General features: G+C 47.0%; 59 protein-coding genes, 1 other RNA gene and 1 other annotated feature (1 of these 61 running past the window's edge). Of the genes, 46 read left to right on the top strand and 14 right to left on the bottom strand.

All coding sequences use genetic code 11. From position 1 onward, the window contains the following. The 17 genes from rplU to yajC form a co-directional block, all read left to right on the top strand. Positions 1-145 carry the 3' portion of a 50S ribosomal protein L21 gene (gene rplU / locus CEG13_RS11045; RefSeq protein WP_100011947.1) on the top strand. It extends 164 nt beyond the left edge of the window, so 145 of the gene's 309 nt are visible here — the last part of the coding sequence; the start codon falls outside the window, past its left edge; it ends in the stop codon at positions 143-145. 11 nt (positions 146-156) lie between these two features. Next, positions 157-486 carry a ribosomal-processing cysteine protease Prp gene (locus tag CEG13_RS11040; RefSeq protein ID WP_100011946.1) on the top strand — a complete coding sequence of 110 codons (330 nt, stop codon included), beginning with the start codon at positions 157-159 and terminating at the stop codon, positions 484-486. 14 nt (positions 487-500) lie between these two features. Further along, entirely contained in the window at positions 501-791 is a 291-nt protein-coding gene (gene rpmA, locus CEG13_RS11035; protein WP_100011945.1) for a 50S ribosomal protein L27, read from the top strand. A 606-nt stretch (positions 792-1,397) separates the two neighbouring features. After that, positions 1,398-1,910 carry a Spo0B domain-containing protein gene (locus CEG13_RS11025; protein ID WP_158234673.1) on the top strand — a complete coding sequence of 171 codons (513 nt, stop codon included), beginning with the start codon at positions 1,398-1,400 and terminating at the stop codon, positions 1,908-1,910. Between the two features lie 18 nt (positions 1,911-1,928). After that, positions 1,929-3,209, top strand: a complete 1,281-nt coding sequence (obgE, locus tag CEG13_RS11020) for a GTPase ObgE (RefSeq protein ID WP_100011942.1) — start codon at positions 1,929-1,931, stop codon at positions 3,207-3,209. A 27-nt stretch (positions 3,210-3,236) separates the two neighbouring features. Then, complete coding sequence (pheA, locus tag CEG13_RS11015) at positions 3,237-4,094, top strand: prephenate dehydratase (protein ID WP_100011941.1); 858 nt, start codon at positions 3,237-3,239, stop codon at positions 4,092-4,094. A gap of 161 nt (positions 4,095-4,255) precedes the next feature. Next, a complete protein-coding gene (safA, locus tag CEG13_RS11010; RefSeq protein ID WP_100011940.1) occupies positions 4,256-5,149 on the top strand; it encodes a SafA/ExsA family spore coat assembly protein in 894 nt (297 codons plus the stop codon). Next, positions 5,142-6,095, top strand: a complete 954-nt coding sequence (locus CEG13_RS11005; protein WP_158234672.1) for a phosphotransferase — start codon at positions 5,142-5,144, stop codon at positions 6,093-6,095. The genes safA and CEG13_RS11005 overlap by 8 nt, the downstream gene beginning before the upstream one ends. A 19-nt stretch (positions 6,096-6,114) precedes the next feature. Beyond that, complete coding sequence (gene nadE / locus CEG13_RS11000; protein ID WP_100011938.1) at positions 6,115-6,855, top strand: NAD(+) synthase; 741 nt, start codon at positions 6,115-6,117, stop codon at positions 6,853-6,855. A 67-nt stretch (positions 6,856-6,922) separates the two neighbouring features. Beyond that, complete coding sequence (locus CEG13_RS10995; RefSeq protein ID WP_100011937.1) at positions 6,923-7,471, top strand: YhcN/YlaJ family sporulation lipoprotein; 549 nt, start codon at positions 6,923-6,925, stop codon at positions 7,469-7,471. An 84-nt stretch (positions 7,472-7,555) separates the two neighbouring features. Further along, the gene (locus tag CEG13_RS10990; protein ID WP_100011936.1) at positions 7,556-8,287 is read left to right on the top strand and encodes a YebC/PmpR family DNA-binding transcriptional regulator; all 732 of its coding nucleotides are present in this window, start codon (positions 7,556-7,558) and stop codon (positions 8,285-8,287) included. Between the two features lie 105 nt (positions 8,288-8,392). Then, positions 8,393-8,995, top strand: coding sequence for a Holliday junction branch migration protein RuvA (gene ruvA / locus CEG13_RS10985; protein WP_100011935.1), 603 nt, complete (start codon positions 8,393-8,395; stop codon positions 8,993-8,995). A gap of 18 nt (positions 8,996-9,013) precedes the next feature. Continuing rightward, positions 9,014-10,018: a Holliday junction branch migration DNA helicase RuvB gene (ruvB, locus tag CEG13_RS10980; RefSeq protein WP_100011934.1), complete on the top strand. Its 1,005-nt coding sequence runs from the start codon at positions 9,014-9,016 to the stop codon at positions 10,016-10,018. Positions 10,019-10,020: 2 nt separating this feature from the next. Further along, positions 10,021-10,212: a DUF2905 domain-containing protein gene (locus tag CEG13_RS10975; RefSeq protein ID WP_192869547.1), complete on the top strand. Its 192-nt coding sequence runs from the start codon at positions 10,021-10,023 to the stop codon at positions 10,210-10,212. Between the two features lie 15 nt (positions 10,213-10,227). Next, positions 10,228-11,256, top strand: a complete 1,029-nt coding sequence (gene queA, locus CEG13_RS10970) for a tRNA preQ1(34) S-adenosylmethionine ribosyltransferase-isomerase QueA (protein ID WP_100011932.1) — start codon at positions 10,228-10,230, stop codon at positions 11,254-11,256. A gap of 531 nt (positions 11,257-11,787) precedes the next feature. Beyond that, positions 11,788-12,927: a tRNA guanosine(34) transglycosylase Tgt gene (gene tgt / locus CEG13_RS10965; protein ID WP_100011931.1), complete on the top strand. Its 1,140-nt coding sequence runs from the start codon at positions 11,788-11,790 to the stop codon at positions 12,925-12,927. Between the two features lie 33 nt (positions 12,928-12,960). Next, positions 12,961-13,215 (top strand): preprotein translocase subunit YajC, encoded by a 255-nt coding sequence (gene yajC, locus CEG13_RS10960; RefSeq protein ID WP_100011930.1) that lies wholly within the window; start codon positions 12,961-12,963, stop codon positions 13,213-13,215. Between the two features lie 247 nt (positions 13,216-13,462). Here the strand turns inward: yajC and CEG13_RS10955 are convergent, their stop codons facing one another. After that, positions 13,463-13,843, bottom strand: a complete 381-nt coding sequence (locus CEG13_RS10955) for a TIGR04086 family membrane protein (RefSeq protein ID WP_100011929.1) — start codon at positions 13,841-13,843, stop codon at positions 13,463-13,465. 113 nt (positions 13,844-13,956) lie between these two features. On the opposite strand from CEG13_RS10955, the gene CEG13_RS10950 reads away from it, so the two are divergent. Further along, on the top strand, positions 13,957-15,255 hold the full coding sequence (locus tag CEG13_RS10950; protein WP_100011928.1) for an ArsB/NhaD family transporter: 1,299 nt from the start codon (positions 13,957-13,959) through the stop codon (positions 15,253-15,255). Between the two features lie 60 nt (positions 15,256-15,315). On the opposite strand, the gene spoVB is transcribed toward CEG13_RS10950, so the two are convergent. Beyond that, a complete protein-coding gene (spoVB, locus tag CEG13_RS10945) occupies positions 15,316-16,866 on the bottom strand; it encodes a stage V sporulation protein B (protein ID WP_100011927.1) in 1,551 nt (516 codons plus the stop codon). Positions 16,867-16,992: 126 nt separating this feature from the next. Between spoVB and CEG13_RS10940 the strand changes: the two genes are divergently transcribed. The 7 genes from CEG13_RS10940 (at position 16,993) to dtd (ending at position 25,750) form a co-directional block, all read left to right on the top strand. Beyond that, a complete protein-coding gene (locus CEG13_RS10940; protein ID WP_100011926.1) occupies positions 16,993-17,286 on the top strand; it encodes a post-transcriptional regulator in 294 nt (97 codons plus the stop codon). A 65-nt stretch (positions 17,287-17,351) separates the two neighbouring features. Then, positions 17,352-19,610, top strand: a complete 2,259-nt coding sequence (secDF, locus tag CEG13_RS10935) for a protein translocase subunit SecDF (protein WP_100011925.1) — start codon at positions 17,352-17,354, stop codon at positions 19,608-19,610. A 126-nt stretch (positions 19,611-19,736) separates the two neighbouring features. Next, the gene (locus CEG13_RS10930) at positions 19,737-20,072 is read left to right on the top strand and encodes a LapA family protein (protein WP_100011924.1); all 336 of its coding nucleotides are present in this window, start codon (positions 19,737-19,739) and stop codon (positions 20,070-20,072) included. A 56-nt stretch (positions 20,073-20,128) separates the two neighbouring features. Then, a complete protein-coding gene (gene recJ / locus CEG13_RS10925) occupies positions 20,129-22,435 on the top strand; it encodes a single-stranded-DNA-specific exonuclease RecJ (RefSeq protein WP_100011923.1) in 2,307 nt (768 codons plus the stop codon). Continuing rightward, positions 22,425-22,937, top strand: coding sequence for an adenine phosphoribosyltransferase (locus tag CEG13_RS10920; RefSeq protein ID WP_100011922.1), 513 nt, complete (start codon positions 22,425-22,427; stop codon positions 22,935-22,937). Before recJ ends, CEG13_RS10920 begins: the two co-directional genes overlap by 11 nt. A gap of 153 nt (positions 22,938-23,090) precedes the next feature. Further along, positions 23,091-25,292, top strand: a complete 2,202-nt coding sequence (locus tag CEG13_RS10915; protein WP_100011921.1) for a RelA/SpoT family protein — start codon at positions 23,091-23,093, stop codon at positions 25,290-25,292. Positions 25,293-25,306: 14 nt separating this feature from the next. Beyond that, positions 25,307-25,750: a D-aminoacyl-tRNA deacylase gene (gene dtd / locus CEG13_RS10910; protein ID WP_100011920.1), complete on the top strand. Its 444-nt coding sequence runs from the start codon at positions 25,307-25,309 to the stop codon at positions 25,748-25,750. Between the two features lie 32 nt (positions 25,751-25,782). Here the strand turns inward: dtd and CEG13_RS10905 are convergent, their stop codons facing one another. After that, a complete protein-coding gene (locus CEG13_RS10905; protein ID WP_239984626.1) occupies positions 25,783-26,814 on the bottom strand; it encodes an N-acetylmuramoyl-L-alanine amidase family protein in 1,032 nt (343 codons plus the stop codon). A gap of 632 nt (positions 26,815-27,446) precedes the next feature. On the opposite strand from CEG13_RS10905, the gene CEG13_RS18915 reads away from it, so the two are divergent. The 4 genes from CEG13_RS18915 (at position 27,447) to ssrS (ending at position 31,409) form a co-directional block, all read left to right on the top strand. Continuing rightward, complete coding sequence (locus CEG13_RS18915; RefSeq protein WP_192869543.1) at positions 27,447-27,620, top strand: hypothetical protein; 174 nt, start codon at positions 27,447-27,449, stop codon at positions 27,618-27,620. A 90-nt stretch (positions 27,621-27,710) separates the two neighbouring features. Further along, positions 27,711-27,933 (top strand) — a binding site (T-box leader). A 134-nt stretch (positions 27,934-28,067) separates the two neighbouring features. After that, the gene (hisS, locus tag CEG13_RS10900) at positions 28,068-29,357 is read left to right on the top strand and encodes a histidine--tRNA ligase (protein ID WP_100011919.1); all 1,290 of its coding nucleotides are present in this window, start codon (positions 28,068-28,070) and stop codon (positions 29,355-29,357) included. Beyond that, positions 29,350-31,119 (top strand): aspartate--tRNA ligase, encoded by a 1,770-nt coding sequence (gene aspS / locus CEG13_RS10895; RefSeq protein ID WP_100011918.1) that lies wholly within the window; start codon positions 29,350-29,352, stop codon positions 31,117-31,119. Before hisS ends, aspS begins: the two co-directional genes overlap by 8 nt. Before the next feature lie 109 nt (positions 31,120-31,228). Then, a non-coding RNA gene (ssrS, locus tag CEG13_RS10890) (6S RNA) lies at positions 31,229-31,409 on the top strand. 316 nt (positions 31,410-31,725) lie between these two features. Here the strand turns inward: ssrS and CEG13_RS10885 are convergent. Next, positions 31,726-32,415, bottom strand: coding sequence for an RsfA family transcriptional regulator (locus tag CEG13_RS10885; RefSeq protein ID WP_100011917.1), 690 nt, complete (start codon positions 32,413-32,415; stop codon positions 31,726-31,728). A gap of 138 nt (positions 32,416-32,553) precedes the next feature. Further along, positions 32,554-33,834, bottom strand: a complete 1,281-nt coding sequence (locus tag CEG13_RS10880; protein WP_100011916.1) for a replication-associated recombination protein A — start codon at positions 33,832-33,834, stop codon at positions 32,554-32,556. 197 nt (positions 33,835-34,031) lie between these two features. Here CEG13_RS10880 and cymR point away from each other — a divergent pair, with 197 nt between their 5' ends. The 17 genes from cymR (at position 34,032) to mtnN (ending at position 50,608) form a co-directional block, all read left to right on the top strand. Then, on the top strand, positions 34,032-34,451 hold the full coding sequence (gene cymR / locus CEG13_RS10875) for a cysteine metabolism transcriptional regulator CymR (protein WP_100011915.1): 420 nt from the start codon (positions 34,032-34,034) through the stop codon (positions 34,449-34,451). 474 nt (positions 34,452-34,925) lie between these two features. Beyond that, positions 34,926-36,071, top strand: a complete 1,146-nt coding sequence (locus CEG13_RS10870) for a cysteine desulfurase family protein (protein WP_100012164.1) — start codon at positions 34,926-34,928, stop codon at positions 36,069-36,071. 15 nt (positions 36,072-36,086) lie between these two features. After that, positions 36,087-37,199, top strand: coding sequence for a tRNA 2-thiouridine(34) synthase MnmA (gene mnmA / locus CEG13_RS10865; protein ID WP_100011914.1), 1,113 nt, complete (start codon positions 36,087-36,089; stop codon positions 37,197-37,199). A gap of 62 nt (positions 37,200-37,261) precedes the next feature. Further along, entirely contained in the window at positions 37,262-37,921 is a 660-nt protein-coding gene (locus CEG13_RS10860) for a tetratricopeptide repeat protein (RefSeq protein WP_100011913.1), read from the top strand. A gap of 21 nt (positions 37,922-37,942) precedes the next feature. Next, entirely contained in the window at positions 37,943-40,252 is a 2,310-nt protein-coding gene (gene recD2, locus CEG13_RS10855; RefSeq protein WP_100011912.1) for an SF1B family DNA helicase RecD2, read from the top strand. 122 nt (positions 40,253-40,374) lie between these two features. After that, a complete protein-coding gene (locus CEG13_RS10850; protein ID WP_100011911.1) occupies positions 40,375-40,563 on the top strand; it encodes a hypothetical protein in 189 nt (62 codons plus the stop codon). 54 nt (positions 40,564-40,617) lie between these two features. Beyond that, entirely contained in the window at positions 40,618-41,685 is a 1,068-nt protein-coding gene (locus tag CEG13_RS10845; RefSeq protein WP_100011910.1) for an AI-2E family transporter, read from the top strand. Positions 41,686-42,005: 320 nt separating this feature from the next. Further along, positions 42,006-44,642 carry an alanine--tRNA ligase gene (gene alaS, locus CEG13_RS10840; protein WP_100011909.1) on the top strand — a complete coding sequence of 879 codons (2,637 nt, stop codon included), beginning with the start codon at positions 42,006-42,008 and terminating at the stop codon, positions 44,640-44,642. Between the two features lie 97 nt (positions 44,643-44,739). Next, the gene (locus CEG13_RS10835) at positions 44,740-45,006 is read left to right on the top strand and encodes an IreB family regulatory phosphoprotein (RefSeq protein WP_100011908.1); all 267 of its coding nucleotides are present in this window, start codon (positions 44,740-44,742) and stop codon (positions 45,004-45,006) included. Continuing rightward, a complete protein-coding gene (gene ruvX / locus CEG13_RS10830) occupies positions 45,006-45,431 on the top strand; it encodes a Holliday junction resolvase RuvX (RefSeq protein WP_100012163.1) in 426 nt (141 codons plus the stop codon). The genes CEG13_RS10835 and ruvX overlap by 1 nt, the downstream gene beginning before the upstream one ends. Then, entirely contained in the window at positions 45,431-45,718 is a 288-nt protein-coding gene (locus CEG13_RS10825; protein ID WP_100011907.1) for a DUF1292 domain-containing protein, read from the top strand. The genes ruvX and CEG13_RS10825 overlap by 1 nt, the downstream gene beginning before the upstream one ends. A gap of 144 nt (positions 45,719-45,862) precedes the next feature. Beyond that, complete coding sequence (gene mltG, locus CEG13_RS10820; RefSeq protein ID WP_239984625.1) at positions 45,863-46,984, top strand: endolytic transglycosylase MltG; 1,122 nt, start codon at positions 45,863-45,865, stop codon at positions 46,982-46,984. A gap of 90 nt (positions 46,985-47,074) precedes the next feature. Beyond that, a complete protein-coding gene (locus CEG13_RS10815; protein WP_338033009.1) occupies positions 47,075-47,737 on the top strand; it encodes an O-methyltransferase in 663 nt (220 codons plus the stop codon). After that, complete coding sequence (gene udk, locus CEG13_RS10810; RefSeq protein WP_100011904.1) at positions 47,734-48,360, top strand: uridine kinase; 627 nt, start codon at positions 47,734-47,736, stop codon at positions 48,358-48,360. Before CEG13_RS10815 ends, udk begins: the two co-directional genes overlap by 4 nt. Positions 48,361-48,600: 240 nt before the next feature. Next, a complete protein-coding gene (gene greA, locus CEG13_RS10805; protein ID WP_100011903.1) occupies positions 48,601-49,077 on the top strand; it encodes a transcription elongation factor GreA in 477 nt (158 codons plus the stop codon). A 126-nt stretch (positions 49,078-49,203) separates the two neighbouring features. Next, the gene (locus CEG13_RS10800) at positions 49,204-49,899 is read left to right on the top strand and encodes a DUF1510 family protein (protein ID WP_100011902.1); all 696 of its coding nucleotides are present in this window, start codon (positions 49,204-49,206) and stop codon (positions 49,897-49,899) included. A gap of 16 nt (positions 49,900-49,915) precedes the next feature. Then, positions 49,916-50,608 carry a 5'-methylthioadenosine/S-adenosylhomocysteine nucleosidase gene (mtnN, locus tag CEG13_RS10795; protein WP_100011901.1) on the top strand — a complete coding sequence of 231 codons (693 nt, stop codon included), beginning with the start codon at positions 49,916-49,918 and terminating at the stop codon, positions 50,606-50,608. On the opposite strand, the gene CEG13_RS10790 is transcribed toward mtnN, so the two are convergent. The 9 genes from CEG13_RS10790 to sda form a co-directional block, all read right to left on the bottom strand. Then, entirely contained in the window at positions 50,576-50,914 is a 339-nt protein-coding gene (locus CEG13_RS10790) for a hypothetical protein (protein WP_143469667.1), read from the bottom strand. The two genes, mtnN and CEG13_RS10790, sit on opposite strands and share 33 nt — an antisense overlap. A 49-nt stretch (positions 50,915-50,963) precedes the next feature. Then, positions 50,964-51,668 (bottom strand): RNA polymerase sporulation sigma factor SigK, encoded by a 705-nt coding sequence (sigK, locus tag CEG13_RS10785; protein WP_100011899.1) that lies wholly within the window; start codon positions 51,666-51,668, stop codon positions 50,964-50,966. Between the two features lie 165 nt (positions 51,669-51,833). Beyond that, positions 51,834-52,208, bottom strand: a complete 375-nt coding sequence (gene mnhG, locus CEG13_RS10780) for a monovalent cation/H(+) antiporter subunit G (protein ID WP_100011898.1) — start codon at positions 52,206-52,208, stop codon at positions 51,834-51,836. Continuing rightward, entirely contained in the window at positions 52,192-52,500 is a 309-nt protein-coding gene (locus tag CEG13_RS10775; protein WP_100011897.1) for a monovalent cation/H+ antiporter complex subunit F, read from the bottom strand. The genes mnhG and CEG13_RS10775 overlap by 17 nt, the downstream gene beginning before the upstream one ends. Continuing rightward, a complete protein-coding gene (locus CEG13_RS10770) occupies positions 52,501-52,977 on the bottom strand; it encodes a Na+/H+ antiporter subunit E (protein ID WP_100011896.1) in 477 nt (158 codons plus the stop codon). Positions 52,978-52,983: 6 nt separating this feature from the next. Then, positions 52,984-54,465, bottom strand: coding sequence for a Na+/H+ antiporter subunit D (locus tag CEG13_RS10765; protein WP_100011895.1), 1,482 nt, complete (start codon positions 54,463-54,465; stop codon positions 52,984-52,986). Further along, positions 54,458-54,796 carry a Na(+)/H(+) antiporter subunit C gene (locus tag CEG13_RS10760; protein WP_100011894.1) on the bottom strand — a complete coding sequence of 113 codons (339 nt, stop codon included), beginning with the start codon at positions 54,794-54,796 and terminating at the stop codon, positions 54,458-54,460. Before CEG13_RS10760 ends, CEG13_RS10765 begins: the two co-directional genes overlap by 8 nt. Next, the gene (locus CEG13_RS10755; RefSeq protein ID WP_100011893.1) at positions 54,797-57,118 is read right to left on the bottom strand and encodes a Na+/H+ antiporter subunit A; all 2,322 of its coding nucleotides are present in this window, start codon (positions 57,116-57,118) and stop codon (positions 54,797-54,799) included. Positions 57,119-57,379: 261 nt separating this feature from the next. Beyond that, positions 57,380-57,532 (bottom strand): sporulation histidine kinase inhibitor Sda, encoded by a 153-nt coding sequence (gene sda, locus CEG13_RS10750; RefSeq protein ID WP_100011892.1) that lies wholly within the window; start codon positions 57,530-57,532, stop codon positions 57,380-57,382. Between the last annotated feature and the right edge of the window lie 139 nt (positions 57,533-57,671).

Below are 57,671 nucleotides of genomic sequence, written 5' to 3'. Positions count from 1 at the left end.
CGCTAGCGTCACAGCCAAAGTAGAGAAACATGGCCGTCAGAAAAAAATCACCGTGCACAAATACAAGCGGAGAAAGAACTACCACCGCAAACAGGGTCATCGTCAGCCATACACGAAATTGGTCATTGATAAGATCAGCGTGTAAGGGACCTTCATATGATTCAAGTAACCATATACAGGTCTGATAACCAGATTAAAGGGTTTGAGTTATCCGGACATGCCGACAGCGGTCCTTATGGCTATGACTTGGTATGTGCCGGGGTATCCGCTGTTTCCATCGGAGCCGTCAATGCGGTGATGGAATTATGTGATACGGAACTGGAAATCGAGCAAGGTGAGGATGGCGGCTATCTTTCCGTCCGCCTGCCTGATGAGCTGACAGATTCTCAGGATGAGAAGGCTCAGCTCCTTATTGAAGGAATGCTCATTTCCCTTTATTCGATCGAACAGGAATACAGCCAATTTATCCAGATACAAAACAGCTAAGGAGGTGCAGCTGCATGCTACGTCTAGATTTGCAGTTTTTCTCACAGAAAAAAGGTGCCGGGAGCACAAAGAACGGCCGTGACTCTGAATCCAAACGCCTTGGCGCTAAACGTGCCGACGGACAGTTTGTTACAGGTGGATCGATTCTTTTCCGTCAGCGCGGAACAAAAATTTATCCAGGTACGAACGTAGGCCGCGGCGGGGATGACACCCTTTTTGCTAAAATGGACGGCGTTGTGAAATTTGAACGCTATGGCCGCGATCGCAAAAAAGTAAGTGTATACCCTGTTGCACAGGAAGCTTAAGCTTAACAGCAATGGAAGAAAAGCTCCAGCCAATCCCGGCTGGAGCTTTTCATCTTTTTGGAAGTTGATGGGAAATGCGGCATGGCCTCTGTCCGCCGCTGCGGAAATACACTTCGCTTTCCGCGGGCGCTGGTGAGCCTCCTCGCGCTGACGCGCTGTGGGGTCTCACCTATGCTTTTCATCCCGCAGGAGTCTACGTGTATTTCCTTCGCTGGTTGTGGTGCTTTGTTCCTAATCATACAACAGCCGTCTACATTGTTTATGGTTGATTGGAGCTCCGGGCAGCCGACTCCTGCGGGAAAAGCACGAGTCTGAAGACCCCGCAGGAAGCGAACTTCTTCCGAGGAGGCTGAAGCCGTGCCCGCGGAAAGCGGCTGCCCGGAGCGGAAATCAACGAGCACATATGTCGCGCTATACTCCGCAGCAGCAAGGACACTCATCCTTTTTGATTTACGTCGTAGTTTATAGATATTGTGATAAAACCAAACAATGCTTTTCGATGGGATGAGTAACCGCAGTCCCAATCTTTTAGAAAACAGCTTTTGAGAAAGCATGCAGTTTTTTCCTTTTTTTGCTATACTTTTCGGTAGCAGGGGGAGGAAGAATATGAAAGAGACAGAAGTATTAAAGCTGCTTACATATTACCGGCATGATTTAATGAATCAATTGCAGGTTGTTCAAGGGTATGCCATGATGGGGAAAATGGAAAAAACACAGGCGAAACTCCATGACGTGATCAGCCATTATCAGGAAGAACGCCAGCTGATGGCACTAAAAGCGCCTGCTTTCATCCTGTGGCTGCTGCAGTTCAACCACAACAGTCAAAATCTGCGCCTGGATTACCATATTCGGACGGAGAAAAACTTACAAGCACAGGATCAGGAACTGCTCGAAAAATGCCAGCTGGTGACCAGATACTTTCATAAAGCACTGGATCCAGAAGATATTCATGAGGGAATGCTGACACTGAGAGATATACCTGGGACGGAAGAGATAGAAGTGCTTCTTTCCATCGAAGGCCATGGTGACTTTCCCGTGGACCTGGAAGTATTGCAGCAAAATAATATACAAGTGAATGTGACGGAAGAGGCATTCACCGGAAAATTTTCGCTTTTCTAAGCGAATGAGGTGATTGGAATGTTTGTAGATCAAGTCAGTGTATATGTTAAAGGCGGGGATGGCGGCAATGGCCTTGTTGCCTATCGCAGGGAGAAATATGTACCAAAAGGCGGTCCTGCCGGCGGTGACGGCGGGGACGGAGCAGCGATAATTTTTGAAGTGGATGAAGGTTTGAATACCTTAATGGATTTCCGCTACAACCGTCATTTTAAAGGAAAGCGCGGGGAAAATGGAAAAAACCAAAATCAGCACGGAAAAAATGCGGCCCCTTACGTGATTCCGGTTCCGCCTGGCACAACGGTGACCGATGAAGATACCGGGGAAGTGATTGCCGATCTGACCGCCCATGAACAGCGGGCCGTAATTGCCCAGGGGGGAAGAGGCGGACGCGGCAACTCTCGTTTTGCCACGCCAAGGAACCCGGCACCGGCAATGGCAGAAAATGGGGAACCAGGCAGGGAGCGCAATATTCGTGTGGAGCTGAAATTAATTGCTGATGTTGGGCTTGTCGGTTTTCCAAGTGTCGGAAAATCCACCTTTCTTTCCGTTGTCAGTGCGGCAAAACCAAAAATTGCCGACTATCATTTTACAACCCTGGCACCAAACCTTGGTGTTGTGGAGACTGATGATGGGCGCAGTTTTGTCATGGCTGATTTGCCGGGACTGATTGAAGGCGCACATGAGGGAGTTGGCCTTGGACATCAGTTTCTCCGGCATGTGGAGCGAACGCGCGTGATTGTGCATGTGATTGACATGGCAGGCACCGAGGGACGCGACCCGTATGAGGACTATGTGAAAATCAACCAGGAACTAACCGAATATGACGAGTCGCTGATGAAACGTCCGCAAATTATAGCCGCCAATAAAATGGATATGCCGGATGCAGCAGAAAATTTGCAGGAATTTAAAGAGAAACTGGATGAAGATGTGTCAGTTTTTGAAATTTCTGCAGTGACCAAATCAGGAGTAAGGGACATCCTGTTTGCTGTTGCCGATACACTGGAACGCATTCTAAAAGCGCCGGCTGTGGAGGAGAAGACGGAGGAAAAAGTAGTCTACCGCTATCAGAAGGAAGAAGCGCCGTTTATGATTTCGAGGGATGATGACGGTGCATTTGTCCTGTCTGGTGGCCGAATCGAAAAATTGTTTAAAATGACGGATTTCAACCACGATGATGCAGTACAGCGATTTTCCCGTCAAATGCGCGGAATGGGCGTGGACAAGGCATTGCGTGAACGCGGCGCAGAGGACGGGGATATAATTCGCCTGCTCGATTTTGAGTTTGAATTTATTGAATAAGCAAAGACAGGAAGAGGGGAAAGCAACATGGCAGCATCTATCGGCTATCTGGGTCCGCGCGGGACTTTTACCAAAATTGCCGTTGATACGGCGTTTAATGGAGAAAACAAACAGAGCTTTGAAACCATACCGGAATGCATTGATGCGGTGGCCCGCGGCGAAATCGACATTGGGGTGGTGCCACTCGAGAATGCAATTGAGGGAACAGTGCAGCTGACCGTGGATTATCTCGTCCATCAGGTCAGGCTTGAAATTATGGCTGAAATCGTTGTGCCGATCCAGCAGCATTTGCTCACCCGTACGGATTTTTCCGGGGATTTATCAGGGATTGAAGAAATTCATTCGCACAGTCATGCGATCGCCCAGTGCCACCAGTATATTCACAAGCACCTGCCTCAGGCGAACCTGCACTTTACTTCCTCGACCGGGAGAGCAGCGGAAATCGTTAGCGAGAGCGATGCACCGATCGCGGCGATAGGAAATAAACTGGCGGCAAAAGAATACGGCCTCCAAACAGTACAGGAAAACATCCATGATTATCCCAATAATCATACCCGATTTGCCGTACTGACCAAGGCAAAAGAAAAGCCGGTGATTAAGCATTCGGTTTACTCGGAAAAAACAAGCCTGCTTATTACCTTGCCGAGCGATTATGCGGGCGCATTGCATCAAGTGCTTTCGGCTTTCGCTTGGCGGAAAATGAATTTGTCCAAAATTGAATCCAGACCAACGAAAACAGGGCTTGGCGACTATTTCTTTATCATTGATGTGGAACAGCCCTATGATGATGTGCTGTTTCCCGGGGTGAAAGCCGAGTTGGAGGCTTTGGGATGCGAAGTTACATTTCTTGGCACCTACCCTGTTTACCAGCTGGATACGATATAATAGGAACCGTCTGCTCAATCGGGGCAGGCGGTTTTTTAATTCCCCTGCAGTGTTTTCCCTCTGAGACATTTTTAGTTTCAACTTTTCTCCATTCCCTGCATATGTTGATATAGGGTTAATGCCCAGCCCAGTTTCAGAAATGGAGAGGAGTTTGATTCGCTTTGAAAATACACATCGTACAAAAGGGAGACACCCTTTGGGAAATTTCCAAGCAATACGGGGTTGACTTTGAAGAGTTGAAAGCAGTGAACAGCCATCTGTCCAGCCCGGATATGATTATGCCAGGAATGAAAATTAAAATCCCGAGCTCGGAAAAAGCTGTTCATAAAGGGTCAGGCGGAAAGGAATACAAGAAGAAAGAGACACAAAAGCCGTATAAAGATTTATCGCCGAAACCAATGCCGGTCCTGAAAGAAGATGACTACCACAAGCCGAAAAAAGTAACAAAGGAAAAACCAATGCCATCTATGCCGAAAATGCCGCCGATGGAACAGAGTGTGGATATTGATAATTACATGATGGTTGACTTCCCGGAATTTCCGAAATACGTGGAAAAGGAATCGGAGGAATCGTCTTATGAGAAAGAAAAAGAGCATATGGAGGCAATTCCGATGCCATATCCAATGCCAATGTGCTGGCATCCATGCTTTGGATGGATTCCGATGTTTCCGCCACATCACCAGCCGATGATGCATCCGCAGCAGCAAATGCCGGTACAAACACAACCGTGGGAAAAGAAAAAGGATTGCGGCTGCAAACAGCAGGTGCCATATCCTGCGCAGCAAGCTTATAATCACGGGCAGGAGCCATCCCCGCATTTCCAGCAAATGCCATCACAATTCAGCAATAATGATAACCATGATTGGCCAATTCACGCCTATAACCCATATAATCACGGTAATGGACCGCAGCCGTACCGACCAGCAAGCGATGTATATCCTCCGCAGTTAAACAGTCATGGAAATCAGGATTTCCCATATCCGGCACCGCCGGCCTATCCGAATTTCCCTCAAGCATTTCAACGGGAAAGCAAGGATGATTCCCAAAGTGAATAATCAATTTTCCGGAGACGAATTCTTATATCGTCTCTCTTCTTTTTTGCTTAAAGAAGGAGAATTGCATCCCGAGGAAATATCCCGGATTAATAGCGATGTCTTCTATTTAAAAACGGCAGACAGTGCGCAATATGTGCTGAAAAGGCACCGGAAGAAAGTCTCGTCTGAGCAGCAGTGGGATTTTTTTGAGGCAATCGATGAAGTGAATATCATTCCATTTATCCGCTTTCCGAATGGCCGCAGAATCATATCAGGCGACGGCTATTGGACGTTAGCTGAATACCAGCAGGGCAAGCGGCTGCGCTATACAAGAGACGCTGACCGCTCCGCCGCCGTTCAAGCATTAAAATCATTTCATGAGAAAGCTGAGGGAATTCATTTGCAGGCCCAAATCAAACGGGGCTCCTATTTCTTCCGGGCAGGTCAGCGGCTGGAACTATTTAAAAAAACTCACCCTTTTTTCGAGCTATATGGTTTTGAAAATTTATATTCGGATATTGTACAACAGACGGCACTTTATTTGGAGAGATCTTCGGCATTTTCCTGGGAAATCAGGGAAGAGCAAGAGAAGGAACAAGGCAAATGGATGCATGGGGACGTAGCCTCGCATAACTTTCTGCACAGCGGAGATCAGACGTTTCTGCTTGATTTTGATTTGCTGCAGCAAACCACCCAGCTGTATGATTATATCCAGCTCGCACAGCGTTTTCTGCCCTGTCTCAATTGGGATCCGGAACAGCTTTTCCGCTACCGGATGGTTGCAGACAGCGACATGAAACCATGGCTTTATGCAGTCGGGATTCCCAGCGATGTACTCCGGGAATGGCTGCATCAGCTTCAGACGAAGGAAAAGTCCTCGCTTTTAGTCTATCTGGAAAAAATGGAAACAAACTGGATAGAACGGCGCTATTTTTTGAAAAAGGCGGAAGGAATGCTAAAATTGTAGGAAGAAAGGGAGATGAATCATGGAAAAAGAAGTAAATGACATTACAGCATGGCTAAAACAGACAGTAAACGATGCAGGAGTGGATGGACTATTGGTCGGAGTCAGCGGTGGACTTGATTCCGCGGTTGTTGCCAATTTAATTAAGCGTGCATTTCCCGAAAATTCCCTTGGAGTAATAATGCCGATTCACACAAGCACTGATAATATGACCGATGCAGACAAAGTCGTCGAGGAATGCGGCATTGATTCAATGACCATTGATTTAACGGAAACCCACGATTTGATGTACAACGGCATCCGTAATGAACTGAAAGCAAAAGCAGAGTTTAACGAGGAGAATGACCGTCTGGCAGGAGCGAATCTGCGGGCAAGACTTCGGATGAGCACATTGTACACCTTGGCAACCAATTATAATTACCTTGTTGTCGGCACCGATAACGCCGCCGAATTTTACACCGGGTATTTCACGAAATACGGGGATGGCGGAGTTGACATTCTGCCAATTGTAGAATTTACCAAAACCGAAGTCAGAGAAATGGCTGCGTATTTAAACGTGCCGGATTCCGTCGTTTCCAAAAAACCGAGTGCTGATCTGTGGGAGGATCAGACAGATGAAGCGGAAATGGGTGTCAGTTATGATACGATTGATGCGTATCTCAAAGGTGCGGACATTCCGGAAAAAGAGAAGCAAATTATTGAAGACATGCACCGAAAGACCGCGCATAAACGGGACGCTTTGCCAGCTTTCCGACGGAGCTGATTCCATATTTTCACTGGATTAAACCAGCCTCGCTTACCGCATACTGAGGGTAAGGGAGGTTTTTATTATGTATAAACTGATTTTTGGATTATTCCTCTTATTCCTGGCTGGCTGCGGAACAGGGGAAGAGCAGATGGAAAATGACACCGGTGATGCGGCAGCACCGATGCACTATGAAAACAAAGCAGAACAAAGGGACCGTTTAAATATCCAAGAGCGTTCGATCGGTGAGCAGGGAGGCTATCCGCAAAGTGAGCAGAACCAGGCAAACACCGCAGATTACGAAGGTGGCTACAGTGACCCGTTTACTAACGAAGAATCGGAAATGCTTACGCGGAGGCTGGAGGGAAACAAAGATATCGTCAAGGCACAGGTTGCTTCCAACGAGGAGCGGATCATGATCGGGCTGATTCTGAAAGAGCATACCGATCCGAATATCCCGGATGGCATTGAAGAGCAGGTGAAATCCTGGCTTCCGGAGACAGATAAACAGGTGGTCGTATTTAGTGATGAGGCTTATTGGGACCGCATGAAAAATCTGAAAGCGCGCTCAGGGGCTGAAAATGTCGGCAGTGAGATGGAAGCATTTTTTAAAGAGCTATTTAACCAGGAGTAGGGTATAACGGGTCTTTCTTCTCTTCCCATTCTTCTCTATATTTGATATAGTAAAGTAGGAAATTTCTAGAGAGGAGAATGTCCGATGGCAGGTCATTCTAAGTGGAAGAACATACAGAAACGCAAAAATGCACAAGATGCCAAAAAAGGCAAAATTTTTATGTGGCATGCAAAGGATATATATGTGGCAGCCAAGCAGGGCGGGGGCGACCCGGACACGAATCCATCGCTCCGAACAGCGATTGATAAGGCCAAAGCAGATAATATGCCAAATGACAATATTGAGCGCAATATCAAAAAAGCCACCGGCGATCTGGATGGGGCAAGCTTCGAGGAAATCACCTATGAAGGCTACGGTCCCGGCGGGGTTGCGGTAATCATCAATGTACTCACCGATAATAAAAACCGCACGGCAGCCGAAGTGCGACATGCCTTTAAAAAGCATAACGGCAACCTTGGAGAAAACGGAAGTGTCTCCTTTATGTTTGACCGCAAAGGCTATATCGTCATCACCAATGACGAGGGGGACATTGACGAGGATGAGATTACCCTGGAAGCGCTGGAGGCCGGTGCCGATGATATTGTCACCCAGGACGGAGCCTACGAGATCTTCACCGCCCCGGAAAATTTCCAGGAAGTCACCGATCACCTGCGGGAAAGCGGCTATACTATTGATGACAGCGAAGTCACCATGTTTCCTCAGACGTACAGTGAGGTTTCCGGCAAAGATGAAGAAAACATGCTGAAACTGATTGATACTCTTGAAGAGAGTGAAGATGTCCAGGACATTCATCATAACCTGGAGGAATCCAGCTAAATCGACTCCAGCTAAAAAACTTCTGTTTCCAAAAAGGGGATGGAAGTTTTTTATTGGTACAAGGACTGTGGTAAAATAAAAGGACATGGTAAAGGGGAAAGTTGAATGATTGCATATATAAAAGGAAATCTTACATATATACAAGATGACTCGATAATTGTAGAAGTGCAGGGGCTGGGTTATGAAATTCATTGCGCCAATCCGTTTGCATTCCAGTCTTTTTTAAATACGGAGGTAATAATTCATACCTATCATTATGTCCGGGAAGACAGTCAGATGCTGTATGGATTCAAGAATACGGATGAAAAATATTTATTCACCAAGCTGATTTCCGTTTCCGGCATTGGCCCAAAAGGCGCTTTGGCTATTCTTGCATCGGTGGATGTTGCCGGATTTGCCGGGGCAATTGAACGGGAAGACGACAAATTCCTTACAAGCTTTCCGGGCATTGGCAAAAAAACGGCACGGCAAATTATTTTGGATCTGAAAGGAAAATTGACAGGGGCACTTTCTGTTTCTGCTGAAACGGATGATGACACTAGTGGCGCTCACGTGCCTGAGACACAGCTGGCAGAGGCGAAGGAAGCACTGCAGGCCCTTGGCTATACCGACAGGGAAATTAAAGGAGTAATGCCGAAACTGCAGCAAGAAACGATAAATAACACAGATGAAGCGGTCAAGAAAGCACTTGCACTGTTAATCAAGTAGAAAGGAGGTCCTAAATCGATGGAAGAACGGATGGTAACAGGAGAGCTGCAGGAAGAGGAATCCTCCTTGGAACTGAGTCTCCGCCCAACTCATTTAAATCAATATATTGGACAGAACAAAGTGAAGGAAAACTTGAGTATCTTCATACAGGCAGCAAAAATGCGGGAAGAACCGCTGGATCATGTGCTGCTGTATGGACCGCCTGGCCTCGGAAAAACGACACTGGCTGCGATCATCGCAAACGAAATGGGTGTACAGTTCCGTTCCACCTCCGGCCCGGCAATTGAGCGTGCCGGCGATTTGGCTGCCATTCTTTCCTCATTGGAACCGGGGGATGTCCTATTCATTGATGAGGTGCATCGCCTGCCGCGTTCGGTGGAAGAAGTGCTGTACCCGGCGATGGAGGACTTTTTCCTTGATATTGTAATTGGGACAGGCCCGAGTGCGCGCTCTGTACGGATTGACCTGCCGCCATTTACGCTGGTTGGAGCAACCACACGGGCAGGGCTTTTGTCCGCACCGCTCCGGGATCGTTTCGGAGTGCTAAGCCGGCTGGAGTTCTATGAGACGAAAGATTTATGTGCTATTGTAGAGCGTACGGCTGATATTTTTTCTGCGCCGATCAAACAGGAAGCGGCGATGGAAGTAGCCAGCCGGTCGAGAGGTACGCCAAGGATTGCCAACCGGCTGCTCAAGCGAATTCGCGATATTTCCCAAGTAAAGGGAGAGTTCGAGATTAGCCTGGATACAACCATACAGGCACTAAGGATGCTGCAGGTGGATGATAAAGGGCTGGATCATATCGACCATAAACTGCTGAATAGCATTATAGAAGGTTTTCAGGGGGGCCCTGTTGGGCTTGATACGATTGCAGCAACCATTGGCGAGGAATCACAGACGATAGAAGATGTGTACGAGCCGTTCCTTTTGCAGATTGGCTTTATCCAGCGCACCCCACGGGGCAGAATCGTTACACCGAAAGCCTACGAGCATTTTGGCATCGAGAGGAATGACAGGGAATGAACATGGGAAAACTGTTCCTTCTGCTTGGCGTCATCTTTATTGTCATTGGCCTGATCTGGACTTTTATTGGAAGACTGCCGGGAGATATCAGCTTTAAAAAAGGGAATTTTTCCTTTCATTTTCCGATTATGACCTCGATTGTTGTAAGTATTATTCTCACACTTATTTTTTATATCATCGGACGCTTCCGGTGACGAAGGAGATGCACCATGAATATCAACGAATATGATTTTGACCTGCCGGAAGAGCTCATTGCACAAACTCCGCTGAAAGACAGAAGCTCCTCCCGACTGCTGGTTCTTGATAAAGAAATAGGTGAGGTCGCCCACCGGCAGTTCACCGATATCACCGGCTACCTGCAAAAAGGCGACTGTCTGGTGCTTAATGACACGAAGGTGCTGCCTGCCCGGTTGTATGGGGTAAAGCAGGATACTGGAGCGAATGTGGAAGTGCTGCTTTTGCACCAGCGGGAAGGCGACAGCTGGGAAGTTTTGACAAAACCGGCGAAGAAAATAAAAATCGGCACGGAAATCAGTTTTGGTGAAGGAAAATTGACAGCTGTGTGCACGGGTTATAAAGATCATGGCGGCCGGATATTGGAATTTTCCTATGAAGGCATTTTTTATGAAGTGCTCGATGCGCTCGGGGAAATGCCGCTGCCACCGTACATTAAGGAAAAACTTCCGGAAAAGGACCGCTACCAAACCGTATATGCCAGGGAAGAAGGTTCTGCGGCGGCTCCGACAGCCGGTCTGCATTTTACGGAAGAGCTGCTGGAGGAAATTAAGCAAATCGGTGTGGAGATCGTTTTTATTACGCTCCATGTCGGGCTTGGCACCTTTCGTCCGGTCAGTGCAGAAAATATTGAGGAACACGAGATGCATGCCGAATTTTACCAGATGTCAGAGGAAGCGGCAGAAACACTGACGAAGGCTAGACAAAATGGCGGCAGAATTATTTCTGTCGGCACGACTTCCACCCGCACCCTGGAGACAATCGCGCGTGATCTTGACGGGGCGTTTGCCGCCGCCAGCGGATGGACGGATATTTTTATATACCCGCCATATGAATTCCGGGCAGTGGACGGGCTGATCACCAATTTCCATTTGCCAAAATCGACATTGGTCATGCTTATCAGTGCATTTGCCGGACGGGAGAAGGTCCTCCATGCCTACCGGGAAGCAGTTAATGAGCGCTACCGGTTTTTCAGTTTTGGTGATGCGATGTTTATTTTATAAGGCTGTTCTCTAAAAGAATGTTGTTTTTTTACAATATCGATAGACTGCGACATAAGTTAATGGGGTTCATGATCCGCCGCTGCGGAAATACCCTTCGCTTTCCGCGGGCGCTGGTGAGCCTCCTCGTGCTGCCTCGTCTTTAGGGGTCTCACCTAGGCTTACCATCCCGCAGGAGTCTTCGGGTATTTCCTCCGCTGACTGATGTGGTTTGCGTCTTTACTGCTTGCTAAATTTTAAAAGAACAACAATACACTTTTGATGGTTGAGTGGAGCGGAGGGCATCCGACTCCTGCGGGAAAAGCACGAGTCTGAAGACCCCGCAGGAAGTGCACTTCTTCCGAGGAGGCTGAAGCCGTGCCCGCGGAAAGCGGATGTCCGCAGCGGAAATCAACGAGCACTCTGTCGCAGGTGTTTTCGCAACTGTGGGCGGTGGATTACATCGCCGTATCCATCAACTACGAAAATAAATAAGCAACAATCCTTAAGAATAGAGCTTTTATCATTAACACTTTAAAGCAAAGGACGAATAGAATGACAGCTATTACATATGAATTTATTAAGACATGTAAACAGACAGGCGCCAGGCTCGGCCGGGTGCATACACCGCATGGTTCGTTTGACACCCCGGCTTTTATGCCCGTCGGGACGCTTGCCACGGTGAAAACAATGAGTCCGGAAGAGCTGCGGGAAATGGGAGCAAATATGATTCTGTCTAACACATATCATCTGTGGCTGCGGCCCGGGGAAGATATTATTCGTGAAGCTGGCGGGCTGCATAAATTTATGAACTGGGACGGCGCGATCTTAACTGACTCTGGTGGTTTTCAAGTATTTAGTCTGAGTGATATGCGCGATATCCGGGAAGAAGGAGTACATTTCCGCAACCATATTAGCGGGGAAAAGATGTTTCTTTCACCGGAAAAAGCGATGGAGATTCAGCATGCGCTTGGTTCTGATATTATGATGGCGTTTGATGAATGTCCGCCATTTCCAGCGACCCATGATTATATGAAGGCTTCGGTGGAACGAACTTCCCGCTGGGCGGAACGCTGTCTGAAAGCCCATGATCAGACCGAGAAGCAGGGGTTGTTTGGGATTGTCCAAGGCGGAGAACATGAGGATTTACGCAAACAAAGTGCCAAGGATCTTGTTTCGCTTGATTTTCCCGGTTATGCCATTGGCGGTTTGTCGGTCGGTGAGCCGAAAGATGTGATGAACCGGATGCTGGAAATCACCACACCGCTGCTGCCGGAAAATCGGCCGCGGTATTTGATGGGAGTTGGCTCACCTGATTCCTTGATTGATGGTGCGATCCGTGGTGTTGACATGTTTGATTGTGTGCTCCCGACACGGATTGCCCGGAATGGGACATGCATGACTTCCACTGGACGTCTGGTTGTCCGAAATGCGCAATTTGCCCGGGATTTCCGGCCGATTGATGAACATTGCAGCTGTCATGTGTGCAAAAATTACAGCCGGGCCTATATCCGTCATTTGATTAAATGCAATGAAACATTCGGTTTCAGACTAACTACTTATCATAACCTCCATTTTCTGTTAAAATTAATGGAGCAAGTACGAACTGCGATTAGCGAAGATCGGCTTGGCGATTTTAGAGATGAATTCTTTGAACAATATGGTTTTAATAAACCGGATGCGAAGAATTTTTAACAGGCTCTTATCCGGAAAGGAGGGAACATCCACATGGAAATGCTTATTTCCTTATCACCGATTATTTTAATGTTTGTGATTTTTTACTTCCTGCTGATCCGTCCGCAGCAAAAGCGGCAGAAGCAGGTAAGGCAGATGCAGAATGATCTGCAAAAAGGGGATACGATTGTTACAATTGGCGGATTACATGGTATTGTTCATGCGATTGATGAAGACACGGTCATCATTCAGTCGGAAAACACTAAACTTACATACGATCGTTCTGCGATTCGTGAAGTAAAGCAATAGCAAAAATGAGCGGCAGGCTGAACTGCTGCTTATTTTTTTTGGTTTTTTGAGGTTGATTTGTTCTGTCACAAAATCTACAAACTGCGAAGTAAAATCAAAAATGATGGGTGTCATTGCCGCTGCGGAAATACCCTTCGCTTTCCGCAGCGGCAGCCTATGTCGCAGTTCCCAGCAACTACGAAGAAAACTTCCAATAAGAGAAAAAAGGGCAATCCCATCAGGACTGCCCTCTTCGGCATGCACTTTTCTATTCCTGCGCATCGCTGGAGACGCTGACACCGACCATTCCTCCTAATAGTGCGGCGAGAACAAATCCGACATGGTGCAGGCTTTGGCTGAGCGAGAAGCCTTGCTGGTAGCCGAGATACTGAACGAGAAACGTCAGCAGGGTAAATCCAAGTCCTGTAAGCCCACCGAGCAGCCAGCCCCTTGCTTTTCCTTTCACCCCGGATATCAGTCCTCCAAGGAACAATGAAATCAAACCAACGATGAGCGTGACCCAAGTCAGGGTTGGGTCATTGAAACTAGTAAAACGCAGCAATAAAGCAAGAATCACACTGGCAATAAAAATTAAGCCAAGCACCGCAATCCATCCATATAACAGTGCAGTAAATTGTCTGTTTTGCATTAATATCTCCCCCCGTTTGTCCATTTAGTTCATTCTATTCACCAATAGAAAAAATAGACGGAAAATATTTTGCCTGTCCCTGCATATAGTGGTAATAGGGTGGAGGGAAAGCAATGGAAATTATACTGGCATCGCTCATTTTTCTCATCAGTTATTTTTTCATTATGATGGACAAGCTGAACCGGGCAGTGGTGGCAGCATCTGGCGGGGTACTTCTCATGGCCGTGGGCATTTACAGTGCCGATGAAATGTTTACCAATTACATCGATTGGAATACGATTGCCCTCTTGTTTTCCATGATGGTGCTCATCTCAATTACCGAAAAGACAGGTCTGTTCAGTTACATAGCGATCCGCTTTGCCCAAAAGGTCCGCGGCTCACCGATTCCGCTGTTATTCGGTATCAGCATTCTCACTGCTGCAGGCTCGGCTGTCTTAAACAATGTCACCATGGTGCTGATTTTTGTACCGATTATCCTAAAGATCACCAAAATGCTGGAACTGTCATCCCTTCCTTACCTGCTTGCAATTATTTTTGCTTCCAATATCGGCGGCACGGCAACGTTAATTGGCGATCCGCCGAACATCATGATTGGCCAGGCGGTGGAGCATCTGACCTTCCTTTCGTTTTTGGTTCATTTGGGACCGGTTGTTGTAATTATCTTTGCTGTCATGCTGGCTGGCATTTACCTTCTATTCCAAAATTCGCTTAGGCGGGAGTCGAGTGATGTGGAACAGCTGATGGCAATGCGGGCGCAGGACCAGCTCGTAAAAACACCGATGCTGTATCAGTCCATTGCTGTCTTGAGCCTAACGATCACCGGGTTTACGCTGTCTTCATTTTTACATGTGGAACTGACTGTTATTGCCTTGGCCGGCGCCTTTCTGCTGCTTTTCCTCACAGATAAGGAGCTGGCTGCTGAACATGTTTTTGCAAAAGTGGAATGGGTGACATTATTCTTTTTTATCGGGTTGTTTGCGTTGGTGGGCGGTTTGGAAGAAGTGGGAATCATTGATGAGTTGGCCCGGGCGATTGTAGTGGCAACAGAGGGGGATTATGCGAGCACAGCCCTGCTGATCCTTTGGGTATCTGGAACATTTTCCGGGGTGGTGGATAATATCCCGTTTGTGGCGGCGATGATCCCCGTTGTCCAGGAATTCGAAACCTATGGCATGTATAATTTGGATCCAATTTGGTGGTCATTGGCGCTCGGTGCCTGTCTTGGGGGGAATGCGACTCTGGTGGGCGCTTCATCCAATCTGGTCGTTGCCGGGCTGGCAGAAGGCGAGGGCGAGAGGATTCCCTTCCTGCGTTTTATGCTCTACGGAATCCCGATGGTTTTATTGTCACTGTTGGTCTGCACAATTTATATTTATATCCGCTACCTGCTGCCTTATCAGGGCCAATTGTAAAGCGCCGCTTATCCTCCCGGGATGAGCGGCGCTTCGTTTTTGATGATAAACCAAGTTTTCTTACACCCATTTCTGAAAAAACGGCAGCTGCTTGAGCTCCTCTTTCGTAATAAATTTCAGCAAAAACAAGAAAATGATGTAAATGCAGCTTAGCAGGAGCAGCACCAAAAGAAAAACGAGCAGGTGAGGATCCATGGCATCATAGATATCTTTCAGCAGCTTTCCTGCTCCCCATGTCAGCAAAAGCAGTACCGTCATTTTCGCTATATCAGCAATCGGTATCGAAAAGCCAATTGCCTTATTCAGTGTGGCAAGATGAAGCAGGGTAATCAGCACAACTCCGACTGACATAGCAATGGCTACCCCCGTAATGCCAAAGTTGGGATTGGACGCGAGAAAAAACAGCACGATAAATTTACAAGCTGCACCGATTAAACTGTTGTACATCGCCGGTTTTGCCAAATCGAGCGCCTGCAGAGCAGCTTGTAATGGGGATTGGATATACAGTAAAATGTAAAAGGGAGCCATTAATGTTAAAAATGAGCTGGCACCGTCTGTCCCGTACATATAGGTTAAAATCGGCACCGCAAACAGTGACAGAACAATGGTGGCAAGCGCACCGGATCCGAATGAAATCCGGATCGACTGGTGAATCCGATAATGAATCATTTTTTTATTCGTATGGGCAGCAGCCTCGGATATCGAAGGAACAAGAGCGATCGACAGCGAATGGGTAATGAATGTTGGCAGGAACAATAATGGGAGCACATAGCCTGTCAGCTCCCCGTACTGTCTGGTGACCATTGTACTGGAGACACCGGCAATTGCCAGGCTCTGTGCCACCATGATCGGTTCGAGAAAATTGGAAACGGAGCCAATCATACGGCTGCCTGTACTCGGCAAGGAAATCGAAAAAAGTTCTTTCATCGTCTCTTTGCTTGATTTGACATAAGAAAAGAACCGCCGGCGCACTTTCATCGTTTTTTTTCGTTTGAACATATGCAGCATGTATAATAAAGAAGCCGCCTCACCTAGAATTACACTGAACATCGCACCTGCAGCAGCGTATTCCACACCAAACGGCATCAGGAGTTTAACAAACAGGGCGACACAGGTGATCCGGACAATTTGCTCAATTACCTGTGCATAGCTCTGCGGTTTCATATTCTGTTTCCCTTGAAAATAACCCTTTAACACGGAGGAGATCGCCACAATCGGAACAATCGGGCTGATGGCAATCAAGGGCATTAGGGTTCGTTCATCCGTTAAAAGGGTGGTGGCGATAAACGGTGCTGCAAGTACCATGCCGCTGGTGAAAATAACACTGGAGGTACCTGTTAGCAGAAGGGAGATCACAAGAATTTTTTTAATCTTGACCTGATCGTTGACTGCTTCTGCTTCGGCAACACGTTTGGATATGGCAACCGGAAGCCCAAGCTGGGTAATCGTGATGATCAGAAATAGTGTCGGCAGGGCCATCATGTAGAGCCCCACGCCTTCCTCACCCATCAGCCTGGCGACAACCAGCCGATTGATAAATCCCAAAAACCGTGTAATCATCCCGGCGAGGATCAGTATTAACGTCCCCTGTAAAAAAGTTTGTTTGCTCATTGCCAGCAACCTGCCTTCTCAAATAATAAAATTTCATATACAATATACGTATGCTTATAAATAGGCCAAGCATGACAAGTTAAAAGAGATATCGAAAAGACGAAGGGGACAAAGAGGGGGAGAACGATGGCGATTATACAAAAGGCAAGCGAATGGAAGGCTATGCTCCAACCAGCACTGGACAGCAAAGTCAGTGATATGCGGCTGATGGGGTATGACAAAGCAACCAGGGAGGATATTTGGAATTGCCTGGTGCAAAAGGTGTGGAAAGGAGATCCGCCCAAGCGCATACACGAAATGGCGCGGGATATCTTCCATCTCAGCTCCGGGGTGTATTTGAGTTACCTTACTGTCAATGCTTATCAGAATGATGATTTAATGGCTTCTATTGCCGCATTAACCGGCGAACATACGAAATGAGCGGAATGATAGGATACATAAGTGAAACTTCAGGACCCGTGTTTGTAAAGGGAGGAAAAGGTTAAATGAAAAAAAGAGGCAGGATTGTTGCCTTTTTCCTGATCGTGTTAGCGATTTTCGGGACGATTGGAACAACAGTCACAGGAATAGCAAAAGATATCAATTTGGGTTTGGATCTGCAGGGCGGGTTTGAGGTCCTTTATGAAGTAGAGCCTGTAGAAGAGGGAACGGAAATTACCCGCAGTCTGCTGGAAGGGACGGTAGACACACTGAATAACCGTGTCAACGGGCTTGGAATCAGTGAAGCTACGATCAATATTGAGGGAGAAAACAGAATCCGCGTGCAGCTGGCCGGGGTTGATAATCAGGAAGAGGCGCGGGAACTCTTGTCCACCTCTGCACAGCTTACTTTTCGTGATGTGAACGACAATAAACTGCTCGATGGCACGGATATCGTGGATGGAAGTGCCCGCCAGGATTTTGATCCGAATACCAATCAGCCGCTTGTTACGCTGGGGCTGGAAGATCCGGAGAAATTTGGTGATGTAACCGAGCAGATAAGTGAAATGACTCCGCCAAATAACCGGCTTGTTATTTGGATGGACTATGAAGAAGGGGATTCGTACGAGGAGGAAGTGACGAAAGAAGATCCGAAATTTGTCTCAGCTCCGGCAGTTGATGAACGGCTGAATACGTCCAGTGTACAAATCACCGGCAACTTCACGGTGGAATCTGCCCAGCAGCTGGCAGATATCATTAATTCCGGGTCACTTCAGGTCAATCTGAATGAAATCTATTCCACATCTGTAGGTGCCCAGTTTGGGGAACAGGCACTGGATAAGACCGTTTTTGCCGGGTTTGTCGGTATTGGCGTCATTTTCCTGTTTATGATGGTTGTTTATCGCTTTCCTGGAATTATCGCAGCAATCAACCTTAGTCTTTACATCTTTTTGGTGCTGCTCGTGTTCGAACTCCTAAACGGGGTGCTGACACTGCCGGGAATTGCTGCATTGATTTTAGGTGTGGGGATGGCGGTGGATGCCAATATCATCACCTTTGAACGGATCAAAGAAGAATTGCGCGAAGGAAAGTCAGTGGTTGCTTCCTTTAAAAATGGCACAAAAAACTCGCTGTCTACGATTTTGGACGCCAACATTACGACACTCCTGGCAGCGGCAATTCTGTTTATTTTCGGCACGAGTGCGGTCAAAGGGTTTGCCACCATGCTGATTATCAGCATTGTTGTCAGCTTCATTACAGCTGTATATGGCACCAGATTGCTGCTCGGATTATGGGTGAAAAGCAAAGCCTTGAACAAGCGCAAAGGCTGGTTTGGTGTAAAACAGGATCAAATCAAAGATATTAAGGATAGCCGCGAAGAGCGGCCTGTGCTGATGTTTAACCGGGAATTGCGCCCAGTGGATCACCGGCGGAAATATTTCATCGGCTCCCTGGTAATGGTCGTTCTCGGCACCGTTTCTTTCCTGTTATTCCAGATTAATCCGGGGGTTGATTTTACCAGCGGCTCCCGTGTGCAGGTTGTCGGGGAATCCACGATTGATACAGAAGAGGTAGAAGCAGGGTTTGATGAACTGGGGCTTTCCCCGCAGTCGATCGTCCTTTCCGGTGATAATAATGAGATGGCTGTTGCGCGATTTGATACCGTGCTGTCCGATGAGCGGGTGGCTGAAGTCCAGAGCTACTTTGGTGAACAGTATGGCACACAGCCAAGTGTCAGTACCGTTTCCTCAATTGTTGGAGAGGAACTGGTGAAGAATGCGGTCTATGCTGTTTCGATTGCTGCTGCCGGGATGATCCTCTATGTAGCACTGCGCTTCGAATTTTACTTTGCAATCACTGCGATTATTGCGCTGTTGCATAACGTGTTTTTCACCCTGGCGGTATTCAGCATCACACAGATTGAATTTGATGTGACGATTATCGCGGCGATTCTCACCATCATTGGTTATTCGATCAATGACACGATCGTCATTTTTGATCGGATTCGGGAAAATCTCCGGTTCAAGAAAAAGGTGACTTCGTTTAAAGAGTTGGCAAATGTCGTCAACCGAAGTCTCTTGCAGTCGTTTACCAGGAGCATGAATACTACAATTACCACACTGACTGCGGTCCTTGCGTTTCTTATTCTTGGAGCCCAGCCAATTACCGGATTTGCCATTGCCCTATTCGTTGGACTGCTGGCGGGGTCCTATTCATCGCTATTTATTGCAGCCCAGCTTTGGCTGGTGTGGCGTGGTAAGATGATCAAGAAAAAACCGGTGGACTTTACAAAGAAAAAGCGTGTGGAAGGTCCGCAAGTTTAGTAATTCAAATGTTTTGCCAGATAAAACCCTCTGTCGTGTAATAGGACAGGGGGTTTTATATGCTTAAAATAGATTGTGATGGGGTAATTTAAATGTAAGACAGTGATAGGAAGAAGGAGGCACAGCATGAGAGGTCAAACCTATGCGATTCTAGCCATTATTATTGTGATTATCGTAGCGGTGTTTGCCGTGACCAATGTCGAGCCGGTTGAGGTGAATTACCTTTTCTGGACCGGGGAATCCCCGCTGATCCTGGTTATTCTGTTTTCCGTTCTGATGGGCGGAATTATTACAGCAGCCACCGGGATGGTCAAGCTGTACCAGAACCAGCGGCAAATGAAAACACTGCGGGAAGAGAATAAAAAAATGCGTGAGGTACTGAAAAAGAACGGGCTGGAAAAACAGCTTTCCGAAACGAAACAGCAAGAGGAGCCTGTTCAAAACAAAAAAGAACAGCAGTAATTGGGATTGCTACCCCTGGCCGACTCTAGTATAATAGGTTGGTCAGGGGTGAAATAATGTTACAGAGTAAGGCAAATTGGAAATATACCGACATGGAGAAAGACCTATGGATGGACAAGACGATCGGCCAGTCCCAGGTAGTGCAGTCACTTTTGCTGCAGCGTGGAATTAATACAGCCGAGGCTGCGGCCAAATTTCTTTCCCCTGATCTGGCTGATTTACATAATCCGGCAACACTTGATTCGATTGATAAAGCTGGACGTAGAGTTCATCAAGCGATTGCCCGGCAGGAAAAAATTCTTATTTTTGGAGATTATGATGCAGATGGCGTCACCTCGACGGTCTTGCTTTTCAAAACCCTGAAGGAACTCGGGGCAAAGTGTAATTATTATATCCCCAACCGTTTCACCGAAGGCTATGGCCCGAATAAAGCGGCATTTAAGCAGGCATATGATGAGGAATTTCATTTAATTATTACGGTGGACACCGGTATTGCTGCCATCGAAGAAGCGGTATATGCCAGAGAGCTTGGCATTGATTTAATCATAACCGACCACCATGAAGTGCAGGAAGAGCTGCCGGATGCTTATGCGATCATCCACCCAAAATGCTCCCCGGATTATATGTTTCAGGAGCTTGCCGGGGTAGGGGTCGCCCTTAAATTCTCGCAGTATTTGCTGGGTGATTTCCCTGAACATCTGCTTCCGTTTACCGCGATCGGTACCATTGCTGACTTGGTGCCGCTTGTCGGAGAAAACCGCATCCTGGCATATCATGGACTTCGTGGATTAACCACTTCTCAAAATCCAGGAATTAATGCGTTGAAAAAGCTTTGCAATATTGGTGGAACCGTTACCGAGGAAGATGTCGGCTTTCTGATCGGACCACGGCTCAATGCGGTAGGAAGGTTGCAGGATGCGAGTCTTGCCGTTCAGTTGCTTTTGACCGAAGATGAGACGCAAGCGGAAGAGATGGCCCAAGAGGTGCAGCAGCTGAACATTCAGCGCCAGCAGATCGTTAGCCAAATTGTCAAAGAAGCAGAAACGATGATGGAAAACCCGGAGGAACAGGGTGTCATTATCGTGGCAAAAGAGGGCTGGAATGAAGGGGTGCTGGGCATTGTTGCCTCCAAGCTTGTCAGAAAATACGATCGTCCGGCGATCGTGCTTGCCAAAAGAGAATCCGGAGAAATGAAAGGCTCGGCCCGCAGCATACCCGCGTTTGATCTTTTTAAAAACTGCATGAAAATCCGTGATGCTTTTACGCATTTCGGCGGGCATTCCCAGGCTGCCGGCATGACTTTTCCGGCTGAAAACCTGAATAGGCTGCAGCAGGAATTGAACCGGATGATTTTTGAGGAATTAACCGAAGATGATTTCAAACAGGAAATTGCCATCAGCAAAAGCATCACCGTCGCTGAAATTAATGAACAGCTCATCAAAGAAATTGGTCTGTTGGCACCATTTGGGATGAATAACCCGAAGCCTATATTTGAAGTGAAAGCTGTGCCACATGAGGCAAGACAAATCGGTAGCAAAAAGAATCACCTCAAGCTCCACTTCAGGGAGCAAGATGCGGCGCTGGACGGGATTGGCTTTGGCATGGGAGAATCGCTCCCCTTCCTTTCCCCAAAAACCCCAGTCACTCTGGCGGGTGAGCTGGGGATTAATGAATGGAATGGCATACGAAAAGCTCAGCTGCTCATCCAGGATTTGAAAATTGACGAGTGGCAGCTGTTTGACCACAGGGGGAAAAAGAATGCAACCGTTCCAGTGGATAGCAGCCAGCGCAGCCTGACTGTCGGAATAGAGGCGAATCGTCTGCCGGACGCTGTTTCTGTTACATATGAAACAGACGTCAACGAAATCAGCGAAACAGACAGCCTGTATATTTTGGAACTGCCGGAAAATCCAGGCGACCTAATAAGGATTATTCAAGCAGCCAAACCCGTAAATATCCATGCCTGCTATTATGTGGAGGACAGTGTTTATTTAAAGGCCTTTCCTACACGCGCGGATTTCAAATGGTTTTATGCGCTTGTTGCAAAGAAAAGACAGCTGGACTTAAAGTCAGCACTGCCCTGGATCATGCAGACAAAAGGCTGGGATAAAGAGCGAATCGTATTCATGGCAAAAGTGTTTTTTGAACTTGGTTTTGTTAAAATAGATAATGGAGTCATTGAAAATATCGCGAAACCGTTGAAAAAAGATCTGGCAGACGCGGTTGTTTATCAGGAGCGGATCGCCAGGGCGGAGATAGAGAAGACATTATACTACTCAAATTACGAGGAACTAAAGCAGTGGTTTGCGGCATGTATGGACCATTTGCCGCGTCCCAAGGAGGAAGCAAGCTATGGATTATAAACAGTATGTTAAAATTGTACAGGATTGGCCAAAAGAGGGCATCCGGTTTAAAGATATTACCCCCTTAATGGATAATGGTAAAGCATTTAAATCGGCGGTGGATGATATCGTCGAATTTGCCAAAGAGAAGCAAATTGATATCGTCGTTGGTCCGGAGGCGCGGGGTTTTATTATCGGCTGCCCGGTTTCCTATGCATTGGAGGTCGGATTCGCCCCGGTTCGCAAGGAAGGCAAGCTGCCACGTGAAGTAATTAAAACAGAGTATGGACTGGAATACGGAAAAAACGTATTAACCATTCATAAAGATGCGATTAAGCCGGGGCAGCGTGTGCTGATTACGGATGACCTGCTGGCAACCGGCGGCACTATTGAGGCGACCATCAACCTGGTAGAAGAACTCGGCGGCGTGGTTGCAGGCTGTGCCTTTCTTATTGAACTGAGCTATCTGAATGGTTTGGACAAACTTGATGGCTATGACGTGATGACACTGATGAGCTATTAAACGAATTGAGGGAAGGTCTGATGATGGGAAGCAATATCGTCAGGCCTGTTCTTATATGAATGCAAGGGTTTCTTCTACAGTTATCGTGAAATTTCTGATAAGATGAGACATGCAGGATCATGCGATATTTAAACAGCGGGTAAAGGTGATTACATGGCAAAAGATGATTTGTTGACAATTGAAGATATTCTAAGCAGAGTCGGCCAGTTTTTGACGGATAATGAGGTCGCTTTTATTCGCAGGGCATACGAGTATGCAGAAGAAGCACATAAGGAGCAATATCGTAAATCCGGCGAGCCCTATATTATCCATCCTGTTCAGGTGGCCGGTATTCTGGTCGATTTGGGAATGGATTCGGAAACCATTGCCGGCGGGCTGCTGCATGATGTAATTGAAGATACCGATGTGACCTTCGAGCAATTGGAAGAGGCTTTTAATCATGAAGTTGCTATGCTCGTCGACGGGGTCACCAAGCTCGGGAAAATAAAATATAAATCCAAAGAACGACAGCAGGCGGAAAACCACCGGAAAATGTTTGTCGCCATGGCAAAAGATATCCGGGTAATTTTAATCAAGCTTGCCGACCGTCTGCATAATATGCGTACATTGAAACACCTCAGTCCGGAAAAACAGCGGCGTATTTCCAACGAGACGCTGGAAATTTTTGCACCGCTTGCGCACAGGCTGGGAATTTCCACCATCAAATGGGAACTCGAGGATACCGCATTAAGATATATGAACCCGCAGCAATATTACCGGATTGTCCAATTGATGAAGCAAAAACGCGAAGAACGCGAATCCTATATTGATGAAGTGATGCAGGAAGTCCGCTCACAGCTGAAAGAGGTTAATATTGAAGCAGAAATGTCAGGACGGCCAAAGCACTTGTACAGCATTTATCAGAAAATGGCCAAGCAAAACAAGCAATTTAACGAGATATATGACCTTCTGGCAGTAAGGATCATGGTCAACAGCATTAAAGACTGCTATGCGGTGCTTGGAATTATCCATACAAGCTGGAAGCCGATGCCTGGACGTTTTAAGGATTACATCGCCATGCCGAAGCAAAACCTGTACCAGTCCCTGCATACCACGGTTATCGGGCCAAAAGGCGATCCATTGGAGGTGCAGATCCGCACCAAAGAAATGCATGAAATTGCCGAGTATGGGATCGCAGCACATTGGGCGTATAAAGAAGGGCGGCAGCTGAGTAAGGGCCGGAAGTCATTTGAGGAGAAACTGACCTGGTTCCGGGAAATTCTGGAATGGCAGACAGAATCCTATGATGCCGAAGAGTTTATGGAATCACTGAAGGTGGATCTGTTTTCCGACATGGTCTACGTGTTCACACCTAAAGGGGATGTCATTGAACTGCCTTCTGGCTCGGTACCGCTGGATTTCGCGTATAAAATTCATACAGAAATCGGCAATAAAACCATCGGAGCCAAGGTGAATGGTAAGATGGAGCCGCTGGATTACAAGCTGAAAAACGGTGATATTGTTGATGTGATGACATCCAAGCATTCCTATGGGCCGTCACAGGACTGGCTGAAGATTACCCAGACGACCCAGGCCAAGAACAAAATTCGCCAGTTTTTCAAAAAACAGCTGAGAGAAGAAAACATTCACAAAGGGAAAGAGGCAGTAGACCGGGAGATTCGCGAGCTGGGCCTGACGCCGAAAGAAGTCCTGACACAGGAGAATCTGCAGCGTGTCCAAGAGAAATTCAATTTTTCCAATGAAGACGACATGTACGCGGCGGTCGGCTATCAGGGCATCACCGCAGCGATTATTGCCACCCGGCTGACCGATAAAATCCGCCAGACCCAGAAAAAAGAGCGGGATCTGGAACAGACAATTGAGGATGTTAATACAGACTTCAAAGGTAAAAAAACACCAAAAGGGGGCGCCGGTGTTCAAGTGGCCGGTGTGGACAACTTATTGGTGCGTCTGGCGAAATGCTGCAACCCTGTGCCAGGGGACCGGATTGTCGGCTATATTACAAAAGGCCGGGGAGTTACGGTGCACCGGGCAGACTGTCCGAATGTGCAGACAGATGAGGCACAGCAGCGTTTTCTTCATGTGGAATGGGAAAAAGACCGTTCCTCGCAGAAAAACTATCATGTGGATCTGGAAATTACCGGCTATGACCGCAGAGGACTTGTCAATGACGTACTGCAGGCCATCAATGAAACCAAGACAAACATCACCCATGTAAACGGGCGGTCTGACCGAAACAAGATGGCGGTGATCCAGATAACAATTCTGATTCACAATACCGGACATCTGCGGAAAATCGTGGAACGAATTAAGCAGATTAAAGAAGTATATACCGTAACAAGAACCGTGCAGTAAAGGAGCTAACTACCATGAGAGCAGTCATTCAGCGCGCAGTGGATGCCAGTGTCAGTGTCAACGGTGAGACGACTGGTGCAATTGAGAATGGGCTGGTCGTCCTCCTTGGCGTGACCCATGAGGATACAGAAGAAGATGCCGCTTATTTGGTAAATAAAATCGTGAATCTGCGCATATTTGAAGATGAAGCAGGCAAAATGAACCTTTCGCTGAAAGATGTTGGCGGGGACGTTCTGTCGGTTTCCCAGTTCACCTTATATGGCGACACCCAAAAGGGAAGAAGGCCGAGTTTCATAAAAGCGGCGAGGCCCGATCAGGCAAACAACCTGTACGAGCATTTTAATCAGCTCATCAGGGAGGAAAAAATTGCCGTAGAGACAGGGGTATTTGGAGAAATGATGGATGTCCGGCTGACCAACAGAGGGCCGGTCACCTTAATTATTGACAGTAAACAATGAAACCGGAGAGCTCACATGTGAGCTCTCCGGTTTCATTGTTCTGCAAAATATTTTCCAAGTCCATGGACGATCCCTTTAACGAGACGCTTCTGATAGGCGCTATTCTGCAGGAGTTCTTCTGCCTCCGGATTGGAAATGAATCCAAGTTCTAAGAGGGCAGAGGGTTTAAAAGACTGTCTGATGACCAGGTAGTCTCCATGACTGACCCCGCGGTTATCCGCATCGGTTTCCTTAATGATCTCGGTATGAATCTGCTCAGCGAGGGGCTGGTCTTGATCATGGTAATAAAAAGTTTCCACCCCGTTCACCTGCGGCAGATTTGGTGTGCTGTTGTAATGGATGCTGATAAAGGCGTCGGTGCCCATTGTGTTGGCATAGCTGGAACGTGCCGTAAGTGAAACATATTCATCCATTGGCCGAGTCAAAAGCACTTCCGCTCCCAGCATGGTCAGCTCCTGCTCCAGTGCCATTGCTGTTAAGTAGGCGATATCCTTTTCATACACCCCAGTGGCGCCAATTGCCCCTACATCGTGTCCGCCATGCCCTGCATCAATTACAATTGTCTTATTGGAAAAACCAGACGTTGTAGAGCGGGCGTCTTCTTCGACCAGCTCTTTCAGCACATATCCAGTCACCTCGTCTTTGGTTACTTCATACCAGTCGCCGATTTCAGCAGTGACCTGATAGCTCTCCCCTTTTTCAGCGAAATGAATAATTTCCCCATCAGTGGAGGGTTCGCTGCGCAAATGCGTGTTGTTCTCGGGGATGGTAACCGTTTTTTCGCTGATTTCTTCTCGTACTGTTTCAATTGTAATAAATTCAGTTGTGACCCAACCTGTACCTTCTGCCAGCTGAATTTCCACCCAATCGCCCTCTTGCTGGACAATCGGATAAACCTCATTCGAACTGGCTTGTCCAATTTGCTGATATTCGGTGCCCGGACCGCTGCGGATATTCAAGTTATCTTCGTTGATAACCGCTTCATTTGCATGTGCAGGTGCAGCAAACATAATCATTAGCACTACAGCAATAAAGAGTCCCAGTCCTGTTCTGATTAATTGCAAAGAAGTTCCTCCCCTATGTAATTCCTGTTCGTATTTTTAGGTGTTCCATGTTGTATTATCACAAAAAATTAAAAACTGTGACATAACTCCTGCCGCTACGGAAATACATTCCGCTTTCCGCGGGAAGCTGGTGAGCCCCCTTGTGCTATCGCACTTCGGTGTCTCACCTAGGCTTTTCTTCCCGCAGGAGTCTCCATGTATTTCCTTCGCTGGTGGTGTTGTTTTTTAAAATCAATTAATAGAAGCCTACATTGTTAATTGGAGCGAAGGGCAACCGCTTCCTACAAGCAGCAGTTTTCAGCGAGGAGACTGAAACCGTGTCCTAAGGTGCGCGGCTGCCCGCAGCGGAAGCCAACCACCAAAAGTAGATGTTGTTTTAAATTACCAAGTATTAAGTAACAAAGCACACCACTAGCGGAGGAAATACCCCGAGACTCCTGCGGGATGGTAAGCATAGGTGAGACCCCGCAGCGCGTCAGCGCGAGGAGGCTCACCAGCGCTCAGCAGGTGCGAGGGGTATTTCCGGAGCGGCGGGTAGTGTCGCATTTCCATCTAACGACTATCGCCTTACCAGTATAATAAAAATGGTGGAATTAGGCAAAGCTAATCCCAGATAAAGGAGGCCATAAAAGATGCGGACACCTGAAAAGCAGTGGAGAAGTTTTCAGACCATGGATGCTGATGGCGTGGATTTTCACCGGTTTATGGAACTGGATGGTCAAGCTAGCCATATGGAAATCGCCGAAGAACTCGGCATCAGTCTCGGTGAAGTGAAAATGCTGAAGAAAAAAATAGATCGTGCTTGACAACGATTGGCGGAAAGCTTAATATAATAGTCATTCAAGTGACGAAACTGAACGAATTTAAGACGAACCATGACGCAACAAATTAAATGAAATAAACCGGAGAAGGAAAGAGTAGTTGGATAACCGGCAGTACAGAGAGGAAATGGCATGGGCTGCAACCATTTCCACCGCCTGGACCGATGAAAGACATTCCTGAGGTGCTGTATCGAATTAACAGTAGGTACAGCCGTTTTGCAGGCGTTAACTGTGAAGAGCGGATGCGCAAAAAACGCATCAACCAGGGTGGCAACGCGGGTAAACTCCCGTCCCTTTTTTACAAGGGACGGGAGTTTTTTATATGCAGATCAGGTTTTCTCCATAAAAGCTTGACGATAAGCGGACGAAAAGCCGCGAATTCCAAAACGGGAATCACAGAATTCAACCAGTGAAGAGCAGGGGGTAATCAATATGAACATGAAAGCACCAAGAGGAACGGTAGATATTCTGCCGGAAGAAGCGGCAAAATGGCAGTATGTGGAACAGAAGATAAAAGAGATTTGCGACAGGTATCACTTTACGGAAATCCGCACACCGCTGTTTGAACACACGGAGGTTTTTCAGCGCGGAGTAGGTGATTCCACAGATATTGTGCAAAAGGAAATGTACACATTTAATGACAGAGGCGGAAGAAGCCTGACATTGCGGCCGGAGGGGACTGCTCCAGTAGTGCGCGCATTTGTCGAGAATAAACTATTCGGCCTGGCAAGTCAGCCGGTAAAACTGTATTATTTTGCGCAAATGTTCCGCTATGAACGGCCGCAAAAGGGACGAATGCGGCAGCTTAATCAGTTTGGCGTCGAGGTGCTTGGCAGCGCGGACCCGGCGGTGGATGCAGAGGTAATCGACTTGGCCATGACCGTTTACAAAGAGCTGGGCCTTACGTCTCTGAAACTGGTGATCAACTCCCTCGGTGATAAAGAGAGCAGGGAAAATCACCGGCAGGCGCTGGTTGATCATTTCACCCCTCATAAAGATGAGTTGTGCGAGGACTGCCAGGTGCGGCTTACACAGAACCCACTCAGGATCCTTGATTGCAAAAAAGACCGGAACCACCCCGCGATGCAGACAGCACCGTCGATTCTGGACTATTTAAACGAAGAGTCCCAGAATTATTTTAGTCAGGTCAAGGAGTACCTCGATCTGATGGAAATTGAATACGTGGTGGATAAAAACCTGGTGCGCGGCCTGGACTATTACAACCACACGGCATTTGAGATTATGAGTGAGGCGGAAGGATTCGGCGCGATCACGACATTGGCAGGAGGCGGCAGATATAATGGCCTCGCGGAAGAACTCGGCGGCCCGGACACCGCAGGAATCGGCTTTGGAATGGGACTTGAACGTCTTTTGATGGCACTGGAAGCGGAAAACAGGGAAATCCCGCTGAGCACTGAACTCGATTGTTATCTGGTGGCTGTCGGTGAGCAGGCAGAGAAGGAAGCAGTGCGGCTCATTCATCAGCTGCGGGGAGCAGGAATCCAGGCGGATAAGGATTACACCGGCCGGAAAATGAAGGCACAGTTTAAAGCGGCCGACCGTCATCAAGCGAAATATGTGCTTGTTTTAGGTGAAAATGAACTGGAAAACAACGTAATCAGCGTCAAAAACATGCAATCCGGTGAGCAAACCGAGGTTGCTTTGTCGGATCTGAAAGCATACATGCAGGAAAAGCTATTGGGAGGACTGGAAAATGAATGAACGCACATTAGCAGGAACGTTACGGCCGGAGAATATCGGAGAAACCGTGCTGTTAAAAGGATGGGTGCAGAAGCGCCGGGATCTGGGCGGCCTGATCTTTATCGATTTCCGCGATAAGTCCGGCATCGTGCAGGTCGTGTTTAATCCGGATAATTCCAAGGAGGCACTAGCGATCGCAGAAACCATCCGTTCGGAATATGTCGTTGAAATTAAAGGTGAAGTCGTGCAACGGGATGAATCGACGATCAATCCATTGATGGAGACTGGCACCATCGAGGTGATGGCAAGCTTCCTGAAAGTGATCAACAAATCCAAGACACCGCCATTTTTGATTCAGGATGAAACGGATGTGGCGGAAGACCTGCGGCTGAAATATCGCTATATTGACCTGCGCAGAAAACCGCTCCAGCAAACATTTAAACTCCGCCATCAGACAACCCAGACTATCCGCAGCTTCTTAAATGAAGAAGGGTTTCTGGAGATGGAAACACCGATGCTGACAAAAAGCACACCGGAGGGAGCACGTGATTATCTCGTACCAAGCCGTGTGCACCCTGGTGAATTTTATGCCCTGCCGCAATCGCCGCAGTTGTTTAAACAGCTGATCATGATGGGCGGGTTTGAAAAGTACTACCAGATTGCCCGGTGTTTCCGGGACGAGGATCTCCGGGCAGACCGGCAGCCGGAGTTCACGCAAATTGATATTGAAACCTCCTTCCTTTCCGAGGAAGAAATTATGGAAATGACCGAACGAATGATGCAGAACGTCATGAAGCAGGTAAAAAATATGGATATTTCCCTGCCGCTGGAGCGGATGTCCTATGATGAGGCAATGCGGCGTTTTGGCTCGGATAAGCCGGACACCAGGTTTGGTTTGGAATTGAAAGATGTATCAGATGTTTTGGCAAACTCAACATTTAAGGTATTCGAAGGGGCACTGGAGAACGGCGGCCAGGTGAATTTGCTGAATGTTAAGGGGCAGGCTGCCAATTATTCGCGCAAAGACATCGATAAACTGACGGACTATGTAAAAATTTATGGTGCAAAAGGGCTGGCATGGCTGAAGCTGGAAGAAGGCGAAATGAAAGGACCGATTGCCAAGTTTTTGACCGATGAAGAGAAAACGGGAATTAAAGAGCGTGCAGAAGCAGCCGACGGAGATCTCTTGCTGTTCGCTGCAGATAAATCATCGGTTGTTTATGACAGTTTAGGCGCTCTGCGGCTGAAACTTGGCGCGGAACTTGATCTGATAGATCATACGAAATTTAATTTTCTCTGGGTTACTGACTGGCCACTACTCGAGTATGATGAGGAGCTGGGTCGTTATTTCGCTGCCCATCATCCGTTCACTTCCCCTGTGGAAAGTGATATCGATAAAATTCTGGAAGATCCAGGCAGTGTCAGAGCAAACGCCTATGATCTTGTCCTAAATGGATACGAACTGGGTGGAGGTTCCATAAGAATTCATCAAAAAGAATTGCAACAGCAGATGTTTCAGGTTCTTGGCTTCGGGGAAGAAGAAGCACAGGAACAATTCGGTTTCCTTATGCAGGCGCTGGAATACGGCGCTCCGCCGCATGGTGGCGTCGCATTGGGACTGGATCGGATCGTTATGCTGCTGGCAGGGCGATCCAATCTGCGGGATGCGATCCTTTTCCCGAAAACCGCTTCCGCAAACGATTTATTAACAGATGCACCTAATGAAGTAACAGACGGACAGTTGAATGAATTGCATATTCAGCGAGCCCGTAAAAATGACTAACTTGCTGGAATGATAGCAAATTGTTATATTCGTTACAAAGCTGTTATGTGAAAAGGAATTGTCAAAGCAGTGTATCTATGTTAAGATAAATTTACAATCAGTTAGGGAATCCATCCTGATGTGTACGTCTATTAAAAGTCATTTGACCGAACACCTATATATTTGGGAGCTCGAATTGGTTTTCATGTTGCGTGCAGGCCCTCATGGGAAGCGCAATAAACATGAAACAGAGCACCCACCTGCCTGAAGCGGGATCAAAACTTAACGTAGACGGCACGATCGGGATGGATTTTCATACATATAAAAACGGACGCTGAGATATTCTCAGTGTCCGTTTTTTGTTGTCTAGGAAAATCATAATTCTTTAGACCCAATGGGCATTCAATGACAAAATGTGCCACGGCCAGCTCCAGCGCCCAGCGACTAGTGGACTTCCCTCACCTCCGTACGATAAGTCAACATCGGCTCCCTCCGGTCGCCGTGTTTCCTTTATCTCCTCCGAAAGAATGATCAGCTAAATTCGCCGCTTTGCGCGGCAACGCTGATCCACCCCGCATGGCGGGGCGCAGTCCATACGTCGCTAAACGGGCGCTTCCGCTTTTGATCTTATTGACTGCCGCTCTGGGCGACTTGCTGCAGGTTGCCGTTTTTGTCCATACGGAACGCCGGGGCAGGAAGTGATCCCTTGTCATCCAGCACGGTCATCTTCCTAGCTCTGTCCATGATCGTCATGAACACCTGGTAATCTTCCTGAATGGACTCGAGCTTTGTTTCGGTTCGTTTCAGCTGCTTTTCCAGGTCACTCACCTGGTCTTGCAAATTTGTATTTTCCTGCTGCAACTGCTCCACGTGAGCAATTGATTGATTGGAAGCATGATAGTCTTTTTTCACTTGCCTTAGGTAGCGGATCACCATATCCATTGTCATGGCTGGCTCTTGATGTTGTTCCGGCTGTTCCTCAGGCTGTTCAATGTGAATCTCCGGTGTTTCCTTTTCTTCTGCTTCCGTATCGGAAGGGAGGGCAATTACCGGTTGACGCTGTTTCGGCGAGTTTGCCGCCATGGCGCGTTTTTTCTCTTTGCGCTGCCGTTTTGCCAGATCAATAGCATTATCATATTTCATCCGGACTTCCGCGTTCCAGCGGAAGCCGCAAGCCGCAGACGTGCGGTTCAGTTTATCCCCGACCTCATCAAATGCATTTAATTGTGTGCTGCCTTCACGTATGTGACGCAGAACGGTTTCAGCAAGTAATAAATCATCTTCATGAGACCAGGCATCCTGTCTGACTTTGACCATCTTTTAGTCAACTCCTTTTTTCGAATAACAACTACATAGATTGCTTGTTTTCTATTCATTGTTACCGTAAAAAAAGGAATTATACATAGCCTGGAAGGAAAAGTTCCAAAGTCCTATTTGCACGTCAAATCCCTCATGTTATTGTTTCTTCCTGTCCTCTTGGATTTTTTCGTGAACCTGTTTGATTGCCTGTTCAAATTTGCCGGATTCTTTTGGCTTGTAGTAGTGTTTGTTTTTTATAGAATCTGGCAGATACTGCTGATTCACCCAGCCGCCCGTGTAGCTGTGCGGGTATTTGTAGTCAATTCCCCGTCCTAATCTTTTCGCTCCCTGATAATGTGCATCCTTTAAGTGATCGGGAACTTCCCCGCCCTTTCCGCTGCGAATATCGGCCAATGCCGCATCCAGCCCGGAATAGGCGGTATTGGATTTTGGCGACAGGGCGAGCTCGACAATCGCCACGGCAAGCGGGATTCGGGCTTCGGGAAAACCGATTCGTTCGGCAGCTTGTACAGCTGCGATTGCATGCGGGCCGGCCTGCGGGTTTGCCAGGCCAATATCTTCATAAGCAGTGACGATCATCCTTCGGGCAATACTGTCCAGATCCCCAGCCTCAATCAGCCGGCCCAGATAATGCAGGGCAGCATCTGCATCACTGCCGCGGATCGATTTTTGAAAAGCTGACAATACATCATAATGTGCATCGCCGTCCTTGTCATGGGAAAAGCTTTTCTTCTGCATGCATTCTTCTGCTGTGTCCAGGTCGATATAAATTTCGCCTTGTTCATTTTTCGGGGTGGAGGAAGCGGCGAGTTCCAGGCCGTTCAGTGCTGCACGCATATCCCCATTGGCACTGAAAGCAAAATGTTCCAGCGCATCGTCGGTGATGATGACTTGGTCCTTGCCGAGTCCTTTTGTTTCATCTGACGCAGCACGTCTCAGTGCTGTCTTCATATGTTCGGGTGTCAGCGGATGCAGTTCAAATAAATGACAGCGGCTGCGAATCGCCGGGTTGATTGAATGATACGGATTGCTGGTCGTACAGCCAATCAGTGTGAGCAGGTTGCTTTCCAGGTGGGGCAGCAAAAAATCCTGCTTCGCCTTATCCAAACGATGCACCTCATCGAGAACGAGCACAGCCTGCCCGGTCATTTTCGCTTCCTCGACAACGATTTCCATATCTTTTTTCTTATCCGCTACGGCGTTAAGCATTTTTACCGGCAGATCAAGACTTTTCGCCAGAGCTATGGCCATCGATGTTTTCCCGGTTCCGGGTGGCCCGAAAAGAATCATCGAAGCAAGGCGCTCAGCCTGGACCATGCGGTTAATTATTTTTCCTTCGCTTACAAGATGCTCCTGGCCGATAATTTCATCAATATGGAAGGGTCTCATACGAAAAGCAAGCGGTTGTTGAGTCATTGGGTATCTTCCTTTGCATGAAAAATTTATAAATAAGTCTATACTGAACAGATGTTTCCCTTTTCTTCTCAAGCGTAATAGTAATACGCATAAAATGCAAGAGGGTTGCCATCCATGGTATAATAGCTTGTATTGACTAGAAGGATATAAAGGAAGGCCTATATATAGAATTAAAGGAATAACCGAGGTGCAGGAATATGAAGATTTCAACCAAAGGAAAATATGGCTTGACCATTATGATTGATTTGGCGAAAAAATTCGGGGAAGGTCCGATATCGCTGAAGCAGATAGCACGGGATAATGATTTATCCGAACATTATTTGGAGCAGCTTGCTTCACCGTTGCGCAACGCAGGTTTGGTTAAGAGCGTCCGCGGTGCGTACGGCGGCTATGTTCTGGCGCGTGATCCGGGAGAGATTACAGCTGGCGATATTATTCGCGTGCTGGAAGGACCGATTACCCCTGTGGAAGGAATCGAAAACGAGGAACCTGCCAAGCAGGCCTTATGGAGACGAATTCGCGATGCAGTAAAAGACGTGCTCGATACCACCACACTGGAGGATTTAAGCAAACACAACGATGACGAACCGCAGGAAGCGTATATGTTTTATATTTAGGTTGCGCAGTTGATGGGAAATACGACTCAAGCTACACTTTACTGATGCGGAAACATTCGACAGAGTGCTCGTTGATTTTCGCTCCGGGCATCCGCTTTCCGCGGGCACGGCTTCAGCCTCCTCGGAAGAAAACCGCTTCCTGCTCAGGTCTAGACTCGTGCTTTTCCCGCAGGAGTCGGATGCCCTCCGCTCCAATCAACCATCTACAAAGCGAGTATCTGTGGTTTAATTTAACAAAGCACACTGTTAGCGGAGGAAATACCCGGAGACTCCTGCGGGAAGAAAAGCCTAGGCGAGACTCCGCAGTGCGCCAGCACAAGGAGGCTCGGCAGCTTCCCGCGGAAAGCGAGGGGTATTTCCGTAGCGGCAGGCGTTACGTCACAGTTTATGTATTTTGTTATAAAAAACGAATTCGTCCCTAATTCAACAGCCAGAAGCAACGGAAAAGATTTTACACGGAAGGAAGAAACAAGCATGGAAGCAATTTATCTGGATCATGCCGCAACGACGCCAATGGATCCGCGGGTGCTTGAGGCAATGCAGCCGGTTTATCAGGAGGTGTTCGGCAATCCCTCCAGTGTTCATTCATTTGGCAGAAAAGCACGGCAGTGGCTAGACGCGGCAAGGCGTGTGATGGCCGGGAGCATCGGAGCAAATGAAAAGGAAATTATTTTCACCAGCGGCGGTACGGAAGCCGACAACCTTGCTCTGATCGGTACAGCAATGGCCAATCGCGACAAAGGAAACCATATTATCACAACCGTACAGGAACACCACGCTACGCTTCATACAGCAGAATACCTGGAAACGCAGGGATTCAAAGTGACGTTTTTGCCAGTCGATGAAAGCGGCAGTGTCAAGGTGGAGCACCTCGAACAGGCACTGCGGGATGATACGATTCTTGTCTCTGTTATGTATGTAAATAACGAGACTGGTGTAGTGCAGCCAATTGCCGAAATCGGTGCTGTGCTTCGTGACCATCAGGCGTATTTCCACACCGATGCCGTGCAGGCTTTCGGTTTATTGGATCTGGACGTGACAGAGCTTGGAGTGGATATGCTGACGGTTTCTTCCCATAAAATTAATGGGCCCAAAGGCATTGGCTTTTTGTATGCTGCAGATCATGTGAAACTGCAAGCATTGCAGTTCGGCGGGGAACAGGAAAGAAAACGGCGTCCCGGCACAGAAAATGTTCCAGGCGCTGTTGGTTTTCAAAAAGCAGTAGAGTTGGCACAAAAGAATAAAGAAGCCAATCAGAAGCGCTATCAGCATTTTCGTCAGCTGTTTCTGGATGAATTGCGAAATGAAAACATCCGTTTTGACGTAAATGGGGAGGAGACAGCTACGGTGCCTTCCATTGTCAATCTCAGTTTTCCAGGCACCAATGTGGAAACATTACTGATGAATTTCGACCTGGACGGGGTTGCTGCATCAAGCGGAAGTGCCTGTACGGCAGGCTCCGTGGAACCTTCTCATGTACTCTCAGCAATGTTCGGCAGTGACCATGCCTGCACCACGAATTCGATCCGCTTCAGCTTTGGCTCGTACAACACAGAAGAAAATGTCACTGAGGCTGCTTGGCGGGTGGCCCGGATTGTCAAACGTTTAACGGAAAGATAAAAAGAGGTGAAACAAATGAAAGACAACAAAGATACGCGGGTTGTAGTTGGAATGAGCGGTGGGGTTGATTCCTCAGTTGCCGCCCTTTTGCTGAAGGAACAGGGCTATGACGTTGTCGGGATCTTCATGAAAAACTGGGACGATACCGATGAATTCGGTGTCTGCACAGCTACAGAGGATTTTGATGATGTAGTCCGTGTCTGCAATCAGCTGGACATTCCCTATTACTCGGTTAATTTTGAAAAACAGTACTGGGATAAGGTATTTACTTATTTCCTTGATGAATATAAAGCAGGACGCACACCCAACCCGGATGTGATATGTAATAAAGAAATCAAATTCAAGGCTTTTATGGACCATGCCATGTCACTTGGCGCGGATTACCTGGCAACCGGGCATTATGCACAGGTAAAAGAAGAAGACGGCCGTTATTACATGCTGCGCGGGGCGGACGACAATAAAGATCAGACGTATTTTCTGAACCAGCTTTCTGAAGAGGTGCTGGAAAAAGTCATGTTCCCGCTGGGGCATTTGGAAAAACCAAAAGTCCGGGAAATGGCCAAAAAGCACGATCTTGTCACAGCTGCAAAGAAAGACTCAACCGGCATCTGCTTTATCGGGGAGCGCAATTTCAAAGAATTCCTCAGTGAATACCTGCCGGCCCAGCCGGGAGAAATGCAAACCATGAACGGGACGGTAAAAGGACGTCATGACGGGCTGATGTATTACACACTTGGTCAACGTCAGGGACTCGGGATCGGCGGTGCGGGAGATCCGTGGTTCGTTGTAGGTAAAGATCTGAAAAAGAATGTACTCTACGTCGAGCAGGGGTTTGCCAATGAAAAACTGTACTCAGATGGTTTGATTGCGACCGATGTAAACTGGATTCACCCTGAGCAAATAACAGATCAATTCACTTGTACGGCCAAATTCCGCTACCGGCAAAAAAACAGCAATGTTACAGTGACTAAAATGGAAGATGGTAAAGCACGAGTGGATTTTGCCAATATGGAACGGGCGGTCACACCGGGACAAGCGGTTGTTTTCTATGATGGGGATGTCTGCCTCGGCGGCGGTACGATTGATGAAATCATCAAAAATAATCGTGCCCTTGACTATGTCGGGTAAATTGCTTATCATAGCTCGCTCCGGCATAAGCTTTAAAAAAACCGCTGATAAGGAGTTATTCCATGGACAAAAACCAACAGGCGATTCAATATATGAAGGAAAATAAATGGGAAGAAGCGGCCAAGCTGTTTAATGAAGTCATTGAAGAGCAACCGGATGATCCGATCGGGTTTGTGAATTTCGGCAATTTGCTGCTGCATATGAAGGACTACCCGCATGCTGAGCGCTTTTTTAAAAGAGCCGTGGAACTGGATGCCCATGCGGCTACTGCTTATTATGGACTGGGGAATATTTACTTTGAACAGTCACTATATCCGAAGGCCCAGGAAAATTTTCAACAGGCAATCGATCTGGGTCTGGAAGAAAGTGATGTATATTTCATGCTCGGTATGACATTTCAAATGCAGGAACATGACAAACTGGCATTGCCATATTTGCTGCGGGCATCCGAACTGGCTCCGGAAGATGAAGAAGTTCTGTTCCAGTATGGCCTCGCCCTAGCACAGACCGACCATGTCTCCGATGCCGAACCTGTATTCCGGCAGGTGCTGAAAATAAATTCACAGCATCCGGATGCCCATTACAATCTTGGCGTTATCGCACTTTTAGGCGGAGAGCCTGATGAAGCGCTTCGTCATTTTGAAGAGGCACTGCAGGCGCAGCCGGAGCATGTGCTGGCTACCAATGGAAAGAAAAATGCAGAAAAATTGCTGAACGAATAAAAATAAGCGGGGTTGTTGCGGATGGACAGAGACGTGGCGACAGAGACGGCAAAAGGATATATCAAGGGAGAGCTCCTTTTTACCATATTCCGCAATGAGGCGGAGCATTTTTCCATTGCCAAATTGAAGGTGCTGGAGACGAACGAGGATTTCCGGGAAAAAGAAATTGTTGCCAAAGGCTATTTCTCCGGTCTTCAGGAACAAACCCCTTATTTCTTTTACGGCACACTGGAGCGGCATGTGAAATTTGGCACACAATACAAAGTGGACAGCTATCAGACGTTTATTCCGAGTACCCGGGATGGACTTATTGCCTATCTTTCCAGTGATTTGTTTTATGGTGTTGGCGAAAAGACCGCCAGACGGATTGTCGAACATCTTGGTGAAACAGCAATTAGCAAGATACTTGATGACAAGAAGGCACTGAAGCAAGTGCCGGGGATCAAACAGGAAACGGCGGACAAGCTTGCAAAACACCTCCAGGAAAATCAGGGGTTTGAGCATGTCGCCGTTTATTTGTCGAAATATGGGATCGGCTTGAAGATGGCACAGAAGATTTATGAACAGTACAAAGAGGAAGCAGTGAATGTGCTGCAGGAAGATCCGTACCAATGTGTGTTTGATATTGAAGGGTTTGGTTTTCAGACGGCCGACGGGATTGCCAAACAGCACGGCATTTCAGCCGATCACCCGAGCCGCATCGGCGCAGGGTGTATTTATGTGCTGCAAGAGAGCATCCAGGAAGGGCATGTGTTTTTGCCATTGAACGTATGCACTGGGAGGATGCTGAAATTACTTTCCGCCAACTCCCTCACGGAAAAAATCATATTGGAAGAACTGCAGAACCTAAACAAGCAGAAGAAGGTCATTATTCAAGAGACTCGTGTTTATCTCCCTTCCCTCTATTATGCAGAGGACGGTTTTTCAAGCCATGTTAAGCGGATTCTCGAAAAGTCAGTGGAACAAACAACGACACTTGCGGATCTGATGAAAATCACCGGGGATATTGAAGAAACCGAAGTGCTCAGCTATGGCAAGGAGCAGTTTGAAGCGATCAAACAGTCACTGGAATCCAAGGCAATGATCGTCACCGGCGGGCCTGGCACAGGTAAAACCACGGTCATCAAAGGAATTATCCATGCCTATGCAGCGATTCATGAACTGTCGCTTGACCCGGAGGACTATGACAAGAAAAGCGATTACCCGTTCATTCTTGCTGCTCCCACCGGCAGGGCGGCCAAACGGCTGAACGAATCCACCGGGCTGCCTGCCTCGACGATCCACCGGCTGCTCGGCTGGGATGGCAGGGAGGGATTTGAGAAAAATGAAAATGAGCGGCTGTCAGGCAAGTTTCTGATTGTCGATGAATTTTCCATGGTCGATATTTGGCTGGCTAACTCTCTTTTTAAAGCAATTCCTGACGAGATGCAGGTGCTTTTGGTCGGGGATGAGGATCAGCTGCCATCCGTCGGTCCAGGCCAGGTGCTTTCCGATTTACTGGGCAGTGAAGCTATTCCGCTTGTTCGGCTGCATGAAGTATACCGGCAGAAAGAGGGCTCGAAAATTATTCAGCTTGCCCATGAGATCAAAAACGATCAGGACGTCACACTTTCCAATGCCAAAGATTTCAGCTTTATTCCCTGTTATGAGCCGCAGATGCTGAATGTCATTATGACTATTTTCAAAAAGGCGAAAGAGAAAGGTATTGATGTTAAAGATATTCAAGTGCTTGCCCCGATGTACCGCTCCCAAGCCGGAATTAACCAAATTAATCAGGAATTGCAGCAGCTGATCAATCCAAAGACCCCGAATAAGCGGGAGATCCGGACAAATGACGCAGTATACCGTGTCGGTGACAAAGTACTGCAGCTTGTCAATCAGCCGGAAAACGCAGTATACAATGGAGATATCGGCGAAGTGGCAGCGATATTCCGGGAAGAGGAAAACACGGAAAATGTGGAACAGCTGGTGATTCAGTTCGAGGACAAAGAAGTGGTTTACGAACGGAAAGATTATGTTAATATCACCCATGCCTATTGCATCTCGATCCATAAATCGCAAGGGTCGGAGTTTCCAATCGTCCTTATGCCGGTCGTGTCCGGCTATCATCGCATGCTCCGCAAAAACCTGCTTTATACGGCAATTACCAGAAGCAAGGAGTCGTTGATTATTTGCGGAGAAGAAGCAGCCTTTAAGCGCGGAATTCAAACAGTTGATACCAACAGGCGCAACACAGCACTCCAGGAGCAGCTAAGAATGAAACTGCAAAATAAGGAATTGTCTGCAGATGAGAAAAATGAAGAAGACATTAGCCCTTATGATTTCATGTGAAAAGGTATATTTTATGCCATTTCGGGCGACCATAGCATAATACATTAATCTTGTTCTCTCATATTACGAGCAGGCGACTCCAGCCTGCTGATGCAGGGAAGTTTTAAAGGTGGGGAAAATGTATGATGCGGTGCCCGAACTGCAGTGGAAAAGATTTAGGCAAAATCGGTGTGCAGCAGTATTATTGCTGGACCTGTTTTATAGAAATCGCCGTGACCGATAACCGGTTAACCGTCAGTCAGGTGGAAGCAGATGGTTCGCTGAGCAGCCTCGATGATCTGTTTTCTGCTGAGGAAAGAACAATGGAATGATAATCTATCGCCATATGCCAAATGCTATTCTAAAAGCGCGAGGAGAGATCATCCATGTTCTTAAAGCATAAAGCGCTGGAGTTCATGTACTGGCTTATCATTGGCATTCTTGTTTTTTTGTTTCTCTACTTGCTTGTGAAATTATTCCCAATGTACGGGGCAGCGGCAGCGTTTTTGCTGCATCTCTTTGCGCCATTTCTAGTTTCCGCATTGATTGCCTATTTATTGTATCCGGTGATTGATAAACTGCATGTCTACCACCTTCCGCGCGGTTTGGCCATCCTGATGATTTATCTCCTTTTTTTTGGCGGCATTGCTTACCTCGTCTACCGGGTCTATCCGGCGGTCGTTCATCAGGTGCATGACCTGAACCAGCAGCTGCCTGTGTTAATCCGGCAATATGAAACATTAATTTACCAGATGTATGAATACACGTCGTTTCTTCCTGAGATGATTCACGATAAGATGGATGAAGTCATTCGCGGTGTCGAAGCAGGGCTTTCGAATGTGCTTGATGGTCTGATCGGCGGTATGACAAAGCTGTTTGATATGGTGATTTTTCTGACCGTCATTCCGGTGCTGGTGTTTTATTTTCTTAAGGATTTTGACAACCTGAAAGGGTTTGTGAAAAAATTTGTGCCTGGAAAATACCAGTCGCGCATGAGCCGGATGGTTCATGCGGTGGATGAGAGCCTCGGCAATTATATCCGTGGCCAGCTGCTTGTCTGCCTGTTTGTCGGAGTGGCTTCCTGGATTGCTTTTCAGTTTCTTGGGCTTGATTATGCACTGCTTCTGGCAATTGTCATGGCCGTAACGAACATCATTCCGTATTTTGGCCCGATTATCGGTGCTGTCCCTGCTGTGGCGATTTCGCTGACCATCTCGGGACAAATGGTGCTATTTGTGGCTCTCGCGATTCTTGTGATTCAGGTGATCGAGGGAAATCTGCTTTCACCTTATATCGTCGGCAAAAGTATTGACATCCATCCCGTGGCGATTATCTTCGCCCTTTTGCTTGGCGGTGAGCTGTTTGGCATCATTGGCCTGATTATTGCTGTCCCCCTTTTGGCCGTATTGAAGGTTGCTGTCACAGAAATGCTTGTCTTTAGGCGCAATGATTGACAATCCTGGTTAAGTTTTTTATACTAACGCTAGATTATACCATTTAAAACGCAGAAGGTTCGGAGTACATGATAACGGTGGATTAGAGAGGGATTTTCCTGGCTGAAAAAAATCCTGCACCCCAGTGTCATGGAAAGCTAAACTGGAGTGCGGCTAACCCCCGCCGGTGTCAGACCGTTACCATGACCTGAAAAGTGATGAACCAGTGCGTTCATAATTAGGGTGGTACCGCGATACAATCTCGTCCCTGCTGAGGCAGAGGAACGGGATTTTTTTAATGACAAAAGTAATAATAAAAACGAATACAAGGAGGAACACCGATGAAACAGCTGACATCTGCCCAAGTACGGCAAATGTACATTGATTTCTTTAAAGAAAAAGGCCATCGGGTGGAGCCAAGTGCTTCCCTTGTGCCAAAAGAGGACCCAACATTGCTTTGGATCAACAGTGGTGTGGCTACACTGAAAAAATACTTTGACGGACGGATAATTCCGGACAATCCGCGAATCGTCAATGCCCAGAAGGCGATCCGTACCAATGATATTGAAAATGTCGGCTTCACAGCGAGGCATCATACCTTCTTTGAGATGCTCGGGAATTTCTCGATTGGCGACTATTTCAAAAAAGAAGCGATTGAATATGCGTGGGAATTTTTAACAAGTGATAAATGGATCGGGTTTGATCCCGAACTGCTGGCTGTGACCGTTCACCCGGAGGACGATGAAGCCTATGATATTTGGCTGAATGATATAAAGCTTCAGGAACAGCAAATCATCCGACTGGAAGAGAACTTCTGGGATATTGGTGAGGGACCAAGCGGACCAAACACGGAGATTTTCTACGATCGCGGCGAGAAATACGGCAATGACCCGAATGATCCGGAACTGTACCCTGGCGGGGAGAACGATCGTTATCTGGAAATCTGGAACTTGGTGTTTTCCCAGTTCAATCATAACCCGGATGACACTTATACGCCGTTACCAAAGAAAAATATTGACACCGGCATGGGGCTGGAGCGGATGGTTTCGGTGATTCAGGACGTGCCAACCAATTTCGAGACTGATTTGTTCTTGCCGATCATCCGGAAAACAGAAGCCCTCGCCAATACTACTTATGGCAGCAGCCGGGAAGGTGATACGGCATTTAAGGTAATTGCCGACCACATCCGTACTGTCAGTTTTGCGATCGGTGATGGCGCCGTTCCATCCAATGAAGGCAGGGGCTATGTCCTGCGCCGGCTGCTGCGCCGCGCTGTCCGATTCGCCAAGGAAATCGGCATTGAAAAGCCATTTATGTATGAACTCGTCGGTATTGTCGGGGGAATCATGCAAGATTATTATCCGGAAGTTACCCGGAAGCAGGAATTTATCGAAAATATGGTGAAAGTGGAAGAGGAACGTTTCCATGAAACATTGAACGATGGACTGGATATTCTCCGCTCGACAATGGAAAAAGAAAAAACCAAGGGAAGCACTATCTTTCCTGGTGAAGAAGTGTTCCGTTTATATGACACATTTGGCTTTCCGAAAGAGCTGACAGAAGAATATGTGGACCAGGAAGGCTTTACCATCGACGAAGCAGGATTTGCCCGTGAAATGGAAAAACAGCGTGAACGTGCCAGGAATGCCAGGCAGAAAGTGGATTCGATGCAAGTTCAGGATCAGGTGCTCAGCGATCTGGAGGTCAAAAGTGAATTTGTCGGTTATGACCGGCTGGAAACCGATACGGTTATCACGGCGATCATTGACGGCGGCGAAACGGCGGAGGAAGCAGGTGCCGGCCAGGAAGTACTCCTGTTTCTGGAAGAGACCCCGTTTTACGCAGAGAGCGGCGGACAAGTTGCAGATGATGGCTGGATTTACACCGATCATGCCTCCGCGTATGTTGAAGATGTGCAAAAATCGCCAAAGGGGCAGCATGTGCACCGTGTGACGGTGAAAGAAGGCAAGTTCAATAAGGGAGACACCGTCAAAGCGATGGTTGACAAGCAATTCCGCTCTGGGGTTGTAAAAAACCATACGGCAACACACTTGCTGCATCAGGCATTGAAGGATGTACTAGGCGAACATGTCAATCAGGCCGGGTCCCTGGTCACACCAGATCGGCTGCGGTTTGATTTTTCCCATTTCAGCACTGTCTCCCAGGAAGAGCTGGAACAGGTGGAACAAATCGTCAATGAAAAAATCTGGCAGCAGATTCAGCTGGTGATTGACCATAAAAAAATTGATGAAGCAAAAGAAATGGGAGCAATGGCGCTGTTCGGCGAAAAATACGGTGACGTCGTCCGTGTCGTGCAAATCGGCGATTACAGCATCGAATTATGCGGCGGCTGCCATGTAGAGACGACTTCCGACATAGGTCTCTTTAAAATTGCCCAAGAAACGGGGATTGGCGCCGGAACCAGAAGAATCGAAGCAGTTACCTCAAAATCAGCCTATGAACTTTTGAGCAATAAAGAAGAACTGCTTAAGCAGGCATCACAAAAGGTGAAAACCAATGAGGATCAACTGCCAGAGCGGATTGAAGGTTTATTTCAGGAGATCCGATCCCTGAAGAAAGAAAATGAGTCGCTCAATGCTAAACTGTCCAACAATGAAGCATCTTCTATTCTGGAGAAAACCAAAACAGTCAAGGATGTCAGCCTCCTTGCAGAGAAGGTGGCGGCAAAAGATATGAACCAGCTGCGCAACATGGTGGATGAGCTGAAACAAAAGCTTGGCTCCGGGGTGATTTTGCTGGCAGCAGAAAAAGACGGAAAAGTACAGCTGGCAGCAGGAGTATCCAAGGATCTGATGGAACGCGGACTGCATGCAGGAAATCTGATAAAAGAAGCTGCCACTCGCTGCGGCGGCGGTGGCGGCGGCCGGCCGGACATGGCACAGGCCGGCGGCAAAAATCCAGAGAATATCACAGAAGCTCTGAAGGCCGCAGAGGAGTATCTGACGGAAAAGTTATAGCATAATTTGACTGTAAACGTATGATATTTCCGGGAAAAATGTTAGAATATGTATCAGATCAACCATTCGCAAGTTATTTCAAAAAAGAGGTGTCGCAATGAGCTCGATTGATAAGACGATGAAGTTTAATTTTTCCGAGGAACCTTTCGACCAGGATATTGAAAAAATCCTCTTTACTGTTCATGAGGCACTGCAGGAAAAAGGCTACAACCCGATAAATCAGATTGTTGGCTATCTGCTGTCTGGTGATCCTGCTTATATTCCGCGGCATAAGGATGCCAGAAATCTGATCCGCAGAATTGAACGGGATGAAGTGATTGAAGAGCTCGTTAAATTTTATTTGGAAGAGCATAAGAAAAAGTGATAAAGATGATCGGACTGGATGTCGGTTCCCGGACAATTGGCGTAGCTGTTAGTGACGCCCTTGGCTGGACGGCTCAGGGGCTTACCACTGTCAAATGGAAAGAGGAAGAAATCACTTCCGCTGATGAGGAGCTCACCAGGATAATAGCAGAGCATGAAATAGGGAAAGCTGTGATTGGTCTCCCGAAAAATATGAATGGGACCATCGGCGAACGTGGAGAAGCTTCTCAGGATTATGCCGAACATGTGGAAAATGTCCACGGCATCCCGGCAGTATTATGGGATGAGCGTTTAACAACAATTGCTGCGGAACGTGTGCTTCTGGAAGCTGACATGAGCAGAAAGAAGCGAAAAAAAGTCATCGACAAAATGGCTGCAGTCATGATATTGCAAGGATATCTGGATCAAAACAAAGGAGGGCAATAATGGGATTGGAAGAAAAAGAACGCATTATCATTCCGGATGAAAACGGCGAAGAACATTTATTTGAGGTTTTGTTTACCTTTGATGTGGACAAGACCGGGCATTCTTATATTGCAGTAGTGCCCGGGGAGCAGTCAGAGGACGAAGAAGTAGAAGTGTACGCCTTCCGATATGAAGAGAAGAATAAGGATGATGACGACCTGTCCCTCTTCCCGATTGAATCAGATGAAGAGTGGGAAATGGTCGAGGAAATGCTGCATACGCTGGCAGAGGAAGATAGCGAATCTTAATTGACGGCAGAAAAACCGGCTGGTGTCGCGCGCTGCGGCATCAGTTTTTTCTGCATTTGCCGGGTTTACACAGAAGCGATCATATAATAATGGCATCTCCTGCCGTTTTTTAGTATAATATAGCGAATGAGAGGGGGAGAGGGAGTGTTCAAGCGAATAAGGAAAAACAAGCAGTACAAGAATAGTCTCCAAGCCCGCGGGGAAGAGGCGACAACGGTCAGGAAGATTGTATTTACTGTTATCGCCGCACTGCTGCTTATTCTGGTAGTCGGCACAGTGGCGGGCTATTTTTATGTGTCATCCGCATTGGAGCCCGTTGACCCGGACAGTGAAGAGCAAATCGATGTGGAGATCCCGATTGGTTCTACACCTTCTGCTATTGCCGGTATTCTGGAGGAAAACGGGATTATAAATAACGCACGGATCTTTCAAATCTACGTGAAATTAAATAATGAATCACAATTTCAGGCAGGAGAATATACCTTTTCTCCTTCGATGACGATAAATGAACTGATTGAATCGCTAAAAACAGGCATGGTAATGGCAGAACCCGTCCATACTGTGACAATACCGGAAGGCCTGACCATTGACCAGATTGCCGGAATCTATGGGGAAGAGCTTGACTTCAGCAAGGAAGAGTTTCTCGACAAGGTGAATGATCCGATTTATATTGAACAGCTGATGAAGCAATATTCCACCATTTTAACGGATGCGATTCTGGCAGAGGAAATTCGCACACCGCTGGAAGGTTATTTATTTGCGGCGACCTATTCGTTTTATGAAGAACAGCCAGGCATAGAGACAGTCATTGAAAAAATGCTGGACGAAACACAGTCTATCGTTTCTTCCTACATGCAGGAAATAGAGCAATCAGACTTCACAGTGCATGAGGCACTCACCTTTGCCTCTGTCGTTGAAGAAGAAACCGGCAATGCCGATCAGCGCAGACAGATTGCCGGAGTATTTTACAACCGGCTGGAAGAAGGCATGCCGCTGCAGACAGACCCGACCGTCCTTTACGCACTGGGTGAGCATAAAGACCAGGTGACTTACGAAGACCTGGAAGTGGATTCACCGTATAATACCTATCAGATTAATACATTGCCGATCGGGCCGATTTCCAATTTTGCGGAATCGTCACTTGCGGCCATATTGAATCCGGAAGACTCCGATTACCTTTACTTCCTGCATGACAGTGAAGGGCAGATTCATTATGCAGAAACCTATGACGGGCACGAGCAAAATATCGCGGATCATATGGAATAAATCCGAGCAGGGAATGAGCTGAAATTCCCTCCCTTTTTCCATGGCTGCCGCTATAAAAGAATAACTACATGATTGAAAAAGCAGGAGATAATGATGGACGAGCAACTGAACACTTATTTATATGAAACACTGCTACCGAAAGAAGACTGGGTTCTGGAAATGGAACAGCAGGCCAAGAAAGATCATGTACCGATTATGGATCCGGTGAGCATGGAGTTTATCATGCAATTAATCCGGCTTCATCAGCCTGTAAATATTCTTGAGATCGGCACAGCCATCGGTTATTCTGCATTAAGGATGCTTCAGGCAAATCCGGATGCAGCAATTATCACTATCGAGAAAGATGATACACGCTACCATCAGGCAGTGAGGAATATTGAGCGGCAGCAGCATTCCGGCCAAATTAATGTCATTCATGGTGATGCCCTGGATGAAATCAGCAAGCTGGTGGAGACAGGGACGGTTTTTGATTTGGTCCTGATTGATGCGGCAAAAGGGCAGTACAAACGGTTTTTTGAATTGGCTGCTCCACTCCTCCGGGGAGGCGGGCTGGTGCTCTCCGATAATGTCCTGTTTCGCGGACATGTTGCCGATCCGGCCTCAGCAAACCCGCGCCATGCCAAAATGGTGGAAAAACTGCGTGATTATAATAAGTGGATGATGGAGCACACGGCATTTTCCAGCTCGATCGTGCCGGTGGGCGACGGGATTGCCATCAGTATCAAAACCGCTGAAAGGAGCACCATCCGATGAAAGAAAAACCTGTAGTGATCGGGGTGGCAGGCGGGAGCGGCAGCGGAAAAACTTCCGTGACCAACTCGATCTGCCAGCGCTTCTCCGACCAGACGATTCTTGTGCTGGAGCAGGATTATTATTATAAAGACCAAAGCCATCTTCCCATGGAGGAACGGCTGAACACCAATTATGATCATCCTTTTGCTTTCGACAATGATCTGCTGATCGATCATCTGCATCAGCTCCTTCAATGTCAGTCAATTGAGAAGCCGGTGTATGACTATAAAATTCATACCCGCTCCAATGAAGTGGTGGAGGTGGAGCCCAAAGAGGTTATCATTCTGGAAGGGATCCTCATTCTGGATGATCCGCGGCTTGTCGATATGATGGACATCAAAGTATTTGTTGACACAGATGCCGACCTCCGGATTATCCGCAGGCTTCTAAGAGATATTAAAGAACGGGGAAGGACGCTGGACTCGGTAATAGATCAGTATATCAGCAACGTAAGACCGTCCCACCTGCAATTCATTGAACCGACGAAACGTTATGCTGATATTATCATTCCGGAGGGCGGCCAGAACCTAGTGGCGATCGATATTATGGCGACAAAAATTGAGAATATCCTGATGGGGAAATAAACAGCTTTGCTAAGAGTAAGTTTTTCTAACAACGTCAAATTTAAATTAAATGGAAGACCTTATAAGAAAAACTAAGGCCTTTCGCTGAAAACGCAACGATTCCTTAGTTTTTCTAAAAAAGTATTGAATTGTTTACTGGATTCTGCCATAGTATGATTTAGTAATTTTTTTCAAGATTAGTTTCTGTGTTCAAAAAAATATCATAAAATGGACAGGATGCTTAAAAAGGAGTGTAAGATAATGGCGACAGAGAAAAGTTTTTACATGACCCAAGAGGGCAAGGAGAAGTTGGAAAATGAACTGACATACTTAAAAACAGACCGGCGTCAGGAAGTGGTGGAGAGGATAAAAGTTGCCCGCGATTTCGGGGATCTATCCGAGAACTCCGAATATGATGCCGCCAAAGATGAGCAGGCATTTGTAGAATCACGAATTGCCCAAGTCGAGAAAATGATCCGTAATGCGGTTATAATAGAAAATGACGACAACAACCCAAGTGTGGTCTCTTTAGGAAAATCGGTCACATTTAAGGAAATCCCGAATGGGGAAGAAGAGACGTACATGATTGTTGGCAGCGCGGAAGCTGACCCGTTTGAAGGGAAAATCTCCAATGACTCTCCAATGGCAAAAAGCCTGCTCGGTCTTGAAGTCGGCGCTGAAGTATCCGTGGTTACCCCCGGTGGCGACATTCAGGTGCAAATTGTAAAAGTGGATTAAAGATAAAAAGCGGATTCAACTCCGCTTTTTTATTTGCTGAAAAGTCGACTCTCTATGCATTTTACATATAAATTTTCCGGTAAAATATGATATGATAAACTAAGACGACGTAGGGGAGGGAATACCATGGGTGATTCACGCCTGAATAAACACGAAAAACGAAGAAAGAATACCAAAATCATCTCAATTCTGCTGGTCGCTGCCGGTTTTCTTGTGCTTGTGCTCTTAGCCATCTGGTTTTTTGGCGGAGGCGGCGAGGAAGAAAATCAGACAGCTGACGAGACAGATGAATCCTCTGATATAACAATCAATGACGATGACGATGAAGAAAATACGGAAAACACGGAGGAAGAAAACACCTCCCAGGATACTGAACAAGCAGAAGAAGAATCGGCAAACAATGACAGTGAAACAGAAGAGAATACCGATGAGTCAGAGGAAAACCAAGAACAAGAAGAGAACGGAGATTATGAAAACATACAAACCGAACCGGCAGATCCGTCCGGTGAGGCTGTGACGGATGCCTACACGGGTAATTGGCCGCCGGTCGGAACGGAACAGGAAGGACCGCATACTACCGATTACACAGATGGCTCACAGGACCGGATAGAAATTGCCAGGGCTGCGGCGATGGTTACCGGATTGGATCAAGAAAGCATGATTACCAACTGGGTCGGCAATGACGGTGAACAGCAAGTATTTACGGTGGTAAGCAGTGCGGATTATTCGGAAACATACCGCGTCTACCTTTCCTGGGTGGATGGAGAAGGATGGCAGCCAACGAAAGTAGAAGAACTAAGCGAAGTGGTTATACCGGAATAAGCAGGGGGAATCTGGGATGAAATTCGGAATAATAGGTGCGATGGATGAAGAAGTCGCACTGCTCGCGGAAAATATGACAGAGAAAAAAGAAACAACGGTCGCAGGTTGTTTGTTTATTGAAGGAAAGCTGCAGGGCAGGGAGGCTGTACTTCTCAAATCGGGAATCGGCAAGGTGAATGCAGCCATGGCTACGACGATCATGCATGAGCGTTTTGCCCCCACTCATGTCATCAATACAGGCTCTGCAGGCGGGTTTGCCGAGGAGTTGGAAGTAGGCGATGTGGTGATTTCCACACATGTGGTGTATCATGACGTCGATGTCACTTCCTTTGACTATGCATATGGACAGGTTCCAGGCATGCCGGCGATGTTTGAAGCAGATGCGGAGCTGGTTGCTAAGGCAATTGCTGCTGTAGAACCTCTGCCAATCGGTTACAAGCAAGGTGTTATCGCAACAGGGGATACTTTTATGGAAGACCCTGAGCGTGTAGCTTTTGTACACGGGAAATTTCCGGGGATGCTGGCTGCGGAAATGGAAGCAGCCGCTGTCGCCCAGGTCTGTTGGCAGTACAAGACACCATTTGTCATCATACGGGCACTATCGGACATTGCGGGCAAAGATTCCTCCATTTCTTTTGATGCATTTTTGGAAAAAGCAGCGTCCCATGCGGCGCAATTAATCATTTCGGTGGCAGATGACAATAACTAAAAGAAACGAGCGCATCTCTGATGCGCTCGTTTCGCGTTCGCTTAGGAAATTATAAATCACCGCGTACTGCGGATAGCCATAGCGAGGGTATGCCACGGCCAGCTCCAGCGCTAAAGCTGTGTTGACTTCCCTCACCTCCGTACGATAAGTCAACATCGGGGCGAAGTTTAAGGAAGGCCGACTAAAACGGGCCTCCCGCGCCAATGTCGGCACACCCCTATGAAGGGGCGTGTTTCCTTTATCTCCTCCAAAGGAATGATCAGCTAAAACCGCCGCTTCGAGCGGCAACGCTGATCCACTCCGCATGGCGGGGCGCAGTCCATACATCGCTAAACGGGCGCTTCCGCTTTTGTTCTTATCCCCGCTGCTCTTTGCGGTAATACTCATGGAAAACTTTCATTAACGCTCTTTTTTCAATTCGGGAGACATAACTGCGGGAGATGTTCAGTTTTTTGGCGATTTCCCGCTGGGTCATTTCCTTGTAATCATTTAATCCGTAACGGTAGACGATTACTTCTTTTTCCCGGTTATCAAGCACGTTGAAATATTTCTGCATTTTAGCAATTTCCATATTAAGCTGGATGTATTCAATCACATTATCATTTTCCGCTTCCAGAATATCAATCAGACTGATTTCATTGCCTTCTTTATCCTGACCGATCGGGTCATGCAGGGAAACGTCCTTTTTCACTTTTTTCAGGGCACGCAAATGCATCAGGATTTCGTTTTCAATACAGCGGGCTGCATAAGTAGCCAGTTTGGTTCCCTTATCCTGAGAAAAACTCTCCACACCTTTGATCAACCCAATCGTACCGATGGAAATCAGATCCTCGACATCCTCACCGGTATTTTCAAACTTCTTTACGATATGTGCAACAAGCCGCAGATTATGTTCAATCAGTTTATTTCTGGCTTCTTCATCTCCCTCCCGCATGGCTTTTAGGTATTTGGCTTCATCTTCTGAGGATAAAGGCTGGGGAAATGCGTGGTTTTTTACATATGATACAAAGAACATGGCTTCTTTGATGAAGAGAGCAAGCACACTTAAGATTCCTGACAAAAAATCTACCTCCTCCTCTTGGGCTTAAGCCTATATACCATCTTTATGAGAAGGAAAGGGGTTTTGTGTCTGTCCGCTGTTATCTTTTGTTAAACGGGAAAATTGCGGTATAAAAAAAGCGGCCCTCTTGGTTGGAGAAGCCACTTTTTAAGGTTTCATGCTATATTATTCCGATTTCATGCGCTGATTTTTCATGGCATCCGCATATGCATCACTGCGGTTTTTGGTGAAGGGTTTTATGCCGCTTGCATGTGCCGCCCGGCCAAGCATGTGTGCCGATACAGGGTTGGTCAGCATAATAAACAGGATAGCCAGGAGCATTTTCCCGCTCACAATGGCATGGGCCGAATACAGGTAAATAAATCCGGCAACCAATATACAGGATACTCCCAATGTGGAAGCCTTGCTGGAGGCATGAAGCCGTGTGTAAAGATCGGGAAAGCGGACAACGCCAACTGCAGCCGATACAATAAAAAATGCACCTGCCAATAGGAAAAGGATTACGAGAATATTGGCGATAATACTAACGATCTCTGTCAATGATAACGCCCCTCTCCAAATATTTTGCTATGGCAAGTGTCCCCAAAAACGCCAGGATGCCGATGAGAAGCACAACGTCATTTAAATGCTGGGTTCCAAGCATCACCGCAAGTATAGCGGCGACTCCCATCATATTAATCGCAACTAAGTCAAGTGCCACCGCCCGGTCTGGCTGTGTTGGTCCTTTGAGCAGCCGGTACAAGACCATGAGGATTGCTGCTGCAATAGCAGCGAGTGCAATGACCGCAGAGATGGTAACAAGTTGTTCAGTAATTTCAAGCATGGCTGTCATTTACCTGGTCACCTCCATAATTGCTTTCTCAAATGTATCCTTGATTGCACGGATCTCGTCTTCAACCGTATCAATATTCATCGCGTGGACAAACAGTTCACTGCTGTCTTTAGAAACGGCCACACTCAGCGTGCCTGGTGTTAATGTAATAAAATTCGCCAAGAGGGTAATCTCCCATGAGCTTTTAACATCAAGCGGAAGTGAAAAAATGCCCGGCTCCGCCTTATCTTTTTTTCCATAAATATATTTGACCATTTCCAGATTGGACAAAACCAGTTCCTTGAGAAACAGAAGAATCAGCGACAAAATACTGATAAACCTCTTGAGATAGAATTTTCCCGGGACGAATCGCCGCAGCAAAAACAGCAGAAGAACGCCTAAGAGATACCCTGTAATAAAGCTTGATGCCGTATAGGATTCACTGAGGAACGTCCACATAACTGCAATGATTAAATTGACAACAATTTGAAAAGCCATCGTCGATTACTCCTTTAATACAGAATCGATGTAAATTTGCGGATCAAGCAGGCTTTGAGCTACTGATGCGACAATCGGATAGAAGAATTCTGCTCCGACACCCAAAAGCACGGACAGTGCCAGCAGGAAAGCAATCGGTGCAATCATCCCCTTGACGGATTTAGTGCCAAACCCGGCAGTTTCGTCTTTTTCTCCCCAGAAACCACGGATAAATATCTTCATGATTGAGTACAGGATAAGGAGACTGGTAATTAAGGCTGTTATCGCAAGGATAATTTCACCATCTCCAAACGCACCCTGCAGCAGCTGCAGTTTTCCGATAAAGCCGCTGAAAGGGGGAATACCGGCCAGTACAAATGCCGCGATAAACAACAGCCAGCCAAGTGCCGGATAATAGTGAATGAGTCCGCCCATCTTTCTCAGATCGGAAGTTCCTGCCACATAGGCAATGGCACCGACAATCAGGAAGAGAGCCGCTTTAATGATCATATCATGCACCAGATAATAGACCGATCCGCTTAAAGCATCCTGGTTGAAAACGCCAATCCCCATAATAATGAACCCAATGGCCGGGATAATATTGTACGCGATGATCAGTTTAATATTATTGGTAGACAAGGCACCGATTACACCAAATATCATCGACAGGATGGCAATCCAGATAAAAAGCTCATGGGTAATATCCAGGCGATGAACGAAAATCAGTGAAAAGACACGGAGAATGGAATAAATTCCTACTTTTGTCAGCAATGCACCGAACAGCGCTGAAATCACCGGGTTTGGCTGGATATACGAATGAGGCAGCCAGTAATAAAGCGGGAACAATGCCGCTTTTGTAGCAAAAACAAAGAAGAACAGAATACCGACTGTCGTCAAAATTCCCTGCTGATCCACTTCCTGGACACGTTCGGCTATGTGAGCCATATTGAGCGTGCCGACAACTGCATACAAGAAGGCAATACACGTAACAAACAGCATGGAGGAAAACAGGTTGATCAGCAGGTACTTGATTGACTCTCGCAGCTGAACTTTGTCTCCGCCAAGCACAATCAAGGCGTAAGAGGCCATCAGCAATACTTCAAAGAACACAAACAGGTTGAAAATGTCTCCTGTAATAAACGCACCGGAGACACCGGTAATCAGGAAAAAGAAAAATGGGTAGAAATAATAATATTCTTTTTTTCCAAGCCCGGCATGCGGTGCATAAAAAGCACAGGCTGCCGCCACGAGATTCGTCGTCACAATTAAAAGTGCGGCCAGCCGATCGACCACCAGTATAATCCCATAAGGTGCAGCCCAGTCACCAGTCTCAAGAATAATCGTTCCATTTTCCATCGCATGCCACGCAATATACAGCGCAGCTCCCAGACTGACCAGAGAAAAAAGTCTGGTTAGGACGCGGGAAACCGTAACATTTCCATTGAAAAAAACCAGGGTGATAGCTGCGATTAATGGGATAAGGATTGGTAAAACTGCTAAATTACTCATGTTCGTTTCCCCTTAATTCTTCCATATTATCGGTATTATTCTCCTCGCTCGTGCGATATGCCAGCACCAATAACAGACTGGTCACACCAAAACTGATCACGATGGAGGTCAGGATTAACGCCTGTGGAAGGGGGTCCGTGTAATCTGATACCCCTTCTGTCAAAACAGGCGGCTGGCCGGTTTTCAGCCTTCCCGAAGTGAAAATGAATATATGTGCTCCGTGGGTCAGCAGGGTCGTACCAATAATGATACGGAGAAATTGTTTTTGCAAAATGTTGTAAATGGCTGTCGCAAATAAAATGCCAGCCAAAATAGATGTAATGATTTCCAATTAATCCGCCTCCCCTTTGTTTTTCTTCCATTTGATGAGACTGAAGATTGCCAGTGCAGCAATGCCCAACACGGCGATCTCAAACAGTGTATCAAGTCCGCGCATATCAACGAGAATAACGTTGACGACATTATCCCCGCCGCCCAGCTTGTAGGATGTTTCCAAAAAGTATTCGGAAATCGAATCAAACCATCTGCTGCTGTGGGTGGAGATGCCAATCAGAGTCATCATTGCACCAAAACTAATGGCAATGCTGGCGTTCTTCCATTTGCTGCGGGCCGATTCTTTCCGCTTCCGTAATTTCGGCAGATGATAGAAACATAACAGAAAGAGAGCAACCGTAATCGTTTCAACGACAAACTGGGTGAGCGCCAAATCCGGGGCCCGGTAGATGACAAAGAGCATAGCCACGCCATATCCGACGATTCCAGCGACAAGCACTGCCGCAAGATTGTGATTGATAAAGATCGTTGCCACAGCGGCAATAATCATCGCCAGAATGATCGCCACTTCTATAATGGTCACTTCTGCCAGGTTATCAAAACTGATCGTAAATCCGCCGGTATACAGCATGACACCTGCTGTCACGAGGAAAGTCGCGCCTAAAATAATCGCCATATAGTTTTTCAGCGAGCCGGTCATATAATAATTCGTCAGTGAATCCGAATAGGTGTCAAATCTTTTCATCAAACCATCATATGCTTTGTTGAGACTAAGACGGCCAGGCAGTACCCCGTATACCGTTTCCCATTTCCGGCGGGTCAGGTAAAGAGCGGTTCCGACGGCGACAACGGCCAGGGACATAAGAAGTGGCGGATAGGTAAATCCGTGCCAGAAACTGACTTCATAATAAGTCGTTGCCGGATTTACTGCAGAAGCTGCATGATACAGAAACGACCCATTTAGCAAATTTGGCCAGATACCGATGACGATAACCCCAAGTACCAAAATAATGGGAGACAAGTGCATGCCAATCGGTGCTTCATGCGGTTTCTTCGGCAGCTGGTCCAGTTTTTTCGGTCCGGTAAACACCCCGAAGAAGAAATACATCGAATAAACGAAGGTAAAAATACTTCCGAGTACGGCCAGATAAGGAATCGCCTGGCTCAGGATGTTCCCGTCCAGCCCCAGTGTGGAGCCAAAGAATAACTCCTTGCTGTAAAAACCGTTCAGGAAAGGCAGCGGAACTCCGGCCATGGAAAACGTGCCAAACAGTGCCAACGTAGCGCTGATTGGCATGAGTGTCATCAGACCGCCCAATTTACGGATATCCCTTGTGCCGGTTTCATGATCGATAATCCCTGCAATCATAAACAGACTCCCTTTGAAGGTAGCGTGGCTTAAAATATGAAAGACAGCGGCAAACACAGCAGCCTGTGTGCCAAAGCCGAGCATCGCCATAATCATCCCGAGCTGGCTGATCGTGGAAAAAGCCAGGATTGCCTTCAGATCTGTCTGTCTGACTGCCATATAGGAAGCCCAGCACAGTGTGAGGATCCCAACAAGACTGACAATGATAAAGAACCATTCATAGGTGGAAAAGATCGGTGAAAAGCGGGCGACGAGAAAGATACCGGCTTTTACCATGGTTGCTGAGTGCAAATAAGCACTGACAGGTGTCGGCGCCTCCATCGCGTCAGGCAGCCAGATATGAAACGGAAATTGGGCCGATTTGGTGAATGCGCCAAGCAGGACCAGAATAAGAATAAGCGGCAGGTAGCTGCTGTTTAAAATGGTATCGGTCTGGTCGATCATTCCCTGAATGCTGGTTGTGCCTGTGACTACGGTAAGCAGCACAAAGCCGCCAAGCATGCTCAGTCCGCCAAATATGGTAATCATCATTGATTTTAGTGCCCCGTATCTGGAGCGTTCCTTGAAATGCCAATAGCCAATTAGAAGAAAAGAGGAAATAGACGTTAGTTCCCAAAAGGTGTACAATACAAACACATTATCGGATAAAACGACACCTAGCATGGCAGTCATGAACATCAAAAGATAAACGTAAAATTGCCCCAGACGTTCTTGCTTATCCAGATAATAAATGGAATACAGGACGACAAGTGCGCCAATCCCGCTAATCAACAGGACAAACAGTAAACTCAGCCCGTCCAGATAGAAGTCAAAATTTATCCCCATCGAGGGTATCCAGTTTACAGTCTCTCTGACCGGAGTAAAATTTTCTCCTATGTAGCGGACAAAATAGAGAAAAATGGCGAGAGGTACAAAGAAAACAAAAATTCCAGTATGTATCCTGTGTTTCATTTTGCTTAAAAGTGGAATGAAACAGGCGATGAGAAGTGGTACGAGTACGGCAAATATCATTAGAATGAGGAGCCTCCTTGCGAATCAGTCATTTTCAATTTTTTAGATAATGTTCTAATCTGGATTGGATGATAGTTAAGCTGGCAAGACAGGATGGAGAACGCAAAAGATCACAACCGACCTTTCATGGGAAAGCCAGTAAATTGCTGATTATCCAGTCTATAGTTTAACACAAGATACCCTTAAGAAAAATAAAAAACCCCTGTCATTTGTGAAATGCTAGGGGCTGAACCAATTGTTTCCTATTATATTTCTCTTTAGTTAATACTGGCCTAATTCAATACTTTCTATTCTGTGTGACAACTGCCTTTTGTGAATTTCCTCTTCAATTAAAAATAGAAAATCAGGGCTTAAATTTAATTCATTTGCTTTATGATAGGATTCAATTAGTAATTCATCTGACAAATGTTCCATAAATAGAGCCCCTCCCGAAAATATAAATTTTGTTTTTTGAAGTATTTATAATTTATCACGATTCGGGATTAGGGACAAGTCGCAAGTTATCTACACAGGGTTGTAGATAACTTGTGCACAACTGTTTTATAGACTGGGG

The organism is Lentibacillus sediminis, from assembly GCF_002763455.1.
Taxonomy (GTDB): Bacteria; Bacillota; Bacilli; order Bacillales; family Amphibacillaceae; genus Lentibacillus_D; species Lentibacillus_D sediminis_A.
The sequence above is the reverse complement of the archived record's forward strand: the minus strand, read 5'-3'. Positions and strand labels throughout refer to the sequence as shown.

Bases quoted from the DNA above. Each gene is read 5' to 3' on its own strand.
- tgt (WP_100011931.1), top strand. From the start codon at position 11,788: ATGACAGCTATTACATATGAATTTATTAAGACATGTAAACAGACAGGC.
- CEG13_RS10955 (WP_100011929.1), bottom strand. From the start codon at position 13,843: ATGCAAAACAGACAATTTACTGCACTGTTATATGGATGGATTGCGGTG.
- aspS (WP_100011918.1), top strand. From the start codon at position 29,350: ATGAATGAACGCACATTAGCAGGAACGTTACGGCCGGAGAATATCGGA.
- secDF (WP_100011925.1), top strand. From the start codon at position 17,352: ATGAAAAAAAGAGGCAGGATTGTTGCCTTTTTCCTGATCGTGTTAGCG.
- CEG13_RS10940 (WP_100011926.1), top strand. From the start codon at position 16,993: ATGGCGATTATACAAAAGGCAAGCGAATGGAAGGCTATGCTCCAACCA.
- rpmA (WP_100011945.1), top strand. From the start codon at position 501: ATGCTACGTCTAGATTTGCAGTTTTTCTCACAGAAAAAAGGTGCCGGG.
- CEG13_RS10835 (WP_100011908.1), top strand. From the start codon at position 44,740: ATGAGCTCGATTGATAAGACGATGAAGTTTAATTTTTCCGAGGAACCT.
- CEG13_RS10845 (WP_100011910.1), top strand. From the start codon at position 40,618: ATGTTCTTAAAGCATAAAGCGCTGGAGTTCATGTACTGGCTTATCATT.
- CEG13_RS10755 (WP_100011893.1), bottom strand. From the start codon at position 57,118: ATGATATTTGCCGTACTCGTACCACTTCTCATCGCCTGTTTCATTCCA.
- CEG13_RS10920 (WP_100011922.1), top strand. From the start codon at position 22,425: ATGGATTATAAACAGTATGTTAAAATTGTACAGGATTGGCCAAAAGAG.
- recJ (WP_100011923.1), top strand. From the start codon at position 20,129: ATGTTACAGAGTAAGGCAAATTGGAAATATACCGACATGGAGAAAGAC.
- udk (WP_100011904.1), top strand. From the start codon at position 47,734: ATGAAAGAAAAACCTGTAGTGATCGGGGTGGCAGGCGGGAGCGGCAGC.
- CEG13_RS11025 (WP_158234673.1), top strand. From the start codon at position 1,398: ATGAAAGAGACAGAAGTATTAAAGCTGCTTACATATTACCGGCATGAT.
- CEG13_RS10825 (WP_100011907.1), top strand. From the start codon at position 45,431: ATGGGATTGGAAGAAAAAGAACGCATTATCATTCCGGATGAAAACGGC.
- CEG13_RS10770 (WP_100011896.1), bottom strand. From the start codon at position 52,977: ATGGCTTTTCAAATTGTTGTCAATTTAATCATTGCAGTTATGTGGACG.
- greA (WP_100011903.1), top strand. From the start codon at position 48,601: ATGGCGACAGAGAAAAGTTTTTACATGACCCAAGAGGGCAAGGAGAAG.
- CEG13_RS10930 (WP_100011924.1), top strand. From the start codon at position 19,737: ATGAGAGGTCAAACCTATGCGATTCTAGCCATTATTATTGTGATTATC.
- CEG13_RS10915 (WP_100011921.1), top strand. From the start codon at position 23,091: ATGGCAAAAGATGATTTGTTGACAATTGAAGATATTCTAAGCAGAGTC.
- sda (WP_100011892.1), bottom strand. From the start codon at position 57,532: ATGGAACATTTGTCAGATGAATTACTAATTGAATCCTATCATAAAGCA.
- CEG13_RS18915 (WP_192869543.1), top strand. From the start codon at position 27,447: ATGCGGACACCTGAAAAGCAGTGGAGAAGTTTTCAGACCATGGATGCT.
- ruvB (WP_100011934.1), top strand. From the start codon at position 9,014: ATGGAAGAACGGATGGTAACAGGAGAGCTGCAGGAAGAGGAATCCTCC.
- alaS (WP_100011909.1), top strand. From the start codon at position 42,006: ATGAAACAGCTGACATCTGCCCAAGTACGGCAAATGTACATTGATTTC.
- yajC (WP_100011930.1), top strand. From the start codon at position 12,961: ATGGAAATGCTTATTTCCTTATCACCGATTATTTTAATGTTTGTGATT.
- CEG13_RS10885 (WP_100011917.1), bottom strand. From the start codon at position 32,415: ATGGTCAAAGTCAGACAGGATGCCTGGTCTCATGAAGATGATTTATTA.
- CEG13_RS10765 (WP_100011895.1), bottom strand. From the start codon at position 54,465: ATGAGTAATTTAGCAGTTTTACCAATCCTTATCCCATTAATCGCAGCT.
- CEG13_RS10850 (WP_100011911.1), top strand. From the start codon at position 40,375: ATGATGCGGTGCCCGAACTGCAGTGGAAAAGATTTAGGCAAAATCGGT.
- spoVB (WP_100011927.1), bottom strand. From the start codon at position 16,866: ATGAGCAAACAAACTTTTTTACAGGGGACGTTAATACTGATCCTCGCC.
- recD2 (WP_100011912.1), top strand. From the start codon at position 37,943: ATGGACAGAGACGTGGCGACAGAGACGGCAAAAGGATATATCAAGGGA.
- CEG13_RS10815 (WP_338033009.1), top strand. From the start codon at position 47,075: ATGATGGACGAGCAACTGAACACTTATTTATATGAAACACTGCTACCG.
- cymR (WP_100011915.1), top strand. From the start codon at position 34,032: ATGAAGATTTCAACCAAAGGAAAATATGGCTTGACCATTATGATTGAT.
- hisS (WP_100011919.1), top strand. From the start codon at position 28,068: ATGAACATGAAAGCACCAAGAGGAACGGTAGATATTCTGCCGGAAGAA.
- CEG13_RS10995 (WP_100011937.1), top strand. From the start codon at position 6,923: ATGTATAAACTGATTTTTGGATTATTCCTCTTATTCCTGGCTGGCTGC.
- CEG13_RS10800 (WP_100011902.1), top strand. From the start codon at position 49,204: ATGGGTGATTCACGCCTGAATAAACACGAAAAACGAAGAAAGAATACC.
- nadE (WP_100011938.1), top strand. From the start codon at position 6,115: ATGGAAAAAGAAGTAAATGACATTACAGCATGGCTAAAACAGACAGTA.
- pheA (WP_100011941.1), top strand. From the start codon at position 3,237: ATGGCAGCATCTATCGGCTATCTGGGTCCGCGCGGGACTTTTACCAAA.
- dtd (WP_100011920.1), top strand. From the start codon at position 25,307: ATGAGAGCAGTCATTCAGCGCGCAGTGGATGCCAGTGTCAGTGTCAAC.
- CEG13_RS10975 (WP_192869547.1), top strand. From the start codon at position 10,021: ATGGGAAAACTGTTCCTTCTGCTTGGCGTCATCTTTATTGTCATTGGC.
- CEG13_RS10990 (WP_100011936.1), top strand. From the start codon at position 7,556: ATGGCAGGTCATTCTAAGTGGAAGAACATACAGAAACGCAAAAATGCA.
- CEG13_RS10775 (WP_100011897.1), bottom strand. From the start codon at position 52,500: ATGACAGCCATGCTTGAAATTACTGAACAACTTGTTACCATCTCTGCG.
- CEG13_RS10870 (WP_100012164.1), top strand. From the start codon at position 34,926: ATGGAAGCAATTTATCTGGATCATGCCGCAACGACGCCAATGGATCCG.
- queA (WP_100011932.1), top strand. From the start codon at position 10,228: ATGAATATCAACGAATATGATTTTGACCTGCCGGAAGAGCTCATTGCA.
- CEG13_RS10880 (WP_100011916.1), bottom strand. From the start codon at position 33,834: ATGACTCAACAACCGCTTGCTTTTCGTATGAGACCCTTCCATATTGAT.
- CEG13_RS10950 (WP_100011928.1), top strand. From the start codon at position 13,957: ATGGAAATTATACTGGCATCGCTCATTTTTCTCATCAGTTATTTTTTC.
- mtnN (WP_100011901.1), top strand. From the start codon at position 49,916: ATGAAATTCGGAATAATAGGTGCGATGGATGAAGAAGTCGCACTGCTC.
- CEG13_RS11040 (WP_100011946.1), top strand. From the start codon at position 157: ATGATTCAAGTAACCATATACAGGTCTGATAACCAGATTAAAGGGTTT.
- obgE (WP_100011942.1), top strand. From the start codon at position 1,929: ATGTTTGTAGATCAAGTCAGTGTATATGTTAAAGGCGGGGATGGCGGC.
- ruvA (WP_100011935.1), top strand. From the start codon at position 8,393: ATGATTGCATATATAAAAGGAAATCTTACATATATACAAGATGACTCG.
- CEG13_RS10790 (WP_143469667.1), bottom strand. From the start codon at position 50,914: ATGCGGAGTGGATCAGCGTTGCCGCTCGAAGCGGCGGTTTTAGCTGAT.
- CEG13_RS10860 (WP_100011913.1), top strand. From the start codon at position 37,262: ATGGACAAAAACCAACAGGCGATTCAATATATGAAGGAAAATAAATGG.
- mnmA (WP_100011914.1), top strand. From the start codon at position 36,087: ATGAAAGACAACAAAGATACGCGGGTTGTAGTTGGAATGAGCGGTGGG.